General features: G+C 54.9%; 44 protein-coding genes, 1 tRNA gene and 1 pseudogene. 14 read left to right on the top strand and 32 right to left on the bottom strand.

Features of this window, described 5'->3' with window-relative positions:
- Window positions 1-206: 206 nt before the first annotated feature.
- The 5 genes from VF639_RS01585 to VF639_RS01565 form a co-directional block, all read right to left on the bottom strand.
- Window positions 207-1,046, bottom strand: coding sequence for a maleylpyruvate isomerase N-terminal domain-containing protein (locus VF639_RS01585; protein WP_331144121.1), 840 nt, complete (start codon window positions 1,044-1,046; stop codon window positions 207-209).
- A 135-nt stretch (window positions 1,047-1,181) separates the two neighbouring features.
- Window positions 1,182-1,844: a tRNA (guanosine(46)-N7)-methyltransferase TrmB gene (trmB, locus tag VF639_RS01580; protein ID WP_331144120.1), complete on the bottom strand. Its 663-nt coding sequence runs from the start codon at window positions 1,842-1,844 to the stop codon at window positions 1,182-1,184.
- Window positions 1,845-1,919: 75 nt separating this feature from the next.
- Complete coding sequence (locus VF639_RS01575; protein WP_331144119.1) at window positions 1,920-3,218, bottom strand: bifunctional folylpolyglutamate synthase/dihydrofolate synthase; 1,299 nt, start codon at window positions 3,216-3,218, stop codon at window positions 1,920-1,922.
- Between the two features lie 149 nt (window positions 3,219-3,367).
- Complete coding sequence (locus VF639_RS01570; RefSeq protein ID WP_331144118.1) at window positions 3,368-4,288, bottom strand: hypothetical protein; 921 nt, start codon at window positions 4,286-4,288, stop codon at window positions 3,368-3,370.
- Window positions 4,289-4,406: 118 nt separating this feature from the next.
- Window positions 4,407-4,823: an ExbD/TolR family protein gene (locus VF639_RS01565; protein ID WP_331144117.1), complete on the bottom strand. Its 417-nt coding sequence runs from the start codon at window positions 4,821-4,823 to the stop codon at window positions 4,407-4,409.
- Between the two features lie 351 nt (window positions 4,824-5,174).
- Between VF639_RS01565 and VF639_RS01560 the strand changes: the two genes are divergently transcribed.
- A complete protein-coding gene (locus tag VF639_RS01560; protein WP_331144116.1) occupies window positions 5,175-7,097 on the top strand; it encodes a tetratricopeptide repeat protein in 1,923 nt (640 codons plus the stop codon).
- 196 nt (window positions 7,098-7,293) lie between these two features.
- Here the strand turns inward: VF639_RS01560 and VF639_RS01555 are convergent, their stop codons facing one another.
- From VF639_RS01555 to VF639_RS01540, 4 genes are all read right to left on the bottom strand, one after another.
- Complete coding sequence (locus tag VF639_RS01555; protein WP_331144115.1) at window positions 7,294-8,025, bottom strand: MotA/TolQ/ExbB proton channel family protein; 732 nt, start codon at window positions 8,023-8,025, stop codon at window positions 7,294-7,296.
- A 1-nt stretch (window position 8,026) separates the two neighbouring features.
- The gene (locus tag VF639_RS01550) at window positions 8,027-9,205 is read right to left on the bottom strand and encodes an HU domain-containing protein (RefSeq protein WP_331144114.1); all 1,179 of its coding nucleotides are present in this window, start codon (window positions 9,203-9,205) and stop codon (window positions 8,027-8,029) included.
- Window positions 9,206-9,286: 81 nt separating this feature from the next.
- Window positions 9,287-11,023, bottom strand: a complete 1,737-nt coding sequence (locus tag VF639_RS01545) for a TonB-dependent receptor (protein WP_331144113.1) — start codon at window positions 11,021-11,023, stop codon at window positions 9,287-9,289.
- Window positions 11,024-11,124: 101 nt separating this feature from the next.
- Entirely contained in the window at window positions 11,125-14,337 is a 3,213-nt protein-coding gene (locus VF639_RS01540) for a tetratricopeptide repeat protein (protein ID WP_331144112.1), read from the bottom strand.
- Window positions 14,338-14,547: 210 nt separating this feature from the next.
- Between VF639_RS01540 and VF639_RS01535 the strand changes: the two genes are divergently transcribed.
- Window positions 14,548-15,960 carry a T9SS type A sorting domain-containing protein gene (locus VF639_RS01535; protein WP_331144111.1) on the top strand — a complete coding sequence of 471 codons (1,413 nt, stop codon included), beginning with the start codon at window positions 14,548-14,550 and terminating at the stop codon, window positions 15,958-15,960.
- A 150-nt stretch (window positions 15,961-16,110) separates the two neighbouring features.
- Here the strand turns inward: VF639_RS01535 and VF639_RS01530 are convergent, their stop codons facing one another.
- The 3 genes from VF639_RS01530 to parS all read right to left on the bottom strand — a co-directional run bounded on the left by VF639_RS01530 (window position 16,111) and on the right by parS (window position 17,373).
- A complete protein-coding gene (locus VF639_RS01530) occupies window positions 16,111-16,374 on the bottom strand; it encodes a hypothetical protein (RefSeq protein ID WP_331144110.1) in 264 nt (87 codons plus the stop codon).
- A 73-nt stretch (window positions 16,375-16,447) separates the two neighbouring features.
- Window positions 16,448-16,906 carry an RES family NAD+ phosphorylase gene (locus tag VF639_RS01525; RefSeq protein ID WP_331144109.1) on the bottom strand — a complete coding sequence of 153 codons (459 nt, stop codon included), beginning with the start codon at window positions 16,904-16,906 and terminating at the stop codon, window positions 16,448-16,450.
- Between the two features lie 2 nt (window positions 16,907-16,908).
- Entirely contained in the window at window positions 16,909-17,373 is a 465-nt protein-coding gene (gene parS / locus VF639_RS01520; RefSeq protein ID WP_414654647.1) for a type II RES/Xre toxin-antitoxin system antitoxin, read from the bottom strand.
- Window positions 17,374-17,577: 204 nt separating this feature from the next.
- Between parS and VF639_RS01515 the strand changes: the two genes are divergently transcribed.
- Complete coding sequence (locus VF639_RS01515; protein ID WP_331144108.1) at window positions 17,578-18,219, top strand: NUDIX hydrolase; 642 nt, start codon at window positions 17,578-17,580, stop codon at window positions 18,217-18,219.
- A 28-nt stretch (window positions 18,220-18,247) separates the two neighbouring features.
- On the opposite strand, the gene VF639_RS01510 is transcribed toward VF639_RS01515, so the two are convergent.
- Window positions 18,248-18,673 carry a BLUF domain-containing protein gene (locus VF639_RS01510; protein ID WP_331144107.1) on the bottom strand — a complete coding sequence of 142 codons (426 nt, stop codon included), beginning with the start codon at window positions 18,671-18,673 and terminating at the stop codon, window positions 18,248-18,250.
- 229 nt (window positions 18,674-18,902) lie between these two features.
- Here VF639_RS01510 and VF639_RS01505 point away from each other — a divergent pair, with 229 nt between their 5' ends.
- On the top strand, window positions 18,903-19,346 hold the full coding sequence (locus VF639_RS01505) for a hypothetical protein (protein WP_331144106.1): 444 nt from the start codon (window positions 18,903-18,905) through the stop codon (window positions 19,344-19,346).
- A gap of 4 nt (window positions 19,347-19,350) precedes the next feature.
- On the opposite strand, the gene VF639_RS01500 is transcribed toward VF639_RS01505, so the two are convergent.
- The gene (locus tag VF639_RS01500) at window positions 19,351-19,617 is read right to left on the bottom strand and encodes a hypothetical protein (RefSeq protein WP_331144105.1); all 267 of its coding nucleotides are present in this window, start codon (window positions 19,615-19,617) and stop codon (window positions 19,351-19,353) included.
- Between the two features lie 659 nt (window positions 19,618-20,276).
- The gene (holA, locus tag VF639_RS01495) at window positions 20,277-21,353 is read right to left on the bottom strand and encodes a DNA polymerase III subunit delta (RefSeq protein WP_331144104.1); all 1,077 of its coding nucleotides are present in this window, start codon (window positions 21,351-21,353) and stop codon (window positions 20,277-20,279) included.
- Window positions 21,354-21,559: 206 nt separating this feature from the next.
- Between holA and tyrS the strand changes: the two genes are divergently transcribed.
- Window positions 21,560-22,870, top strand: coding sequence for a tyrosine--tRNA ligase (gene tyrS / locus VF639_RS01490; protein ID WP_331144103.1), 1,311 nt, complete (start codon window positions 21,560-21,562; stop codon window positions 22,868-22,870).
- A 201-nt stretch (window positions 22,871-23,071) separates the two neighbouring features.
- Here tyrS and VF639_RS01485 read toward each other — a convergent pair.
- Both VF639_RS01485 and VF639_RS01480 read right to left on the bottom strand, forming a co-directional pair.
- Window positions 23,072-23,242: pseudogene (locus VF639_RS01485) on the bottom strand (histone H1); the annotation flags it as partial.
- Between the two features lie 238 nt (window positions 23,243-23,480).
- Window positions 23,481-24,731: an aminotransferase class I/II-fold pyridoxal phosphate-dependent enzyme gene (locus VF639_RS01480; RefSeq protein WP_331144102.1), complete on the bottom strand. Its 1,251-nt coding sequence runs from the start codon at window positions 24,729-24,731 to the stop codon at window positions 23,481-23,483.
- A 291-nt stretch (window positions 24,732-25,022) separates the two neighbouring features.
- Between VF639_RS01480 and accC the strand changes: the two genes are divergently transcribed.
- The gene (gene accC / locus VF639_RS01475) at window positions 25,023-26,528 is read left to right on the top strand and encodes an acetyl-CoA carboxylase biotin carboxylase subunit (RefSeq protein ID WP_331144101.1); all 1,506 of its coding nucleotides are present in this window, start codon (window positions 25,023-25,025) and stop codon (window positions 26,526-26,528) included.
- A 719-nt stretch (window positions 26,529-27,247) separates the two neighbouring features.
- On the top strand, window positions 27,248-27,787 hold the full coding sequence (locus VF639_RS01470; protein WP_331144100.1) for a hypothetical protein: 540 nt from the start codon (window positions 27,248-27,250) through the stop codon (window positions 27,785-27,787).
- A gap of 537 nt (window positions 27,788-28,324) precedes the next feature.
- Here the strand turns inward: VF639_RS01470 and VF639_RS01465 are convergent.
- The 9 genes from VF639_RS01465 to VF639_RS01425 all read right to left on the bottom strand — a co-directional run bounded on the left by VF639_RS01465 (window position 28,325) and on the right by VF639_RS01425 (window position 38,325).
- Window positions 28,325-29,023, bottom strand: coding sequence for a membrane-associated protein (locus VF639_RS01465; RefSeq protein WP_331144099.1), 699 nt, complete (start codon window positions 29,021-29,023; stop codon window positions 28,325-28,327).
- Window positions 29,024-29,310: 287 nt separating this feature from the next.
- The gene (bshB1, locus tag VF639_RS01460) at window positions 29,311-30,030 is read right to left on the bottom strand and encodes a bacillithiol biosynthesis deacetylase BshB1 (RefSeq protein WP_331144098.1); all 720 of its coding nucleotides are present in this window, start codon (window positions 30,028-30,030) and stop codon (window positions 29,311-29,313) included.
- 94 nt (window positions 30,031-30,124) lie between these two features.
- Entirely contained in the window at window positions 30,125-31,249 is a 1,125-nt protein-coding gene (locus VF639_RS01455; RefSeq protein WP_331144097.1) for a M23 family metallopeptidase, read from the bottom strand.
- Between the two features lie 144 nt (window positions 31,250-31,393).
- Window positions 31,394-32,341, bottom strand: coding sequence for a thioredoxin-disulfide reductase (gene trxB / locus VF639_RS01450; protein WP_331144096.1), 948 nt, complete (start codon window positions 32,339-32,341; stop codon window positions 31,394-31,396).
- A gap of 235 nt (window positions 32,342-32,576) precedes the next feature.
- Window positions 32,577-33,440, bottom strand: coding sequence for a sigma-70 family RNA polymerase sigma factor (locus tag VF639_RS01445; protein WP_022823752.1), 864 nt, complete (start codon window positions 33,438-33,440; stop codon window positions 32,577-32,579).
- 112 nt (window positions 33,441-33,552) lie between these two features.
- Window positions 33,553-35,715 (bottom strand): polyribonucleotide nucleotidyltransferase, encoded by a 2,163-nt coding sequence (pnp, locus tag VF639_RS01440; RefSeq protein ID WP_331144123.1) that lies wholly within the window; start codon window positions 35,713-35,715, stop codon window positions 33,553-33,555.
- A gap of 187 nt (window positions 35,716-35,902) precedes the next feature.
- Entirely contained in the window at window positions 35,903-36,178 is a 276-nt protein-coding gene (gene rpsO, locus VF639_RS01435) for a 30S ribosomal protein S15 (protein WP_331144095.1), read from the bottom strand.
- A gap of 189 nt (window positions 36,179-36,367) precedes the next feature.
- Window positions 36,368-37,801: an LptF/LptG family permease gene (locus VF639_RS01430; RefSeq protein ID WP_331144094.1), complete on the bottom strand. Its 1,434-nt coding sequence runs from the start codon at window positions 37,799-37,801 to the stop codon at window positions 36,368-36,370.
- Between the two features lie 110 nt (window positions 37,802-37,911).
- Window positions 37,912-38,325, bottom strand: a complete 414-nt coding sequence (locus VF639_RS01425) for an START-like domain-containing protein (RefSeq protein ID WP_331144093.1) — start codon at window positions 38,323-38,325, stop codon at window positions 37,912-37,914.
- Window positions 38,326-38,458: 133 nt separating this feature from the next.
- Between VF639_RS01425 and VF639_RS01420 the strand changes: the two genes are divergently transcribed.
- A tRNA-Met gene (locus VF639_RS01420) sits at window positions 38,459-38,532 on the top strand.
- A gap of 439 nt (window positions 38,533-38,971) precedes the next feature.
- On the opposite strand, the gene VF639_RS01415 is transcribed toward VF639_RS01420, so the two are convergent.
- Window positions 38,972-39,319 (bottom strand): hypothetical protein, encoded by a 348-nt coding sequence (locus tag VF639_RS01415; protein WP_331144092.1) that lies wholly within the window; start codon window positions 39,317-39,319, stop codon window positions 38,972-38,974.
- A 383-nt stretch (window positions 39,320-39,702) separates the two neighbouring features.
- Window positions 39,703-40,053: a hypothetical protein gene (locus tag VF639_RS01410; protein ID WP_331144091.1), complete on the bottom strand. Its 351-nt coding sequence runs from the start codon at window positions 40,051-40,053 to the stop codon at window positions 39,703-39,705.
- A gap of 191 nt (window positions 40,054-40,244) precedes the next feature.
- Here VF639_RS01410 and VF639_RS01405 point away from each other — a divergent pair, with 191 nt between their 5' ends.
- Window positions 40,245-40,865: a hypothetical protein gene (locus tag VF639_RS01405; RefSeq protein ID WP_331144090.1), complete on the top strand. Its 621-nt coding sequence runs from the start codon at window positions 40,245-40,247 to the stop codon at window positions 40,863-40,865.
- Window positions 40,866-41,087: 222 nt separating this feature from the next.
- On the opposite strand, the gene VF639_RS01400 is transcribed toward VF639_RS01405, so the two are convergent.
- Window positions 41,088-41,300 carry a hypothetical protein gene (locus VF639_RS01400; protein ID WP_331144089.1) on the bottom strand — a complete coding sequence of 71 codons (213 nt, stop codon included), beginning with the start codon at window positions 41,298-41,300 and terminating at the stop codon, window positions 41,088-41,090.
- A 65-nt stretch (window positions 41,301-41,365) separates the two neighbouring features.
- On the opposite strand from VF639_RS01400, the gene VF639_RS01395 reads away from it, so the two are divergent.
- Entirely contained in the window at window positions 41,366-41,725 is a 360-nt protein-coding gene (locus VF639_RS01395) for a putative immunity protein (protein WP_331144088.1), read from the top strand.
- A gap of 484 nt (window positions 41,726-42,209) precedes the next feature.
- On the opposite strand, the gene VF639_RS01390 is transcribed toward VF639_RS01395, so the two are convergent.
- Complete coding sequence (locus tag VF639_RS01390) at window positions 42,210-42,596, bottom strand: hypothetical protein (protein WP_331144087.1); 387 nt, start codon at window positions 42,594-42,596, stop codon at window positions 42,210-42,212.
- A gap of 261 nt (window positions 42,597-42,857) precedes the next feature.
- A complete protein-coding gene (locus VF639_RS01385) occupies window positions 42,858-45,914 on the bottom strand; it encodes a glycosyl hydrolase (protein ID WP_331144086.1) in 3,057 nt (1,018 codons plus the stop codon).
- Between the two features lie 493 nt (window positions 45,915-46,407).
- Here VF639_RS01385 and VF639_RS01380 point away from each other — a divergent pair, with 493 nt between their 5' ends.
- Together VF639_RS01380 and VF639_RS01375 are read left to right on the top strand one after the other, a co-directional pair.
- Window positions 46,408-49,527, top strand: coding sequence for a SusC/RagA family TonB-linked outer membrane protein (locus tag VF639_RS01380; RefSeq protein WP_331144085.1), 3,120 nt, complete (start codon window positions 46,408-46,410; stop codon window positions 49,525-49,527).
- A 35-nt stretch (window positions 49,528-49,562) separates the two neighbouring features.
- Window positions 49,563-51,047 (top strand): RagB/SusD family nutrient uptake outer membrane protein, encoded by a 1,485-nt coding sequence (locus tag VF639_RS01375; protein WP_331144084.1) that lies wholly within the window; start codon window positions 49,563-49,565, stop codon window positions 51,045-51,047.
- Window positions 51,048-51,401: 354 nt separating this feature from the next.
- Here VF639_RS01375 and VF639_RS01370 read toward each other — a convergent pair whose 3' ends face one another.
- The gene (locus VF639_RS01370) at window positions 51,402-52,412 is read right to left on the bottom strand and encodes a GntR family transcriptional regulator (protein WP_331144122.1); all 1,011 of its coding nucleotides are present in this window, start codon (window positions 52,410-52,412) and stop codon (window positions 51,402-51,404) included.
- 273 nt (window positions 52,413-52,685) lie between these two features.
- Here VF639_RS01370 and VF639_RS01365 point away from each other — a divergent pair, with 273 nt between their 5' ends.
- Together VF639_RS01365 and VF639_RS01360 are read left to right on the top strand one after the other, a co-directional pair.
- Entirely contained in the window at window positions 52,686-53,597 is a 912-nt protein-coding gene (locus VF639_RS01365) for a helix-turn-helix transcriptional regulator (RefSeq protein WP_331144083.1), read from the top strand.
- A gap of 439 nt (window positions 53,598-54,036) precedes the next feature.
- The coding region (locus VF639_RS01360; protein WP_331144082.1) for a class II aldolase/adducin family protein at window positions 54,037-54,525 on the top strand (489 nt) is incomplete at its 3' end.

Raw genomic sequence — 54,525 nt, 5'->3', positions numbered from 1 at the left:
GCGAGTTGCTTCGGCTGGCGGACGCCAGATCAAGCATGACGTTCTAATAGGCGCTGAAGATTTCTAAACAACTCCATTGCTTGCACCAGTATCCAGCCTAAAAATAAGGCCGGCTCTTTGCACAAGAGCCGGCCTTGCTGTTTCATGAGATACTCGCGCACGACTTCAGAACGACGAACCAGCAGGAGTAACTAAAAACCGCTTTGTCAGGCCATGACGGTTGTTAAGCCGAAAATTGGCTCTGTTAAATTCTGCTCACCAGTTATAGCCAGGTGGTTTTCGGCTATGGGGCGCGGCAGGCTTTTGGTGAAAAGCCGCCAGGCGACGGCGCCATCCAGCCTAATAGCGGCGGCTACTGGCCCGGTATAGTGCGTACCGAGCACCCACTTTTCGGCCTGCTGCGCCAGATACCACGTGTCGCCGCCCGGGCCGGTTACGGTGAATTGCAGCACTGTGCCCGGCGCGGCGGCTACCGTCCGGTAGTGGTGGGGCAGCGCCCGCACGCAGGTGGCCAGAAACGGCTGGTACAGCTCCGGTGTCAGCAGCGCGGCCTCCTGCCCTACCGTTTGCCGGATCTGCTGCTGATGATGCCACTTCTCGGTGTAGTCGCGGGCCACGTGAAACCAGTTCAACGACTGTTCTTCGCCGGCCCACCCCACCGCAAAAACGGCGGGCTCCAGCGGCGGCAACGACGCCATAAAGGCGTTGTATGCCGGCCCGCTCAGCTCCAGCAGCCACGTAATAAGCGGCGGGCTTAGCCGCTGCCCCACCGCCACCCACTCCTCGTTCAGCTGGTTGAGGTAGCGCACCACGTCGGCATGGGCCGGACTCGCTGGCCCCGGACCGCCGAAGTGCCCATCCCGAAGCATGGCCAAGGTCCGCAGGGAACCGTCCAGCAAGTGCAGCGCTACGTCTCGCACCCGCCATTTCGGCGCCACCGTGGCCTTCTCCCAATCGGCCGGGCTCAAGGAGCGCAGCAACGAAATCAAATGCTGATCAAGCACCGAAAACAAAGGCGCGGTATGCAAGATGGGTAAGGGCTTCATAGCAGAATTTGAAAGTGACTTTTTACTGCGCTAGACTATTGCCCGCCGCAGACCACGCGGTGAGACGCAGAGCAAGGGCCGTGTACAATATAAGTGAGCCGGTCAGTTCTTCTGCTCTTCCAACATGCCCTGATATCAGCTCAGCTGAAACTGCAGATACTTGATGGGTACGCCCTGTGCGCGGTATTTACTCTCGAAGTTGGTTTCAATGTCCTCGGCGTGGGGCAGCAGTTCGGGCGTGGCGTACAGGTCTTTGGTGAAAGCCAGCAGCGTGACACCAGGTCGCTGCTGCAAGGTTTCCAGCGAGTAATCGAACAAGCCTTCGTTGTCAGTTTTGAGGTGAACCAGCCCACCGGGTTTCAACAGCTGCTGATACAAGTCGAGGTAGCGCGGCGCGGTCAGGCGGCGCTTGATGTCCCGGTCGCGGGGGCGCGGATCGGGGAAGGTTATCCAGATTTCGCTTAGCTCGCCGGGCGCGAAGTGCTTCGGCAGGTCCAGGGCGCGGGTACGAATAAAGCCGACGTTGGTCAGCCCCAACGCTTCGGCGCGGGTGCTGCCCCGCCAGATTCGGTCGCCTTTGATATCGAGCCCTAGAAAATTACGCTCAGGATAGCGAGACGCCAGTCCCACCGTGTACTCACCTTTGCCGCAGCCCACTTCCAGCGTGATACCCTGCTGGTTTTCAAAGAAATCTGCGTGCCAGCAGCCCCGCAGCTGCTCGTAGGTAGATTTGCCGGGCTCCACAATATCGGCCCGCTCCGCGTTTTCCGCGAAACGCTTCAACTTAATTCGACTCAATTGAAATTCTGAATTAGGAATGCTGACTTATGAATTCGATTAACGACTGCAAATTCTGAATTCAGCATTCCTAATTCAGAATTGTAGCTCCGCTACCACAAAGGTACTGCCGCCGATGAATACCACATCGTCGGGGTGGGCGGCGGTGCGGGCGGCGGCTACGGCGGCGGCAACCGGGCCGTAGGCCTCGCCGCGCAGGCCAGCCGCCGTTGCCAGTTCAGCTAGCTCAGCTGCCGGCAAGGCCCGCGGAATAGCTGCCTGGCAGAAATAATAGGTGGCATCGGTTGGCAGCAGTTTCAGCATCTTCGACACGTCTTTATCGTTGACCACTCCGAGCACAAAATGCAGCTGCCGCCGCGGTAGTCGCGCCAGTTGGCTGGTCACCAGGCGCAGGCCGGCTTCGTTGTGGCCGGTATCACAGACCACCAGCGGGCGGCGGTCGAGGATGGTCCAGCGGCCTCGGAAGCCGGTGAGCTGGCGCACGTTTCGCAGGCCTTCCCGCACAGCTGCTTCCGGCACTACGAAGCCCTGGCGGCGTAGCTCATCGAGCACGGCCAGCACCCCCGGCAGGTTTAACTGCTGATATTCTCCCACTAGCTCTAGCTCCAGGTGCTCTAGCAATGGTTGCCCATCGTGCGTCACGGTTAGCACCTGAAACTCCTGGTCGGGCGCGGGCTGCGCTTCTAAGGTCACGCGGTAATGCTGATCGGCGAAAAGCAGCGGCGCGTGCTCGGTGGCAGCTTTATGCTCGAACACCGCTTGCACGTCGGGTTGGGTTTGGCTGATGATGGCCGGGATGCCCGGCTTGATGATGCCTGCTTTTTCGGCGGCAATCAGCGGCAGCGTATCACCGAGCAGGTTTTGGTGGTCGAGGCTGATGTTGGTGACGAGCGAAACCAGCGGGGTGATGATGTTCGTGGAATCCAGCCGCCCGCCCAGACCCACTTCCACCACCGCCACGTCTACCTGCTCTTCGGCAAAATACGAGAAGGCCAGCGCCACGCACATCTCGAAAAACGACGGCTGCAGCTGCCCGAACAGGGGCTTCCACTGCGCCACCCACGCCACCAGGTACTCGGGCGTCAGGTCCTGCCCGTTCACCTTGATGCGCTCCGTAAACTCGCGCAGATGCGGCGAGGTATACAGCCCAACCTTATAGCCGGCCGCCTGCAACACGGCTGCCAGCAGGTTGGAACTGCTGCCTTTGCCGTTGGTGCCCGCCACGTGCACGCTGGCAAATTTTCGGTCGGGATGCCCCGTAGCCTCGGCTAGCTTCTCGGTAGTTTCTAATCCCGGCTTATACCCCGCCGCGCCCACCCGCTGAAAGATGGGCAGCTGGCCGTAGAGATACTCAAGCGTTTCAGCGTAAGTCATGGCAAGTTACTGGTCACTGGTTGCTGGTTTCTAAGTTTCAGGAGCTACATAGCAGGTGGCCCATTCCTTCAGCGGGGCCACGCACCATATAAAGACAAAGCCGCCAGCCGGATGTCTCCGGTCGGCGGCCTGCAAGCTAGCCTCAGAGGCTAATCTACTTTGAAGCGGTAGGTGATAAAGCCCATAGCGCCGCTGTTGCCAGCTTGCGTGCGACGAAAGGAAGCGGATTTCAACAGAAAATCCCGACAAACCTGCACCTGATTCGGCGGTACGTTGCCGCCCACTTTATCGACCGATACAATGTCGCCGTTTTCGTCGATTTGAATCTTGAAGCGCACATAGCCGCTTTCGTTGCTCACCATGGGCGGCCGTTCGCGGGTTACCAGGGTCCAACCGCTCATTTCGAGGCCGCCCGAGCCGGGGCTGCTGCCGCTGCCGCCTCTACCAGGCTGGCCGTACAGCGCCTTGGCATCGAGGGAGCCGTTGGGGTCGCCCTGGTCGCCCACGGAGCCGGGCCGGTCGCCGTTGTTGTTGCCGGTGGGCGCATTGCTGGTGCCGTTCATGCCGTTGCCACCGCCGTTGGCGCTGCCTTTGGGGGTGTAGAGGGTGCGGGGACGCTCCACGGGCTTGGGGGCTTCGCGCACTTCTTCTTTGGCCGGAGTGGGCTCGGTTCTTTCCACTTTAACCGGGGCTGGCTTTGTTACGGGCGGCGCCGTGACGGGGCTCTCCTCGGCATCACTGGTTATAATGCGCTCCTGCGCGGCCTGCTGAGGCGCGGGCGGTGAAGCCGGGGTAGTCGGCTGCGGCGGCGTGGGTTTAGGGTCGGGGTTGGAAGCAGGTGGGCGGCTGTCTTCGCGGTTGCGCGAATTGTTGGCTATGGCCATGCTCTGCACGTCGCCGGAGCCCGCCTCGTCGATGCCGTAGTTCAGTTCTACGCCGTCGCCCCCAAGGGCATCGAGCGGCGGGTCGGGGCCCTTGAACACGGTGAAGAAGAACACGGCTGCCAGCAGCGCGTGCAACAGCACCGTCCCGATTATGGCTTCTTTTCGGTGTTCTTCGCGGTATTCCATAATGGGTTTTGCGTTGCTTGTTTTTCGTTTTTCGCCTTGTTTTTCCGTTGCCGCGGAGAGCTTTCTTCCTCTCACTCAACAAACGAAAAACAAACAACAAAAAACGAGAAACGAAAAGTTACTTGCCAGCAGCTTGCTGCGCCTGGGTGGCCATCACCATCTTAATCTTGAGGCGATTACCGATTTCCAGAATATCTACCAGCTTCTGCACATTCTGCGAAGCATCCACCCGCAGCACCACCGTTGGTAGATCAAGCTGCTGATTGGCAATCAAGCTCTTCAATTCGCCTTCCAAAGCTTGCGCGTTCGTAGGCTTCTTGTTCACAAAAACCGCCCCTGCCGCATCAACCGATACGGTAACGGGCTGCTTCATCACCTGCTTGCTGCTTTTGGCATTGGGCAGCAGCAGTTTGATGACGTTGGGGTTCACCATCGTCGACACAATCAGGAAGAACAGCATCAGGAAGAACATGATGTCGTTCATCGAGCTGGTCTCAACGTGCGAGGAAAGCTTACGGCGGCGGCTAAGATTCATGCGAATGGCAACAAAAAATGCGCTAAAAGAAGGTACGCGCTTAACTCAGGTTCAGTATCAACCTATAAAGCAGAACGATAAGCCGGCAACCAAACCTACAACGGAGTAACGCCTGACGCTTAACTAGTGGTTTGGTAAAGGTAGAAAAAGAACAAGGACAAGTCATGCTTTCTGGCTTATGCAACGCCCTGCCCCTGTTTCAATCCGGGCAGGGCTGGTGGTTCACTCACATGAATATGTGATTGATGCTTATGCCTCAAGTTGTACCTTCCATTTACAGGCTTTTAGTAATCAAAGACTTACTAGTAAGCTCGGCAATTTTCCGACTAACTCCGTTCGCCGTTCAGTACTATGAAACAACCACTATCTCCTACCAAGTTGAAACACAACGGGTATCAACACTTAACTGGTCGGCCGCTGCGTTTAGCATGGCGGCTGGGCTTGGCGGGCATGCTTGGAGCAGCATTGGTTGGGCTGCTGGTGCAGGCTAGCTTCGGGCACGAAACCGCCGTGCACCGCTACCGCTACCAGCCCGTGCCCCTCCACATCACCATGTGCGGGAGCATTCCACTCAACGAGACGGATACCACGAAAAAAGCCCAGCCTTACCACGACTGCCACGCCCCGGTTACCTCCTATGTCGACCAGTTGCCGCGGCCGCAGCAGCTGCCGGGCATCGGCAGCAGTCACCTGCCCATTACCACTACCTCCGACTCCGCGCAGCGCTATTTTGACCAGGGCTTGTCGCTGCTCCACGATTTCTGGGATTTTGAAGCTTACCGCGCCTTCAAGTACGCCTCCCGTCTCGACAGCACCGCTGCTATGCCTTATTGGGGGCTGGTGCTTGCGCTCGACTACAACCCCGACCGGCGCAAAGAGCGGCAAAAGGCGCTAACGCAGGCTAAAAAGCTAAGCGCTAAAGCCAGCGCCCCGGAAAAGCTCTACATCCGAGCTATTATTGCTGAGGATTCGGTAGGGGAAGAGAAAGGACAAGCGGCCTTCAAGCATGCCATGGAAGAGCTGGTGCACCGCTACCCCAACGACGTGGAAGCCCAGCTGGTGCTGTGGCTGCACGGGCTGGATTTGCGCAATGGCTACTCGCCCACTGGCGCGCCCACCGGCGACACCATGTACGGGCAGCTCTTGCTGGAAAAGCTGCTGGTGCGCTACCCCAACCATCCAGCCGTGCATCACTACTGGATTCACCAGATGGAAAATTGCTGCCCCGAGCAAGCCTTGGCCAGCGCCGACCGGCTGGCGTCGCTCACGCCTAACTCGGGCCATATGGTGCACATGCCCGGCCACATCTACTACCGAATGGGCCAGTATGCCAAAGCTCGGAACGCGTTTATTGCTTCTATGCGCGTTGACTCCGCCTATATGGCCAAGCAGCACATCCAGCAGATCGACAACTGGAATTATCAGCATAATCTGAATTACCTGATTGCCAACTGCGCCGAAGAAGGCCGCTATCAGGAAGCCGCTCGTTGGCTTCGCCGCTTGCAGGATGTGCCGCCGCCCGTAGATCAGCAAAAAGACCGGTTGAAAGCCTACCGCAGTTCGCTGCTCACTCGGCAGCTTATGAACGCGGCCGACCTGGAAATTCGGTTTGGCTATTGGGAACGGGCAGCCGCCATTTACGAGCGCATCAGCGACACCGATTCGCTGCTAACGGCCCGTGCCAGCAGCAAAACCCTGAAAAATGTGCTGCTGCACTACGCCCGCGGCATGGCAGCCATTGATAGAAAGCAATACGAACAGGCACAGCGGTGCGCTGACGCCCTGGATGCACTGCTGTGGCGAGCCACTAAGCAGGAAAAAATAACCGGATTGAGTGGCCGAATGGATAACTACTTTAACTTAAGCTCATTGGAGCTGCGTGGCAACTTGCTCTCGGCTACCGGCTACCATACCAAAGCATTGGCTCTCTTGCAGCAGGCACAAACTCTCGAGCAAGACCTAGGCTACAACGAACCCCCACCTTATGCTCGCCCGGTGGCCGAAAGCATTGCCTTAGCCCATCTACGGGCCAAGCAATATGACAAGGCCCGGCTAGCCTACGAGAGCATCTTGCAGGCCCGCCCCAGTAGCGGCTTCGCGCTAGCGGGCATAGCGGAAACGCATGTCCGAGCCGGCAACGTAGCGGAAGCCAGGCGCTCTTACCAACAACTCCGCACAGCCTGGAAAAACGCCGACCCTAATCTACGGCAGATGAAAGAATCGGCGGTTTGGCTTAGAAGCCATAAAAGCTCACAAGCCCAGGCGAAGCTATAAGATTTCAGGCTTTGGCTGTTCGCTTTAATCTAGAACTAGATGGTAGATTGAACCGACATGAAAAAGGCGCTAACTCTGTTAGCGCCTTTTTCATGTCGGTTCAATAGCTTGCTGAACTACGTATGGTGGAGCAGCAAACGAAGGGCCACCTTCTGGTAAACCGCTGTTTGACGGCACGAAAGCTAAGCGCTACAAACTAGTTGTCTTGCAGGATGTCCATGAATTCGATAGCCGAGTTTTCCATGCGAAACACAAGGCGCTCCACCATGATGCTGAGCCAGTGGTAGCCGATGTGGGCAATGATACCCACGATCAGTCCCGTGGCCGACGTCACCATCTTGGTGTACAAACCGCCCGAAATCTGGGCAATGCCAAAGTCGCCGGTGGCGCTGATGGCGTAGAAGATCTTGATTACCCCGATGATGGTACCTACAAAACCCAACATCGGCGCGATGCCGGCAATAATGCCGAGGATGCTGATGTTCTTTTCGAGACGGGCAATTTCCACCTTTCCCACGTTCTCCACGCTGGCTTCGATGTCTTTGAGGGGCAAGCCAATGCGGCGAATACCCTTTTCGATCATGCGGGCCAGCGGGGTGGCCGTTTGAGCGCACAGCATTTTAGCGCCCTGCAGGTCCCCTTTCACCATCAGGTTGCGGATGCCAGGCATAAACGACTCCGGCACGGCCGCGGCTTTGCGGATGGTGATGTAGCGCTCGATGATGATGTAGAGCGAAACAAACGACAGCAAAAAGAGCGGAATCATGATGCCCCCGCCCTTCACAATCAAATCAACCAGAGAAAGGTCGGCGGCGGCGGCGTTGGCGGCGGCATTGGCCGCAGTAGCGGAAGAATCAGCAGCGGCAGCACCGGCTGCGGGAGCACTGCCGACTTGCATCTGAAGCAGCAGAGAAAGCAAAAACGTCATGCTAGTAATTAAGAACCCAAAGAGTATTACCCATCCGCTTGCGCAGAATAGAGGCTTGGCGATCCGCAGACGTGCGGTCGGGAAAATCGGCAACGGAAAGCTTGTACTGGCGGCTGCCGGCGGGCGGCGTAATAACGCGGGCCGGGTGGCCTAGGCGTACCAGGGCTTGGCGGCCTTTCTCGGCGTTAACCATGGTGGTATAAGAGCCGGCAATCACGTAGTAACGGCCCGTGCGGCTTTTGATGGTCGTGGCAGTCGTGTTGGCAGTTGCATTGGTGGCAGCAGCTTTTTCCCAACCAGGAGCCTTTATGGCAGGCTTGGCCGCAGCTTTTGCGGGCTTAGGTTTGGGCTTTGCGTTCTGCCAGCCATTTACGGCAACCGCGGGCGCCACGGTTTTAGGCGCTGCCGCTGGCTTGGCCTTCACTGATACAGCAGGTTTAGTTGCAGGTTTCTCGGCGGGGCGCGCCGCCGAGAAGTTGTCGGTGGTGGCCAAAGCTGCCTGCTGCTGGCTGACCGATGGAGCCGCTTGCGCAACTGGCTGCGCAGTACGGATCTGTTTTTCCGGCTTGGGCTCTTCGACCCGCAAGGCATCAGGCAGGTAGCCTTGCTGATCGGCAAACATATAGTTAGCCGAGAAAACCAGCCCCACCAGCACCATGGCTAAAGCTCCCTGTAGCAAACGGGTGGCCCGCACCGAGCGGCGGCCGCCCGAGAGCTGCGGAATAATGGGCTGCCGCTCTCGCGAGAGGATAGCGTCGGTGGCGCGCACTGGGCGAGCTACTAATTCCGGCAAGCCGAAGCTGGCATTCAGCAAGTTATCGGTGCCGCTATATTCAAACTCCAGTCCCCGCCCCACCGACCGGCGAAATACGCCGATGCCCGGCAGCTCGGTACGTTGGCTGGTTTCCAGCTCCTGCTGCATTCGCGCTACTGCCTCGCGCACCATTTGGCGCGCCTGGGCCGTGCTTAAGTTCAGCTTCACACTCAGCGCATCCACCAGCAACCCATCGTTGCGGGTCAGCGACTGGTTGAAAGCGACGCGCTTAGCCGGCGGCGCCAGCGTATGTCGCACAGGATGAATCCGGGCGGGCGCGTAATCGGCAATCAGGCCGCCAAAATCAGGGATAATGACGCAATCATGGTCCCGGAGCAGGGTGCGGATATGAGCGGATAGCGGCAAGGCGTAGTGGGTTAGTTGTGAGCTGCCAGTTGTGAGTTGTGAGTTACCAGTTGAACGACACTGGCAACTCACAACTGAAGATTAAAAGTCATAGGTTGCGCCGACCAATACGTTGGCTCCTTTCACTGGATAGTTCAGGAACCGTTCGTATTGACCGCCAACCAGGTTGTTGCCCATAGCAAAGATGGACAGTTTTTCCATAATCCGGTAATCACCGCGCAGGTTCAGGTCTATCACCGAATCGGTATGGCGCGCCACTTTGCGGTATCCTACGTTGCCGGAGACGAGGTCATAGCCTGACCCATAGCTGGAGCTATAGGTATACAACTCCGCGCCTAGCAGCAACTTGTCGTAGAGGTTGTGCGTGGCAAACAGCACCGACTGGAAGGCGGGCCGATGGTACGGCTGCGCCAGCGTTTTCACGTTGTAGCTGTTATAATCGGCCTTAAAGCCTACCCGAGTTTTCTCGGCGGCATTGTAAATAATCTCGCCGTGAACGTTCAGCAGCTGCGTGGCTCTCTTGTCGTACACCAGATTGAATTTGGTGGAATCCCCACGGTACACGCCGTTGTTAATTATGCCACGCTCGATATACCCCGCATTTTCATAGAAGTACAAGGTCCGGTCGTTGCTGAGCGTAACGCGGGCATTCACTTCCAGGGCGCGGGCCGGGGTGGCATTGAAACCGAAGTAGAGCGTGGGGCCGCGGCGAGTGTCGGATACGCGCTGGTTGGGCGCTAGCCAGGGGTTCTCGGTGGTGAGGTCGTACATGGTCACCCGCTGAACAGCGCCGCCCAAGCCCGCAAAGGCCACAAATTTATCTTCGGTGACGGTGTATGCCAGCCGGATAGCCGGAAAGACGTTGAGCTGCTGGGCTTGCCGAATGGTGTCGCCGGTGTAGCCGATGGTGGCACCTACCGAAACGGCCAATCGGTTCAGGTTGGCTTCGAAAGCCGGCGTAATTTGAAAGTAAGGCCGGCTGTACTTCAGAGAATCCTCGAACGAGATGTAAGAGAAGTCGCCGTTTACGGTCACGCGGCTGGTTTCGCCGAGCACGTAAGTTGACCGCAGCTCGGCGTAAATGTTGTTTTCATTGGCCTCGAACCGGTCGTTCCAATGGCGAAAGCCTAGCCCAAGGTCGTATTGAAATTGGGCGTCGGTGGCGCGGTTGCGGGCGTATACTTTCGCGCCGGCCCTGGTGAAGGTTTGCTTGAGGTCGTCGGCCTCGGGCAGCACGCGCACGTTGCGGTCGTAGCCGTAGAAATTGTACCGCTCCCGCCCAAGCTCCACCTTGCCGCCGAGGGCCGTAGTGCCGCTGTAGGTTTCGCCGTGCAGGTCGAGGCTGGTGCGGCTTTGGCCGGAGTTGTCTTTGTCGACGGGTCCGCGGGCGGAAGCCAGGTGGTTCAGGTCGAGGCCGTAGGAGGCGGAGTTGCTGCGGGTGTTGTGCAGGTGCGCGCGGCCCAAAAAGGTGGCATAGTTGCCTACGCCGACCTTCACGTAGTTCCCGGTTTGCAGGGCCGGTTCTTCCTGCCGGATGGTAAGCACCCGCACCGAGGGGTTAAGCAAGTCGGCAGGCAAGCGGAAATCCGGGTAGGTGTAGTTTACTTTGGCGCCCGTTTTGGCAGGAGCCTCCACCTTGATTTTTTCAAAGTTGCGAGCAGCTTCGGGCAGCTGATTCACCCGCTCCTTCACAATCTCGATTTCAGCTTCTTCAATCTTGCCGCGGTTGGTGGGGCGCGTAGTTTGCGCCTGCACCACTGCCGGCAAGGCAGTCAGCAGGCCAGCCAGTGCCAGCAGTTTCGACGGGGTAAACGTCATAATTGGGGATTTAAATTCAGTGCGGGCAGTAGTTTAAATCAACTAAGGCAAGCAATTACTATTCAATGGTTTATTTCCTATTCAGGCCAAGTAGTTAACTCCTATTCCTCCTGCCCAACCGGAGCATCAGTGCGGTTGGTAATGGTGTCGGTAGGCTGCTCAGTGGAAGGTACAAGGGAGCTGCGGCCAGCTGTTTTGCCTTTCGTAGCGGGGGTGGCTTTCGTGGTACCAGGCTTGGCCGGCGTAGTCTTGGTCGGGGTCTTGGTGCCGCCGGCAGCGGGCGTTTCGGTGGGCAGTGCTGCCAGCCGTTGCTTGGCACCTTCGATGATTTCGACTAGCGGAAATTTGTTGTCGATGATGGAGTTGAGGGTGGCGCGCGCCTGGAAGGCTTCGCCCTGCGCGGCATAGATGTCGGCAATCAACAGGAAGCCGCGACCCTGCCACACCTCGTAGTTGGAGGCGTTGGTTTTGTAGGCGGCATCCAGGGCTTCGGGGTACTTCTTCTGCTGGAACAAAACATCGGCTACAAGGTAGAGCGCCTCGGCCCCATTCTCGTCGGCCGCGGCAGTGGTGGCCGCCGTGTTTAACTCGGTTATGGCTTGGTCGAGGTTGCCGGCTTTCAAGCTGGCTTTACCGAGGTAGAGCAGCGCCGCATTGGTAGCGGCCGGCGAGGCGGCCTGGGTTTGCAGCTCGGCGGCTACCCGGCGGGTGCCTTCGTAGTCGGCACTTTCGTAGTAACTCTTCATCAAACCCAAGCCAGCATTGGCTACTTCGCGCTTATTTTGCGAGACTTCGCGCAGGCGGCTGTAGTACTTGATGGCTTCGGGGTAGTTCTTATTTTCAAACTCCAACTCCGCCACCCGGCCCACGGCCCGGTTCACAAACTCCGACTTACCTTCTTCCACTACCGCTTTCAGCTTAGGCAAGGCCTCGGCTTTCTTATCGGTTTTCAGTAAGGCATCAGCCAGAAAATAACGCCCATCGGCCGCGAGGGTATTGTCGGGGTACTGCTTCAAGTAAGACTCCAGGCGCGGTATTGCTTGCGCATATTTCTCAGCGAGATACAACGACTTGGCCGCTTCAAATTCTACGCTTTCGGTGGCCTTGTTGCCGGGGTTTTGTTGCTTGAACTGCGCCAAGTACTGGTCGAATTCCTCGGTGCGGCCGAGCGCCGATAGGCTCTCCTGCAAGTTGTAGATAGCACTGCTGGCCGCCTTGGTGCGGGGGTAGGCGCTGAGCACTTGCTTGAAATCCACTACGGCTTTTTCGTGCTGTTCCAGGTTGGCATAGGCCACGCCCCGCTTCTGCAGCGCCTGCGGAATGAGGGTGGAGTTGGGCCGGTTGGCAATGAGCTTGGTAAAGCCATCGGCGGCCTGCTGGAAGTTGCCGGCCTCGTAGTCGAGCTGGGCTTGCTGGTACACGGCATCGTCGGCGTAGCGCGAGTTGGGCGTGGTCTTCAGCAAGGTACTCAGGGTGCTAGCGGCTTCGTCGCGGCGGCCCATCAACCCGAGCGTTACGCTCTTTTGGTAGTAGGCGTAATCCTTGTCAGTGGCGTTGGCCGCAATTACTTTGTTGTAAAGGTCAAGGGCCTGCTGGTAGTTTTTGGCTACGTAGTAGGTGTCGGCTAGGCGCAGGGTTACGTCGTAGTAGTTGGGGTCGGCGGGTTTGGCTACGGGGTCATTCAGCCAGGCCTGGAACTGCGGCCGGGCCCGTTCGTATTGCTGCGTGTTGTAATAGGCGTAGCCGAGGCCGTAGCGCGCCTTCTGCTCGAAGTCCTTTTCGCTGGCCGTTACGCCCCCCTGCCGGGCCGCGCGGGCGGCGGCAGTGTAAGCCGTAATAGCAGGCTGATACTGCTGGCCCACGCTGTAAATCTCACCTTTCAGCACCTGAGCGGCGGCACGCAGCGCGTCGTCCTCGGGGTACTTCAAACTTTTATCGAGCAAAGGCAGCGCGTCGGAGTAGCGAGCGTTATTGTAGAGGGTGGCGGCTTGCAGGTAGGATACGCGCTGGTAGGTGGCGTTCAGCTTGCTGCTCCGGTCGTCGAGGTTGTCGAGGTAGTTGAGGGCCTGCGCATAGTCGGAGGAGTTCAGAAAACTCTCGCTCAGAATGTCGTCGGCCACTGTCTGGTTTTTCGAGCGAGGAAACTTCTTGTTGAAGTCTTTTAGGGCCGCAATTACTTCCGGCGTATTGCCGAGCTCAAACTGGATCTGCGCGTACTTGAGGGCGGCGTTTTCGCTGATGGTGCGGTTGTAGCCTAGCCGGCGGGCGGCATCAAACGAATTGAGGGCGAGCTGCTTCTGATTGGTTTGCAGGTAGCTCAGCCCCAAGTGATAGGCGGCATTCTGGCCAAGCGAGTCGCGGCGGGCGGCCACGTTCTTCAGGCTGCCGATAGCGCCTTTATAGTCGCCCTGCTTGTAGTTGGCATACCCGATCTTGTACTCCACCGCCGGCTCGATCTTCTTGCGGCCCGCAGCATACTTGTTGAAATAGGTGGCCGCCGTCTTGAAATCTTTCTTCTGATAGTAAGCATCCCCTACCAGCAGCTGGATTTCGTCGGCACTTTGCGGCGGCGGGGTTAGAGTTAGCGCTTTGCTGCCGTAGTCGATGAGGCCGTCGAAGTCGCCTTCCTTGTAGTAAATCTGGCTCATTACGGCCGGCACTACGGGGCGGTAGGCATCGTTCTGTTCGGCCACGGCCAAGTCTTTGCGGGCCCCGGCAAAGTCGCCGGCCCGGTAGGCCAGGTAGCCGGCGTAGTAGGAGCTGGCGTAGCGGTACTCGTGTTGCCCCTGCTTGTTGCGGTCGAACTGCAGCTTGGCTTTGTCGAACTCTTTCTGAGCGAAATAGCTGTAGCCAAGTTTGAACTCGGCTTCGGCCCGCTGCTCGCCCGAAAGGTTGTCGGCGCCCACGCGCTGCAGGTACTCGGTGGCTTTGGCGTAATCCTTCTTGTCGAAGTAAAACTTACCTAACTCGAAAAACGCCACGGCGGCCTTGGGGTGGGCCGGGTTCTGCGCAGCAAAAGCCAGAATTCGGTCTTCGGCATCGGGGTGAAACAGGTAAAGGCCAGCCACGGCCTGGTAGTATTCCGCGTCGATGGTACGGCCGGCGGCTAGCTCGCCGGTACGGCGCTGGGTTAGCTCGGTATAGCGCTGGAAAGCTTGCTGAGCGGCGCCGTATTTGCCCCGGTCGAAGAGTTCGAGGCCTTCTTGGAAATGGCGCTCGTCGTTGGCGAACACCTGGGTTTGCTGCGCCTGGGCGGCTAGCGGGGCAGTGGCGCTGAGGGCGGCGGCCAGCGCAATCCGGGGTATAAACTTCATTGCTCGGCGTTACGGGAAACGGCCTGTTGGGCCGGAATAGCCAAAAGTAGCGAAAAGTTCGGCCGGGTTGCAGCTAGGCTAGATACAGGTGAATTACTCTTATCACAACGACCCTGTTATTTATGGCATTGTTGCTTTTGCAGTTGGGACATAGAGCTGATGCGATGTTTTAATACATTAGTGCATTGTCCTACTCTAATCCACTATCAGATGCTAATACCTTTCTACCCCAACTTACGGGCTACTATTTTCTGGGGCTTCGTGCTGTCAGGCAGTACCACTTATAGCCAAGGACTTACCTTCAGTCCAGCAACCTATTATTCCAAAGGATTTAGCGGCTCCATTCCTCATCATGTAGCTGTGAAAGACATAAATGCCGATGGCAGAGCAGACATCTTCTTGTCTGTGGGCGCAGCGCCTAGACTTAATAATCAATATCTTACGTTGCTTCAGTCGGTAGCAGGAGGCTTTGCAGCTCCTGTTTCTTGGCCTATCTCTAGCTCAAGCTCATGTGCGGGCTATATTGAAATAACGGATCTTACTGGGGATTCCCGTCCGGATGTTGTGGTCGGCGGCAATTGCGTGACCCTCTTCACCAATCTTGGCAATTCCATTTTTTCAGCTGGAACCCTCCTGATCAGTTCATTCTCTTATCCACAAAGCAATAACTTAGCTGTTGCTGACTTCAACGGCGACGGTCGAAATGATTTGGTTGTGGGCGGCGGCGGCTTAAAATTGCTGTACAATAATGGTTACGGGCAATTCACAACTCAAGAGCTCAGTAACACCTACTCCGAATCAGTAGCAGTTGGCCGGCTCAATACTGATTCTCGTCCTGATTTGTCGGTAGTAGGACTGTATGGAGGATCATGTGTTACCTACATCAATACGGGCTCTATCAATAATAGCCTAGCAGCAGTTAATGGGGCAAATCCGTCAGGTACAGCTGGACTCAACAACTATCTTGCTGATGTAGATGGGGACCAGCTAGATGATTTTCTGTCGCCTTACGGAACCAATACTATCTACCTGCGACGCGGTATAGGAAATGGTCAGTTTGGCAGTTTAGAACAAATTCCTTACCCAAAAAATGGCTCGACTAGTTTTAGAAGATTGACTGCCATCGATTTCGACAATGATGGTAATCTTGACCTTGTTGCTTCGGGCGACGATGCCATACTGATTTACCGCAATCTGGGAAATGCGGCCTTTGCTGCCCCAGTGAGCATTAGTATGGCTGGTCCCGTAATAGACCTAGCAAATGGTGATGTAGATGGCAATGGCAAACCCGATTTGGTTGTACTGATTAACCCCTCAACCTCGTTAGGGGAAATAGCTGTCTTGTTCAATCAAACAGCACTTTCTACCCGGCAACCTACTGCCTTGAGCAGAGTTGCACTTTATCCAAATCCTGCGGCCGGAACAGTAAACGCTGAACTACCAAATGCCACTTTTCCGGTTCAAATAAAACTTGTGAATACGCTAGGCCAAACAATAGCGATACACCTTCTTCAGTCCAGTAGCCAAAGTTTCTCTGTTAGCACCCTAGCGCCCGGAATGTATCGAGCATTAATAACAGATGCTCGATACCATCAGACAGTCCGCGCTTTACAGGTTAAATAACTATCCTAGCACCTCACTTTCCGACTAGCCGCCAATGTTGTGCCTGCCAATCGGGCTGACCGGCTGATAGGCGCAACTATTCCTGCGTTTCAGAAACAGGTCTGTTTCAGCCGCTCAGCTCATCCAGTGCGTAGCAGCAGATACTCTAAGCTACCCAAGCCGCACCAGCGTCACCTCATCCCGCGTAAAGTCGATGTTGCTTTTATCTACCGCTTTGCGGCAGACCAGCACGCGCGGCGGCGCGAGTTTACCCTTGCGGCCCGCTTCTATCTGCGCCTCCCCCGTTACATCGAGGGTCGCCACCGTTTCGCCGTTTACTTGCAGCTCCCACGGGCCGGGCTTGACGGTGCCTTCGAGGTGGCCGACCAAGAAGGTTTCTGTGGGCGATATGACAATGATGTCGAGGACTTGCATGAGGGTATAACCGGGGTTGATGTTATGAAACGGTCGGTTTTCAGGTATGCTACGGTACAAGACAAGCTGAAGCTTACGCCACAGCTGCCTTTATCCTGGAATCAAAGCCGAATTCTTCGCGCGCCACAATACGAAGCCGCTTGAAATCGGGGTGGCGGGTGTGCAAGATGTAGTTGAATTCCTGTGGTATAATCGAGGACGGAACGCGAAGGACGGCCGCACGACGCTGCTCGTACCAAGCGTCGCCGAGAGGCTGGCAGAGAGCATAGCGGCTGGCTTTCTCCCAACCTACGGGCAGTTGCGCAACGGTTACTTCTTCCACTACTACGTCGTCGGGCACCTCAATAACGAGCACCCGAAATGCATCATTAAGGCCCTCACCGCTCCGATGCACCACGTTTTCGAGGCAGGCAAGAGCCCGCGAAGCCGCTGTGTAGATTACGAATTTGTCTTGCGTGTTCCAGCGCGCGCGCCGACCCGACGCAAACAAGTCATCGGCGTACTTGGCTAGACAGATGCGGTACACCAGCATGGCTACGCCAGGTCGCCGTAGGCAATGCGGGTTAGCTCCTCTTCTACCAGGTCAATGCCGCCGCTGGTTTCGAGCAGGCGCAACGGCACTTCGCCGTCGAGGCCGTGCGCAGGCTTGCTCAGCCAGCGCAGGAAGGCGGCGGCGTCACCGAAAATTTCCACTCCTATTTCGTAGAGCGCAATAATCTTAAGGGTCTTCTCGCTGCTGGAAGCATTCAGGTTGCGGTTTTCCTGCGTGTAGGTCCGGAGCGTTTTGGTCGATAGCTCATAAATTGCTTCCAGCTGGCTGGCCTGCAACTGAAACGCATCGGCTACTTCAAAAGCAGTGGCCGCGGGCAGCCCTTTGCGTGCGGCCATAACAAGTGCAAACGAGTCTTGACCCGTCCGGCTCCAGGCGGCCCATTTTTTCCGCAGCGGAACAGGAAGCTCCGTGCTGGTTTTCGTTTTTACAACCGATTGAGAGGCCATGTTCGTTGAGAGTCTTCGGTTGAAGCTATGGAAATTTTTCCAAATAACGAAGAAATTTTTCCCTTTAGTTCCCTCTCTCCCGCTTTCTTGCACCAAGCGTCAGCCCAACCGGAGTGCCAATAGTTGTATGAAAACCATCAAAAAATGTCGGCACCCTGCTTAGCTGCCAGTATATTGCATGCTTGCCCCTTATTCAGTTAGCTCATGACTGCTACTACCCTTCTCTACCATGCTCAACGCCTACAAGCACTGGCGCAAGCCGGCCTGGCTTATACTCAAAATGTTTATGATGTAGAACGCTACGAAGAGATTCGGGCGATTAGCGTGCAACTGCTGCAGGAGCTATCGGCCGACAATGAGCCGCTGGAGAAAATCACGCGGCTATTTGCCTCTGAGACTGGCTACCAAACGCCTAAAGTGGATGTACGGGCCGTTTTGTTTCGGGGGCGCGAGGAAATCTTACTGGTGCAGGAAAAAGTAGATGCCAACAACTGGACCCTACCAGGCGGTTGGGCCGACGTAGGCTACACACCCTTTGAAGTAGCCGTTAAGGAAACTCACGAAGAAACCGGTTACCACGTAGCAGCCCATCGCCTCTTGGCCCTCTTCGACAAAAAGAATCACCCGCACCCACCGCAACCGTGGTACGTGTACAAAGCATTTGTGCTCTGCGAAATTACGGGTGGCCATTTACTCACCGATACCGCCGAAACAACCGGTGGGCGCTGGTTCCGGGAAGAGGAAATTTCTGGCTTATCGTTGTCAGCGGACCGGGTAACGGCTTCGCAGCTCACTACGTTGTTTGAGTTTGCGCGCCAGCCAGATTTGCCCACCTTGTGTGACTAGAGCAGCACACACGACGGTCCTTTTCTCGTCAAGCTTTCTCGTCGGGCAGCATGTACTGGCGCATCAGATTCAGCAGTAGTGCGTCGGCGGCGCTTAGCCCTTGCGGCGCCAGCTTTAAGCTGGCTGGTGTCCGATACCCTTCTAGCTGCGCAAAAGCATCGGCATCGAGTGGGCGGAAGGCCATGGCCCATTCTGGAAAGCTGCGTGCTTCAATATACTTGTCAGCCAGCTTGAGCACGCTCGTGTGGCGCGGGTCTTGCGCGATAACACCGTATAGGGCGCGTATAGTGGTTTCCTCGCCTTCCAGTAGCTGCATAAACTGCCCCTCATGATAAAGCAGCAGGCCGGTCACACCCTGCCGCTCGTTGTACAGCCGAGCGTTAGCAAGGAGGTCCTGCAAGTCTTTATCGGAAAGCGGGTGGGTGGCGGAACTGCTGTAAATGAGATGGTGCATAACGAGAAGAAACTAGGCCGTTCTAAGTTAGTTAGAAACCTGAACGAAATCCGAGTAGTTCCGCCTATGCTCTATACGGGCTCTGCCAAGCGGGCAACCTATAACTCAAGTATTGCTTTACGTTAGCATATGGGGCTAAGAGATAAAATAATGGCTTTTTATTGAAATTCACCAACCATAGAGGTCTATGATTGGTTGACTAAAATGGAAGTAAACTCAACAGTGGAAGATGGCTTTTTTTGAAAATGCAGCGGGCAGCTTGAGCGAGCACACAGCAGAAAAATACCTCCGCCTGGATTGGCGGGATGATTATCTACCCGATGAAAGGATCAAGGAATTAATGGAGCAGTTACTGCTCGCCTTACAGCATCGGCAATGGCGGAAAATACTATTCCACCAGAATAGCCGCGGCACACTAAGCGTGGCCGCATCCGCTTGGGTGTCCGTCGACTGGCTTCCGCGCGCGGTGCATGCAGGTTACTACTACGGGGCCATTATCCTTTCCCGCGATATGCTGACCCGGCTCGACACTACCGCCGTCGGCAATGACTATAGCCGTCGGAGGCACTTGCCTGTTTATCGATTCTTCGAGCAAGAAGCCGAAGCCGTAGACTGGTTGTTAGCAGCCCAAGTTCCTAACCATGCACCAAAAACGCGGCATGTCAAGCACTGAAATTTCATACCTGAGGCTGGGGTACCCCAGCCGCTTGCCGGTTTTGCGCGGGCAAATAGGTGTAGGCAGCTTGAATTAAGGCGGCCGCTCCTACTTCAGGGCGCTGCACTAATAACTGTTGGCAGCCCACCTGTAAGCGCAGAATCTGCACAGGCGTCAAATGAGTGCTCTTCTCGTAATCAGCTTCCACTAGCTGGGACAGCAACACGGCGGCAGTAGAGAATTTTTCCTCGTGCAGAGCGGCACGGAAGGCTACTTCGGTCTCGGTCATGATATGGTTTTACCGAGGCTTTTGCAATAAACATACCAGATGTTTACTACCAGCTAACAAGCCCACTATTTTGGTGCCCCACCATTGCCTGGTTAGCTCACTTTGCATTTAATTGAAGCTGTTTTACTTAGCCTCTGTCCTTCCCGTCGTGCAAAGTAAAAGACCAGCTTTAAGCTGCCAGGCCTAAGCGTGGCGCTTGTGGACTAGCTACAATCGGAATGCCTGATTGAGTTATCAATAAGGCTAAGGCTAAAAGAGGAAGCGACGCCGATTGAGGAGTAATGAGTGCCTGCGAGGAGATTGGCTGGACTAACTGCATGACGATAGAGAACATAGTTTAGAACCACAAACATATGGCAACTCATATCCGCAAAAAAGGTAAAGTTCAATAAGCCCGTGACTAGTACAATTCTAGTATTTTATTAGTTTTCCACTCGTTATGGGTCCTTAAGACGAGAGAACAGGGAATCTGGCAAGCTCGACACTTATAGGGGGCATGTATCTTATCTATCTAGAATTCAATGCCGTGTCCAAAAGGCCCCAAGACGTCCTGCTGAACTTTTGAAGCATAAAGTTTTATCAAGAAAAGCACTCCATCACTCTACTGTTTACTCAACAACAATACCCTCTTACTGAAAAGAAAAAGGTCGCTCGCCGGATTACCCTCCTATTACAGCCTGCAGTGGCACAGGATGTAGTATTAGCCACACCAGTTCCCGCAGGATTTCACCGTCCGTCATCGAGCCGCTATTGATGCCTTTGCTTTGGGCGTCGGCGCGGCGGATGAGGTGCACAATGGAGCGGGTCCGCTCAAAGGGAAATACTTTGAGGCCAGTTTGGTAGTCTTTGCGGGCGAAGGTGCTGCGCAGGTTCAGGCGGTTCCAATCGGCCTCGGTAGGATTGGGTAGTTGGTGCAAGGCCAGCAGCCGGGAAAAGTAATTGAACAGCAGCGTCAGGTTCGGGATGAGCGGATTTACTTTCGGATTGGCCTCGAAGTAGAGCAAAATCCGGTTGGCTTTCAGCACGTCGCGGCGAATGAGGGCGCTTTGTAGCTCGAAGATGTTGTACTCCTTACTAATGCCCACCATGCGCTGCACCAAGTCCTCATCGATGGACTGGTTCTGCGCCAGGTTGAGCAGCATCTTGTCTACCTCGTTGGTTAGCCGTCCTAGTTCGGCCCCTATGTACTCCGATAGCATGGCCGTGGCCTGCGGCGTAATCGTACGCTGCTTGCTGCGCACGTAGCCCGTAAGCCAGCCTGCTACTTGGTTGTCGTAGAGCTTTTTGCTGGTCATGAGCACCGTGCCGGGTGGGCTAGGCTCTTTTTTGTCGCCAGTGAGCAGCTTCCCTAGCTTTTTGCGGGCGTCGAGCGTCTTGTGCTTGTAGCAAAACACCAGCACCGTGCTTTGCAACGGATTCTTCAGGTACGCCTCCAGAAACGGCCATGACTTCTCGGCTTCCAGATCGGCTACTGCCTGTGCTTCCTTTACGAGTACCACCGATCGGTCGGCCATCATGGGAAAGCGCTTGGCCTGGCCCAAGATGGTGGCCAGGTCGACGTCCTTGCCGTAGAGCACCACTTGGTTGAAACCCTTTTCGTGCTCCTGCAACACGCTCTTCTCTAGTGTGTCAGCTACTAAATCGATGTAGTAAGGCTCCTCCCCTTGCAGAAAATACACGGGCGCAAACTGCCGCTGCTGGAGCTGCTTCAGAATTTCGTCGGCGGAAAGAGTCAATTCAATTAAGAATAAAAAATGAGCAATAAAGAATTTGGGCACGTAATGCGCCCCCCTATTCTTGTCCAACAAAGGTACGGCGGCCTTATTACCTTTGCTGACTGCTCTCAGAGAATTAAGCTGCCCTGTATCATATGCCCGATGTGGTGTTAGCTACCTTCCATCAGCTTCGTTCCTCATTCTTCATTCCTCATTTATCATTGACCTTGGATTTACTTTCCGAACTCCGCTGGCGTGGCATGCTGCAAGATGCTATGCCCGGCACCGCCGAACATCTGGCCGCGCAACAGCCTGTTTCGGGCTATATTGGCTTCGATCCTACCGGTGTGTCGCTGCACATTGGCAGCTTGGCTACTATTATGCTGCTGGTGCATTTGCAGCGCGCTGGCCATCGGCCGGTGGCCCTAGTAGGCGGCGCTACCGGCATGATTGGCGACCCCTCGGGCAAGTCGTCTGAACGCAACCTACTAGACGAGGAAACGCTACGGCGCAATCAGGAAGGCATTAAAGCGCAGTTGGAGAAGTTCCTTGATTTCACACCCGGCCCCACCGCTGCCGTAGTAGTCAACAACTACGATTGGTTCAAGGAATTCAACTTTCTGGAATTCCTGCGCGAGGTGGGCAAGCACCTTACCGTAAATTATATGATGGCCAAAGACTCCGTGAAACGACGCCTAGGCCATCAAGATGCCGATAGCCCCGATCAACGGGCCGACGGCCTCTCCTTCACCGAGTTCAGCTATCAGCTGCTCCAAGGCTACGACTTCCTCCACCTCTACCGCACCCTCAACTGCACCTTGCAGATGGGCGGTTCCGACCAGTGGGGTAACATCACCACCGGTACCGAACTAATCAGGCGCCTGGCAGGCAGCGAAGCCCGCGCTTACGCCCTCACTACACCGCTCATCACGAAAGCGGACGGCTCGAAATTCGGCAAAACTGAAGGTGGCAACGTGTGGCTCGACCCCACCATGACTTCGCCCTACCAGTTCTACCAGTTCTTCCTCAATGCCACCGACGCTGATGTACCCCGTCTGATTCGGGTGTTCACGCTGCTTACGCAGCCGGAGATTGAAGCGCTGGAAGTTGAACACGCGCAGGCTCCGCACCTACGCGTGTTGCAGAAGGCCTTGGCCAAAGACGTAACTATTCGGGTGCACTCGGAGGCAGCCTACGAAGCGGCCGCGGCCGCTTCGCAGGTGCTGTTCGGAGGTGGCGAGCTAAGCAGTCTTGATGAGGGCACTTTACTTGACGTATTTGCCGGCGAACCTCAGGTGGAAGTACCCCGTGCCCAACTTACGGACCTTAGCGTAATAAATTTGCTGAGCGAAGCTACCAACGGGGTTATTTTTCCTTCGAAAGGAGAAGCCCGAAAGTTGATTCAAAACGGGGGCGTTAGTTTGAACCGCGTAAAAATGACGGTCGACCAAATGGCCTCTGATATTTCACCTCTACTAGATAAGTACCTGGTGGCTCAGAGGGGCAAGAAGAACTATTTCCTAATTAAGCTAGTATAGCTCGACAGTAACTACCGCCACAAAAAAGGCCCTGCCGAATACCGGCAGGGCCTTTTGTTTTACAAACGCTTCGGAATTCGCCGCGTTTATTTTATGGTGTGCTTACTTCTTCTTAGCTGGAGCGGCTTTCTTAGCAGCAGGAGCAGCAGCCTTTTTAGCAGCAGGAGCAGCCTTAGCACCAGCGGCCGGAGCAGGAGCAGCGGTGTTTTTGGTGTTCTGTACTTCCGTGCGGATGCTCTGCGCTAGGTTTTTTAGTTCCTGCATGCCTTTACGAACACGGGTGCCAGCGGCCGAGTTTTTCTTGTCGTAGAACTTCTCGAAGTCGCTTTCCAGGCCCATTACAAGGTCCTTGAGTTCACTAAAATTGCTCATGTTTGATGGGGTTGAGAGGAATGAAACAATGGGTTTGTTGGGGCCTAATATACAGGGATTTCAAATACAAGCAACAGCTCAACTTTTTTTCAAAGCCCCCTAGGCCGCTTGAGAGGCACATTTTCACCTTACCAGCCCTACTTTCCAGACCTTCCGCCCCACCCGCTCTCTTACTATAATACAAAAAAAGAGGTCGGAAACCCTACGGGTTTCCGACCTCTAATGATTTTAGCAATTATTAGGCTTGAAGTCCAGCTGGCACCTCTGCCTTGGAATATAAACCCTTGCTGAGCTTGTCGGCCACTGCTTCGAAGGCGGTAATGGTCTGTGCCACGTCGCCGAGCGTGTGGGACGCCGTTGGGATGAGGCGTAACATAATGACGCCCTTTGGTACTACCGGATAAACCACAATAGAGCAGAAAATACCGTGATTCTCGCGTAAATCGAAGGTTATTTGGGTTGCGTCGGGAATTTGCCCTTGCAGCAGCACGGGCGTTACTGGCGACTGCGTCGTGCCGATATTGAAGCCTTTCTCGCGCAAACCGCTTTGCAGCGCCCGTACCACGGTCCAAAGGTTGTCTTTCAGCTCCGGACAAGTCCGCAGTAGCTCCAAACGCTTGATTGCGCCCACTACAAGCGGCATTGGCAGGCTTTTAGCGAAAATTTGGCTACGCATATTATAGCGCAAATATTCAATTACGTTCTCAGGGCCCGCTACGAAGGCTCCAATGCTCGCCATTGACTTCGCAAACGTCGAAAAATAAAGGTCAATGCCGTCCTGCATGCCCTGTTCTTCGCCCGTTCCAGCCCCGGTAGCACCCATTGTACCGAAACCGTGGGCATCGTCAACGAACAAACGGAACTCGTATTTCTCTTTTAAAGCGATGACGCCGCGCAAGTCGCCCATGTTGCCCGACATGCCAAATACCCCCTCCGTAATAACGAGGACACCCCCGCCCGTTTCGTCGGTGATGCGTTTGGCGCGCTGCAGTTGCTTCTCCAGGCTGGCCATGTCGTTGTGCGGGTACACAAACCGCTTGCCTTGGTGCAGCCGTACTCCGTCGATGATGCAGGCGTGCGACTCGGCGTCGTACACAATCACATCGTGGCGGTTCACCATGGCATCGATGATGCTTACCACGCCCTGGTAACCGAAATTGAGGAGCATGCAGTCGGGCTTCTGCACGAAGTCGGCTAATTCGCTCTCCAACTGCTCGTGCAGGTTGGAGTTGCCGGACATCATGCGGGCTCCCATCGGCAGGGCCATGCCGTATTCGGCGGCGGCCTCGGCGTCTGCTTTGCGCACTTCCGGGTGGTTAGCTAATCCTAAGTAATTATTCAGGCTCCAGGTAAGCACCTCCTTGCCGCGAAAAATCATGCGGGGCTTGATTTCGCCTTCCAGCTTAGGAAAAGTGAAATAGCCGTGCGCGTAGTGCGAGTGGCTGCCCAGGGGGCCGCGGTTCGCGGCAATCTTTTCGAAAAGATCCACGAGGGAACAGATTAAAAGTGAAAAAGAAGACGAAGAGTATAAGTTTGCACTTAACCCTCCGATAATGTACAAAGTTATGGCAATCCAATAAAATTAGTCGCTTAAAGAATGTCTTTCACCGCTTATTGTTGCTCAACTAATCAACTAAGCTGTTTTACGGAGCCGTTGGAAAGGCGTTTCTTTGGTGCCTCTTATTGATTGTTGCTTATTATTTGCTGGTTGTTGGGCGTTCATCAAACAACCCGCTCCCGTTTTCAGCAACAATCAACCATCAGCAACCAACCCTTACCGATGAAAATAACCAAGCTGCTCGTTGCCAACCGGGGTGAAATTGCGTTGCGCGTTCTGCGCTCGGCCCGCGAGATGGGCATCAAAACCGTAGCTATATACTCGGAAGCCGACCGCAATGCCTTGCACGTGCGCTACGCCGACGAGGCCGTATGCGTGGGTCCGCCCGCCTCCGCACAGAGCTATTTGCGCGGCGACAAAATTCTGGAGGTCTGTCGGCAGCTAGGCGTCGATGCCATTCATCCGGGCTATGGCTTCTTGAGTGAAAACGCGGTTTTCGCCCGTATGGTGAAGGATGCCGGGCTGATTTTCGTGGGACCTTCGCCCGAAGCCATGGAGCTGATGGGCTCGAAGCTGGCCGCCAAAGCTGCCGTATCGAAGTACGGCATTCCGATGGTGCCCGGCACCGAAGAAGCTATTACCGATGTGGAGGCCGCTAAAAGCATAGCCCGCGGAGTAGGCTTTCCTATTTTAATAAAAGCTTCGGCTGGCGGTGGCGGCAAAGGCATGCGCATTGTGAATTCGGAAGGCGAGTTTGAAGAGCAGATGCAGTTGGCCGTATCCGAAGCCACGTCGGCTTTTGGCGACGGTGCCGTGTTCATTGAGAAATATATAGGCTCGCCCCGGCACATTGAAATTCAAGTACTTGGCGACGAGCACGGCCACATCGTGCACCTATTTGAGCGGGAATGCAGCATTCAGCGCCGCCACCAGAAGGTGATTGAAGAGGCGCCTTCTTCGGTGCTTATGCCCGAATTGCGCGCCGCTATGGGCCAGTGCGCCGTGGACGTGGCCCGCGCCTGCGACTACACCGGCGCCGGAACCGTGGAGTTTCTGCTCGATGAGAACAAGAACTTCTACTTCCTGGAGATGAACACCCGCCTCCAGGTGGAGCACCCCGTCACCGAACAGATTACCGGCCTCGACCTGGTAAAAGAGCAAATTAAGGTTGCGCAAGGGGAGCCGCTGAGTTTCGCGCAAGACGACCTAACCATCACCGGCCACGCCCTGGAGCTGCGCGTGTACGCCGAAGACCCCCAAAACAACTTCCTACCCGACATCGGAACCCTCAGCACCTACGTGCGCCCCCAGGGCCCCGGCGTCCGCGTCGACGATGGCTTCGAGCAAGGCATGGAAATTCCGATCTACTACGATCCCATGATTGCCAAGCTGGTAACCTTCGGTAAAGACCGTGAGGAAGCCATAGCCCGCATGCTCCGCGCCATTACCGAGTACCGGATTACCGGCATCGAAACCACCCTTGCTTTCGGCCGCTACGTGCTCGAACACCCCGCCTTCGTGAGCGGGAACTTCGACACCAACTTCATCCGCGACCATTTCCCCGCTGATGCGCTCAAACCAAAGCAGCTAGATGATTCCACAGCCAAAATAGCCGCTGTGCTAGCCGCCATGCTCATGAACGACAAGAAGCCAGCAGCAGTAGCTTCTCCGGATGCGCCGGCCGCTACCGGTTCGGCCTGGAAGCGGAACCGGTTGGGAGTGCGGTAGACAATTCCTGATAGATTAGGCTAAATTGAATAGGCTTTTCGCCTGTCACTCTAATTTTGGTTGGCCCACTTGTTGGGAAAGCTTAGACATCCAGGATTTTTTGGAGAAGGAGAGGTCAAATCAAATGGTCAATATTGGCGGCCTATAAGTGCCAGCAATAAATTTACCGGCATTCTACAAAAGAGAACTTATTATAGCGGTTTCGTGAACGGTTCACCCATCAGGTTGCCCGTTGTGGTTTCACTGTCAAATAGAACAATGGGTAGGCAGTGTCAGCAAGGAGGAGCCGCAAAATATTGCATCTCTACAACTGAGTGAACGGTTTGCAAAACCGCTATATAGTAATATATTAAATACAATGTCATCGGGCAGAGTATTTAATACAGGCTTTTTCTTTAACAATGACAATAGCTTTGGAGATCATTTAAAAAAATAAGTTTTGCTGTAATTTCAGCAAGTCAAATTATAATTACAGAGGTAATCAGACTATTTTTGGTGATCCCTCTATCTCTGTTCGTTTTAAATATACAGGACAGCATTTCACCATCAACATACGAACGATTATACCTCCAGCAACAAGATCAAGTAGTAAAATTAGCATTGACAAGTTTAGCAAAGTAAATATTTTAAATAACGCAAACATCATATCTATTAAGCCTAACGTGAGAACCAGAGTAAGAGTGCGTAATATGCTAACAAGAAAAATTCCAATCCTTAAAATGAAACTACTATTCTTTTTACTTGTTTTTTTGCTTGATAAGCAAAGTGCTTTTAGCCAAGATTATTTGCTAAATGGAAGTTTTGAGCATAAGAATGGCTGCCCTACTGATTTAGGAGAAATATATTTAGCTAAAGAGTGGTTTGGAAACGAGGAAACGCCGGACTACTTCAATAAGTGTTCTGAAGCTTATCACGATTCTATTGATGTGCTTCATAATTTTGTAGGATATAGGAAAGCACATTCTGGAAATGCTCAAGCAGGTTTATGTCTATTACACTACAGTAGAGGAATAAATATCAAAAAGAATTATCTAATTAATGAAATGATTTTCTCGAAATTTAAAACCCCCTTAATCAAAGGGGATAAATTCAGCATAACTTTATTCGCATCCTTAGCTGATTCATCAAACATATTTAGTGACTCTATTTATATTTCTTTTTTTAAAAATAAACCTGTATTAAAAAACAAAAAAGTAGTTAATAGTAATTTTATAAAGGTCTTAAAATTGAGAGCAAAAATCACTTATGGCAAACATTAACTTCTGAAATAAAAGCGAATACAAATTATAATTACATTGGAATAGGCTTGCCTAGAAATAAATATAGCTATAAAGACTATGAGAAGTCCATTAAAACCGCTGAAAACAACAGTTTAGCAAAAAAGGGTATTTTAATTAATTATTTTTTTATTGACGACATATCAATAAAAAAATGAGCAATAGAGGTTCAGCTTAAAGTGACAGTTGTATACTTCAAAAAAAAAATAAATATCGCACGATTTATATGAAAGCTTCCCCAACAAGTAGGCCAACCAAAAGTATAGCAATCTAAACCAAATCTATCACTTGGCGCACTCCCGGCGTCCGCTGGTGAAGCCTTCTCGAACTCCGCTCTGTGGATGAAAAATGGCCAAATTAGCTGACTTGCTAGCTGCCTTTTTGCTGGAAGAGAAAAAGCCAGTTATAGGGACAACTGATGCGCTGGCCGCTACCGGTTAGGTGTGGAGCAAAATCGGTTGGGAGGAATGTAAGACCCGGCTGCCATAGCCGGGTCCTTTCTTTTCACTATACCTTGAATTATCCTTTCGTCGAAGAGGCCAACATAAGCTGCGAAGCACTGACAACCTGCTCTGGTTTCGCTGGTTTGGTGCCCAGCCACTTGCGCAACACCATATGCGTGGGCAGATACGCCACCAGGAACAGCGCGGCCATCCAACCTAGTAAATACACTGGAGCCGGTAGCCAGGTTTGCGGATGCGCATCATCGAAGCCGTACACGTAGTTGATATTGACAGGAATTTTGGGGTCGGGCATTACGGCGCCGGCGGGCGGCAGGAAGAAGTAAGCTACCAGGCACAGCCCCCATGCCAGACCCGTCCAGGCCCAGAGCGCCCGCCGGTCATAGGCTAGGCGTTTCACCAGAAACACCAGCAGGAACGGCAACCAGCCGTGAAAAAACGACAAGCCGCGCAGAAATAAAGAACGGTTTAGATCGAACATGTACGCTGTCATCCCGACCAGATGCACGCCGAACAATTCCCCCAGGAAATCAAGGCACCAAAGCACCTGCGGCAGCAAGATTCCAACTGCTGCCATAGAGGCCGGCAGCTTCTTTTCCGTCCACAGGCTGATCAGGCAGAGCAGCAAGGAAATATCGCAGAAGTACAGAAAGTTGGTTGGTCCGTAGTTGGTCCAATACACGGGCACCATAACAGCCAAAAAAGCGGTGAATAGCAGTTTTAATCCTAGCGGTAAACGGGCGGCTGTGCTTTCCATGGAATAGATTATTAGTGGTTTACTATCGGTCCAGGGCGTGCAACCAGATCCGAAGCCCTGAAACGATGCGGGAAGTACCACTAATAAGCTGTGTTTGCCTTATGAAATAAAGCATCCTTTAGACTTCTCGTTTTTTATTGATACTAGCTCAAATAGCTCCTAGCACTGAAATAAATAATCAAAATCAGACTTTATAATCCATCTCATACCAGTAGCCCTAGAAGCAAAATACCCCGCCATACGGCCGGGCATTTTGCTTCTAGGGCTGTCACCAGGGCAATTCAAGTTTAAATCAAATCCGTCACTTGCCGCACGCCTAGCGTCCGCTCGCGGGTAAAGCCCTCTCCGAACTCCACTCCTATCAAGTGGCCAAATTCGCGGGCGCGGGCCTCCATGAATTTGCTGAATTCTTGACTGGAGAGATAAGTACTTGGCTCGTCGATATTAGGGTTGAAAAACTGCGTTTGGTAGGCCTGAATCGATTCCCACTTTGTCGGCCAATGGGCCGTAATGTCCACCACAAAATCGGCGGGAATCTGGCGGTCCTGGATATAGTGATATACGTACTTGGGCCGCCAGGGCGCTTGGGGCTGGCCGTCGTGGTCGAGGGTTTCGATCATGCGCAGGCCAGCCAGAAAGCACGATTCCGAGGCGAGTTGGGAGCCGCGGCCGTGGTCGGGGTGCCGGTCGTGGATGGCGTTGCAGAGTATTACTTCGGGCTGATAGCGGCGAATGGCGGCAATGACGGGTAACTGGTGCTCCCGGTCGTTACGGAAAAAGCCATCGGGCAAACCTAGGTTTTCGCGGGCGCTCAAGCCCAGGATGCGGCTGGCCGCTTCTGCCTCCTGCGCCCGAATGGCAGGCGTACCACGTGTACCTAGCTCACCACGCGTAAAATCGACCACTCCCACCTTCCTACCTACCGCCACGGCTGCCGCCAGGGTACCAGCAGCCGACATTTCCACATCGTCAGGATGTGCGCCCAGGGCCAGGATGTCTAGTTTCATTGGTGTTGAATGAGTGAATTATTACATGGTTAATTGTTCTACATGCTTGTTGAACGGCCAACCAGTTAACAATTCAACCATCAAGCACTTCACCTTACTTCACCCGCAACGACCGACCGATGCGCAGGACAGCCGTACCTCCATTCAGCCGTCGGAGCTGCGCTTGGGATACCCCATACTTGTCGGCAATTTCTGATAGGGTATCACCGCTTCGTACTTTGTGCGTGACTACCCGTCGGGCGGCTGTTGGGCGGCCGCGGCTGCTGCTACCGCTAGCCGCTCCCGGAACGCTCCCCCCCCGGTACTTCAACGACTTGCTGTAGTAGGTGAACAGCGCCGAGGTGATTTGAAAGTTGTCTTTTATGAGCTTGTAATCCGGAAAGTCATACATCCTTTCCGGGTCGATGGGGTTGCCCTCGTAGCGCACCTCGAAGTGTAGGTGCGAGCCGGTACTGCGGCCGGTGCTACCGCCGTACCCGATCAGTTGCCCAGCCTTCACAAAAGTACCTGGCGCTACAAGTGCTTTTTGCAAGTGCCCATAAAGCGTCTCGATACCATTGTAGTGGCGTACGAGCAGGTAGTTACCGTAGCCAGACCCGTCCCACTTGCTAATGCGCACCACGCCATCAAAAGCGGCTTTCACCGAGTCGCCGGTTTCCAGGTCCAGGTCTACACCGTAGTGCCAGCGGTAGCCGCGGAAGCCGAAATCCGAAGTCAAGGGCGTCTTTATCAGAGGCATCTTGGCGTAGCGCTGTTTGTCTGGTTCCGTCAGTTTCAGGTTGAGGGTGTCGCGAATGCGCCGGCCATCTACCCGGTATGGGTTGATGTTGTGCGTATCCCAGATAGCATAATAGCCGGCTACCTGAATCCAGGACGAATCTATCTTGACTTCCTCTTTCACCTCCACAATGCGCTGCTCACCCTCATTCAACGACGAGGTGTCCTCGCTTACGATGGAAAGCTTTTTGGCCGGATTGAAGAAGATAGATTTTGCCGCGTCAGATGCATCATCCGGCAGCTCTTCGGTTTCAATCAGAATAGTCGTGTCGGGGCGAACGTATCGGATGGTAGGCGACTTAAGCCGAAAGAAGTCGCTGCGCTTGGTGGTAGTACCAGCTTTGGCCTTGGGTTTGGGCACCGGACGACGCTGAGCCTGCAATTGGCCGGGCAAGCCAAGGAACAGCCCGATCAGTAGCAGCGGCAGCAACCAGTGTTTCAAAAAATTCAGCAAGAGCGAAAAATTAATGAGTGAATAAGTGAAGGAGTAAGTGAGTGAATGAGTGAAGTAGCCTACGACCCCTATTGGCGCGCATGGCGCGACTATACGCAGACGTAGGCTACTTCACTCACTCACTCCTTCACTTTAATGGTCGCCGAGGGCTGCCAGGAAGCGTTCCGCGTCCAGGGCCGCCATGCAGCCCGAGCCAGCCGCCGTAATGGCTTGGCGGTAGGTGAAATCCTGCACGTCGCCGCAGGCAAACACGCCGTCCACGTTGGTTTTGGCGGTGCCGGGCAGGGTTTTCAGGTAACCTTGCTCGTCGTGATGCAAGTAGGGCTGGAATATCTTGGAGTTGGGCTCGTGGCCAATGGCGACAAAGAAACCATCAACGGCCAACTCGCGGGTTTCGTGCGTAAGCGCGTTTTTTACCCGCACGGCTTCCACGGCGTGCTCACCCAGAATCTCATCGGTTGTAGTATTCCACAACACCTCGATTTTAGGGTTGTCAACCACGCGCTTCTGCATGATCTTCGAAGCGCGCATCTCTCCTTTGCGCACAATCATATACACCTTGCTGCACAAATTGGCCAGATACGTAGCCTCTTCGGCAGCCGTGTCGCCGGCTCCTACAATAGCCACATCCTTATTCCGATAGAAAAACCCGTCGCACACGGCGCAGGCCGATACCCCCATGCCGTTGAGGCGCATCTCCGAGGGTAGGCCCAACCACTTAGCCGAAGCCCCGGTGGCAATGATAACCGTGTCGGCCGTCAGCTCCACCTTTTCGTCGATGGTAACTTTATGCGGGTGGCCCGAGAAGTCCACGGCCGTGGCAATGCCATAGCGGATATCGGTGCCGAAGCGGGTGGCCTGCTTTTTCAGGTCTTCCATCATTTCCGGTCCCATCACGCCATCCGGATAGCCTGGGAAGTTCTCCACGTCGTTGGTAATTGTAAGCTGGCCGCCGGGCTGCAGGCCCTGATACATCACGGGCGCCAGGTTGGCGCGGGCCGCATAAATAGCAGCTGTATAACCAGCCGGGCCGGAGCCAATAATCAGACACTTTATGTGTTCCGGGGTGTTATTCGCCATGAGAGTGAAGTGACGCACGCTGTTGCTTGCGCCGTAAGATGATGAGTTGGGAAGGCAAAGGTAAGCGAGTAGAGTGGAGTGGCACTCTGTTCTGTTGAGTTGCCGCCTCTCTGGTACTACAACAACTACCGCTAGCACTTAATTTCCTTCTTGATAAGGAAGTACCAGGCGCTTTATTTCGCAACAAAAAACCCCAACGCGAGGGCCGGGGTTGTTTGTTGCGGGGGTAAAAAAATTACCCCAGGTAAGGCTTCAGCGCTTTGGAACGCGAAGTGTGACGCAAACGGCGGATTGCTTTTTCTTTGATTTGGCGGACCCGCTCGCGAGTGAGGTTGAACTTCTCGCCAATTTCTTCGAGCGTAAGCGAATGCTCTCCGTTGAGGCCAAAATATAACGTAATGACGTCGGCTTCGCGCTTGGTGAGCGTGCTGAGGGCGCGCTGCACTTCTTTGCGGAGTGAGTCATTCATCAGGCCGGTATCCGGCGACTCTTCGTCTTCGTTTTCAAGCACGTCGAGCAGGCGGTTTTCCTCGCCTTGCACAAACGGCGCATCAACCGAAACGTGGCGCCCCGAAATCTTCAGGGTATCTACCACTTCCGACGTCGTCAATTCCAGTACTTCGGCAATTTCTTCGGGCGAAGGTTCACGCTCGAATTTTTGCTCTAGCTCGGAAAACGACTTGCTGATTTTATTGAGCGAACCTACCCGGTTGAGCGGCAAGCGCACAATGCGCGACTGCTCGGCCAAGGCTTGCAGAATAGACTGACGAATCCACCAAACGGCGTAAGAAATAAATTTAAATCCGCGGGTCTCATCGAAACGCTTAGCGGCTTTGATCAAGCCAAGGTTACCCTCGTTGATCAAATCTCCTAACGACAAACCCTGATTCTGATATTGCTTAGCTACCGATACCACGAAACGCAAATTAGCTTTGGTGAGTTTTTCCAGCGCTTGCTGGTCACCTTCCTTGATGCGTTGCGCCAGCGTCACCTCCTCGTCGGGTGTGAGCAGATCCACTTTACCAATTTCCTGGAGGTATTTATCCAGCGACTGGCTTTCGCGATTGGTAATCTGCTTGCTGATTTTTAACTGTCTCATTGCGGGCGCGAGAAGTATGTATTTCTTGAATTAATAGGCATCTGAAACCCTTTCTGCGGGTATCAATTAGTTGATAGCAACGTAGTGATACCCGCGAAAGTTCGACGGTTTGTTATTGAGCGGTACCGTTCTGTTCGGCGGCCCGTTCCGGCTTCGGCAAAAGCACCTTGCGCGACAAACGATATTTGCCCGTCTTCTTGTCGATGTCGAGCAATTTCACGTCAATCTCCTGCCCTACCTCCAACACGCCTTCGAGAGCCGACAGCCGCTCGTGCGACACCTCCGAGATGTGGAGCAAGCCATCTTTGCCGGGCATGATTTCCACGAAAGCCCCGTAGGGTTGAATGCTGCGCACTTTGCCTTTGTAGGTTTCGCCTACTTCCGGGGTGGCGGCAATGGCCTGAATCCGGCTGATAGCGGCCTGCATGTCTTCCTTGTTGGAAGCGTAGATGCTCACGTGGCCCTTCTCGTCCTTCTCCTCGATGATAACCGTAGCGTTGGTATCCTTCTGAATCTGCTGGATAACCTTACCGCCGGGCCCGATAACCGCACCGATATACTCTTTGTCGATGAGCATCTTGTGCGAGCGGGGCGTATGCGGCTTCAAATCAGCAGCCGGGGCGTTGATGGTTTTGGCCATCTCTCCGAGGATGTGCAACCGGCCTTCGCGGGCCTGGTGCAGAGCGGCCGTCATGATTTCGTTGCTCAAGCCCTGGATTTTGATGTCCATCTGGCAAGCCACGATACCTTTTTCGGTGCCGGTAACTTTGAAGTCCATGTCGCCAAGGTGGTCCTCGTCGCCGAGAATGTCGCTCAGCACTGCGTAGTCACCGGTTTCTTTATCTTGTACCAAGCCCATGGCAATGCCCGAAACGGCAGCCCGAACTTTAACCCCGGCATCCATCAGCGCCAGTGAGCCCGCGCATACCGTAGCCATCGACGAAGAGCCATTCGACTCCAAGATGTCCGACACGATGCGGATGGTATAAGGATTTTCTTCTTCGGAAGGCAATACCCGCTTCAACGAGCGCAAAGCCAGGTTGCCATGCCCGATTTCGCGGCGGCCAGGGCCCCGGTTCGGCTTCACTTCACCGGTCGAGAAGGCCGGGAAGTTGTAGTGCAGCATAAACTTGCTGTAGCCCGACTGCATAGCCGAGTCGATGATCTGCTCGTCGAGTTTGGTACCTAGCGCTACCGTAGTCAACGATTGGGTTTCGCCACGGGTGAACAGAGACGAACCGTGAGCACCGGGCAAATAGTTGATTTCCGACCAGATGGGGCGAATTTCCGTGAGCTGACGACCATCGAGGCGCGTGCGCTCCTTGATCATCATATCCCGGATAGCCTTCTTCTCGGCCGAGCCGTAGTAGCGGGCAAACATCTTCTGATCCAGCTCCGGGTTTTCAGCTTGCAGCTCTTCCAGCAAGGGCTTCTTGATAGCCCCAAAAGACTCTTTACGGCCCGACTTGCTGGTGTTGCCCGACTTAGCAACCTCGTACGCTTTCTGATAAACAGCTGCCGTAATGCGCTGCTTCAGCTCCTCGTTTTCTTCGTACTTAGGATACTCGCGCTTCACGTGCGACTTCTCAACTTCGGCCGCCAGCTCGCTCTGTACGCGTACTTGCTCTTTAATGGCTTCGTGGGCATAAGCAATGGCTTCCACCATTTCCTCTTCGCTCACTTCGTTCATTTCACCTTCAACCATGGCCACCGAGTCGGCGGTAGCGCCTACCATCAGGTCGATGTCGGCACGGGCAATATCGGCCGTTTTGGGGTTGATTTGCAGCTTACCATCGATACGGGCAACCCGTACTTCAGAAATAGGACCAGCAAAAGGAATATCGGAAACCGACAGGGCCGCTGAGGCTGCCAGGGCCGCCAGCGCGTCGGGCTGTACGTCTTTATCGGCCGAAATCAGCGTGACCAGCACCTGCACCTCATAGTGGTAGTCTTTGGGGAACATAGGGCGCAGAATACGGTCTACGAGGCGGCTAACCAGAATCTCGTAGTCGGAAATGCGGCCTTCACGGCGCTGGAACGAACCGGGAATCTTGCCGGCACCACCAAATTTCTCCTGATAATCAACGGATAGTGGCAGGAAATCTACGTCGCCGCGCGAGCTCGGCTGCGACACCACCGTAGCCAGCAGCATGGCATCGCCGAGGCGCACCACAACGGCGCCGTCGGCAAACTTGGCCAGTTTGCCGGTTTCGATGGAAATCTGCCGGCCATCCGGCAGGGTAATGTGTTTGGTAACCGCGTTGTAGTTGGGCATCATCTATTTGCTTGGAAGCGACAGCGGGCGAGCAGCCGAAAAAACAGGGCCTGCAACGGCCCAGCTTTGCTCTAAAGAATTACACTCAGAAATATAACAGCCGGGGCAAGGAAAAGGTACCCGACCGATATAAAAAAGAGCAGGGAACCTTTCGGTGAGGAAAGGCTCCCTGCTCCAGCGGGGCGGGTTACTTACGAATACCCAGCTCCTTAATGATGGCACGGTAGCGGTTGATTTCGCGGTGCTGGAGGTAGTCCAACATCCGACGGCGCTTACCAACAAGTTTCAACAGACCCAGGCGGGTCGAGAAGTCCTTCTTGTTAACCTTCAAATGCTCCGTGAGGTGCGTGATGCGGTGCGTGAACAGCGCGATTTGAGCTTCGGCCGAACCGGTATCGGAGGCCACTTTTTGCAGGCTATTTTTTTCGAAAATGGCCTGCTTTGCTTCGGTAGTGAGTTTCATCGGCAGATAGGTTTCCCCGTCTTGGATATAAAAATGAAAAGAAAATGTCACCCCGTACCTCGGGGTGGCCGCAAAGGTACGGAAATAGTTGTTGATTGCTGGCAGTTGATTGTTAGTTCGTGCTTTTTGGATGAAACGCAACCCGGCAATTAGTCCCCAACAATCAACTACTAGCAATCAACAACTAACTCAGACGCTCCGCTTGTAGCCGCTGAAGGGCCAGCGAATCTTGGCGGGCAGCTTGTCCCACAGGTTCCATTCCCACAGGCCGGCGTCGTTGCGCGCCTGATAGAGAAAGAAAAGGCCAAAGGGCAGCAGAATCATGGTGGACATCCACATGCCAAACTCAACCGACATCACGCCTTCCCGGCCGTACTTCTCTCCTACAATTGAGAAGATGTAGTAGACAATAAAGAAGAGGATAGAAACCAGGATGGGAACGCCCAAGCCGCCTTTTTTAATAATAGCTCCCAGCGGCGCCCCAATCAGAAACATCAGCAGAATAGCAAACGACTGCACGTATTTGCGGTAGACCTCGATGCGGTAGTTGCTGGACTCCTTGGCCAGATTAATTAGCCTTTCGCCCGTACTGCCGGCAAAGGCGCGTACGTTGCGGGCACGGTTACTGGCCTGCTCCAGCGTACTGACACTCACTACGGGCAGTTTGGTGGCGGGTATCTGCAATTGCTCGACCCGACGGTTAGCGGCTTGCCCGGTGGTGTCGAAGCGCAGGTAGGTGTAGTAGGGCGACACCATGCGCGGCACCATCCGCTGCTCGGTCCGCAAACGGGTTTGCAACGAGTCGATGAAGTGTTCGAGCTGGCCGACGTTCTTCATCATCTTGTTGTCGGAGAAGAGTTCTTCCTTGGTGCGGTTGAGGTCGAAGGAGGCCAGTGGAAACGTAATCATGTTGCGGCTGAAGGCCTGCCGAATAAAGCTGGCTCCGGTGCGGCTGTTGGCGTCGGGCTGCTCTACGTAGCTTTGGCCCCGGAACAACTCCAGGCTCAGGTACTCTCCCCCAAAACGGGTAAACATCCGACCCGAGTCCGCCAAAATTACCCGCATCGTGCCCGATCCTTGCGTGTGATCGTAGATCATGACCCCCATCAGGACATCACCGTTCTCGCCTAGCTTGTCGTTGACTTTGATGGTGTAGCCTGGAATACCGTTGTAGAACACGCCCGGCCGAATATCGAGGGCGAGCTTCTGTTGGCGCAAATCCCAGAGCAGACTATAGGCCTTCAAATTAGCTTTCGGAACAATGGTATTGTTGAACCAGAAAGCAAAACCAGCCAGCAACAAGCTCGTCAGCAGGACGGGCCGCAAAATACGAATCAGCGAAATACCGGACGTTTTGATAGCGGTTAGCTCGTGGTGCTCACCGAGCGTACCAAACGTCATCAAAGACGAGAGTAGCACGGCGAGCGGCAACGCTACCGGCACCATCAGCACGCTGAAAAAGAACAGCAGCTGGCCAATAACATCGAAGCCCAGGTCTTTACCGACCAGGTCGTCGAGGTACTTCAGCATGTATTGCGTGAGCAGAATAAATTCTACTACCGCAAACGTGAGGAAAAACGGGCCGGCAAAGGCCCGTAGAATCAACTTATCGAGTTTTTTCATGCTTACGCTACGAACAGTCCCGGTGCAGGATCATTCTTTGAAAGAGCAACGGGACAACGAAGATACTACGTGTTTCGCGTGTGTTCCGTGTTCGTAGGTGAAAACCCCAATTAGCCCCCTACCTGTTCCCGAAGTTTCTGGGCGAGCCCTTCCCACATTTCCTGCAACTCCTCTTCGTCGGTTTCTTCCGAGTAATCCATCACCCGTAAGTACACCTCCTGCGTGAGCTGCGACTCTTCTAAACTGAAATCCAGAAAATTAGCATCAGGCGTAAGCCGCTTGTTGGCATCAAGAAACACGAAACGCACGGAGCGATTGGTGCGGTGCGAGTTCATTTCAGCGTAATGGGGCTGATTGTCCCAGATGAAATTAAAGCGATGATCTTCATCAATTCGCACGTCCTGACAGAACCATTGTGACAGGCCTGAAGCAGATGCCAGGTAGGGATACAGAATCTTAGGAGACGCGTTGATAGGAAACTCGACCGTGAAGCGGTGTTTGCGACGGGTAGCGGAAAGAGGCATAAGCAGGGCAGACTAAAATTAGCTTTCCCGACACCCAAAGAATGTCGGACAGGAGCAATATACACGGGTTTTTTTCAACGCGACGTTTGCACAGAAACAAATATAGTCGCTACCTTTGCGGCACCAAAAACCCGGCGGGGTAGCTCAGTTGGTTAGAGCACAGGATTCATAACCCTGAGGTCGGCGGATCGTACCCGCCTCCCGCTACAAGAAAATGCCTCTCTGGAATAGAGAGGCATTTTTCGTTTCTACGGGAGACGCTTTAGGGGACAATTGATTAATCACTAGTTTAAAAGTGAGGCTGTCTATTCCTAGCATGGCCCTCTCTTTACAGTCGAAGGCCGTCTAATTACTACGCTACAGTTATTGCCAGTTAGCTACAAAAGCGCGACAGTACATTTCACTCGCTGCTATGTTTTGGCTATACTTAAATGTCAGGCGCATCGGCGGCCTCAATTCCCAGCACATGCACATGCTACCACTGCTGTGCAACGCTGCTTGTTTACTCTCCCTAATCGCCCAACAGTTCGTATTCTTCCCGCACTTCCTTCAACAGATAAACTCATGGCCCCACGAATCATTGGCTATGGTGCTCCCTACCTTCACGCAGTAGATTTGAAAGATTTCTGTTTGTAGGCTAGGAAAACTAGTAGTTGGGTTGGTTGGCTTGCTCTTTTCTTTCCGTCCGCCATTTGAGGGCGTACTCCTGATCGAAGAGAAGCAGCATCGTAGCGGCATCTCCTGAATCTGTAACCGGGAAATCCTGCCATATAATATGCCAAGAGATAACGCCGCTTTCCTTCTTAAGCGGGTAGGTTCCGATCAGACGGATAACATCCGTAGCCATATCGGTTGCCGGATTGTCTTTGACGGTGTAGACCATCCAGACGCTCCCATCCTCGAAGTTGAACTGCTTGAGGTGGTTGTCATCGTGCGGGCTCCACAGCAGTCGTTCTAACTGCTCTTTGCTGTTTATCTCTTCTAGTTCTGCCATACGGGACAAGAAACGACATTCTGGTTACGAACGCTCGCCCTCCCACTATTTTTGCAGTCAACTCAGATGGGCGCGGAACAGAAAGAGGACAACCCACCCGCTCCCGCCGTGATGTTGGTAGCCAGAACAGCGCACAGATTTTCACGACCAACTAGGGCTTCAATGAACCACAACCGGCAAATGATTTAACCCAAGAAAGCAAGAAGACCAACCAATGACCGGACTTTGCTGTCTTTAGCTTGCTGTTTCGCGCGACAGCGGTTTCAACGCGCGAAGCGCAGTATTTGCCTCGTCATACTATGAGAAAGTGGCTATACCTCTTAAACCAGAAAGACCTCGCACTTACAAAGATGCGCGGCTTACGCTTCCCTGCTGTGTTGGGGTTAGGTTGAAAGACGCCGGTGAAGCACATAATAGGCTACTCCATCGCCATCTTCCACCAGCACAAACGTACTTAGCAACTCCCAGCCTTGTCCATTCAACCAATGGAGGGCGTCAATGGCCGAATTGAACTCGATGGCTTTTCCGGAAGCATCGCGGAACAGGTTTTCCGAAATCAGTTGCTGCCGCTGCCCGTAGTCAATCGAGATGACGTATCGTCCGTTCAACTTCGGGCGGGCCTTAAGCTGGCAGTACTCTTCGGTTCTTTTCTCGGGGCTCCGAGCAGCTGTCTGGCCATAGGCAATCGGGAGGGTCCCAATCGTAAGTAAGAGAGCAATCAGCAGCTTTTTCATAGGTAGTACGATCTAGTAGGAAGAGCTTAATACAGGTAGAAACGCTCCTTCTAGAATCATACCATGTTCTTGGGACGGCTTGGGCCTGAGGTGGCTGGCGCACCTCTCAAAAGGCCAGATGCACGCCTTATAGCCTTGGTTTTGTTGCTTAGCCTGTTCCCTACTCTCCCCCGCTTTCCGTACTTGCCTCTATGAAACACACAACTCACAATTTTAAAACGGTCGCCACCAAAGGCGGAAAACAATATGTGGAGGTAAAAGACCGCCTCCTATACTTAGCTCACCATTTCGACGGCGAGTACAGCATTGAAACCGACTACCGCTACTTCGCCTCTCGCAAGATGTGGGTAGTCAAGGCGACGGTTACCCTCACCCAGAGCGAGGTGACGAACACCTACACCGGCTTAGCCCAAGAATTGGAAAGCGAGAAATATGGCACTGTCAACAATACCAGCGCCCTGGAAAACGCCGAAACCAGCGCCGTGGGGCGGGCCTTGGCAATGGCAGGCATTGGTATTGAATCGGGTATTGCTTCCGCGGATGAAGTGCGCAAAGCCGAAAGCCGCGCCGAACGAAACAAGCTAGGTAAGCCCGAAGGCGAGGTGCTAAAGCAGGTTTCGGTACCCCCTGATGCCGCCGTGACGGATGGACAGAAGGCGGAGCTAACGCACCTGCTGACGCATGATGCCTTTACGGAAAAGCAACGGGTTGCCGCGCTTGCTGCATTACCCACCATGTCGGAAGCGGCCGCATCGCAAGCCATCGTGACCATGAAGGGCCGCATCACCGAACACGAAAACAAGAAGGCGTAACCAGCCTATACAGGTGCTGATGCGCGAAACCGGTGGCTTAGCCAGTATACCAGTATACTAGTAGCCTTTTGGCTTCGTGCAGCTAGATAAAGCGGGCTCTAAAGCTGTCAAGCAACCGCACGGAGCACCAGGGTTTCTGGACAGAAGAGGTTGCCCGTAAAGTGGCCACAAAAAAGCCTCGACTAAATAGTCGAGGCGGCTTCCTGATAAAAGACGGCGGGGTTAGCGCACAAAAAAACCTTTTGCTTCCCATGCTTTCACATTCTGTGTACGCACGAAACGGGTTTCAATATGGCCCCAAGCGTCTTGCTTATACATCACCGTTTTACCTTCCTCTCGACTCTGCAAAGCAAGCAGTTGGTCGGCATGGGATATAACAGATACAGCTTCTTCGCTGTTTTTGCGGGGGCGAGCACGTTTGACTGGAGTTGACATAATGTTCGTAACGTAAACGGACAACAAAAGGGTCCATCACCACCGTTTATACAGCAATTACCCTAATGAGTCGTCTTCCTAACCAAGCCTTTGCTAACCCTGCCTTGCCTCTCCACCACGCGCTGGCACTAGAAGCCGCCGCCTGTGCGGAGCGGGTGTTGCCCTTGTTTGAACAGGCGTACCCCCACGACAGCCGCCCCCGTTATGCGGTGGCCACGTTGCGCAAATGGGTGCAAGGTCAGGCGAGTATGCTGGCTTGTCGACAGGCCGCCTTGGCAGCGCATGCAGCGGCGCGGGCTGCTAGCCAGCCAGCGGCCGTGGCCGCTGCGCGCGCCGCTGGTCAGGCGGCCGCCGTAGCGCATATGTATACGCATGCTCCCCATGTCGCAGCCTATGTTGCCAAAGCAACGGCTTTCGCAACCTAGATTTCGCCCGCGTCATCCCGCGCAGCTGCCCCCGCTGAGGCCCTTGCGCCACTACTTAGGCGGGTTCTTCAAGCCGCTGTACACTTTGATGCGCTGCCCATCAAAAGAGAAAAACGCGAAGGTCGGCGTGGGCTTATCCTCGTTGGGTTCTTTAACCATAGGGTACCGGAACAGGTGCTGAATCAAAGCTAGGGAAGTTCTGCTAGGGACGAGCAGGGGACAGGAAACCCGATTAACGCCGAATCAACTCAACAAATCATGACCACACTATTTACAAAAACCCCTTTGCAACCTGCAAACGTGTATTTGCATCAACTTGGCTACTGCATTGAAAGCAGGGAGTAACTCTCGTCCCCGCTACAAGAAAATGCCTCCCTGGAATTAGGGAGGCATTTTCTTGTAGCGGGGACAACAACCTAGCTTTTACTGCAAGGATACTAGATGTTGCCTTTTTTACCGCCTGCTTTCAAGGGAGTGAGAGTCCTTAGGCAGCTTGTAGCTCGGCTTCGAAATAACAGTCCCAATAGCCGTTGTCGAGGCGGTAGACATTGACGCGGTGTAGCAGGCCGGTGCGGGGGTGTCGTTCTTTTACTTGGCCGCGCCAGATGATGAGCTGAGGTTTGGCGGCGGGAACTGGCTGCACTGGCTGGCCAATTGCATAGGCAAAAGGAGACGGCCCCAAGCCTGCCGTACCATGGATAGCAACTTCAGGTTCTGGCAATTCCAACTTGGGCGAGGTCGTGACGGGAGTGCTACAGGCTTCCTCGTGCCAGGCTAAAGGCTCGCCACAACACAAGCATAAGGAGGCATCTACTTCGTCGGAAAACGAGGCTGTTGTGGTGTTGCTCACGTAATCTGACACCTCTGGCATGTTCGTTTCTTGAACTTCGGAAAGGTCAAGAACAGTGGTTTGCGGGTTTCTCTTTTTAGTAGCCATCCCAACTATACTAGCTAAATGTAGCAGCTAAAGTAAGCATCACTAACTATTTTGGCAAATTAGCAGCGTAAGAGAATTAGCTATTCAGCCGGTTCTCAAGGCCTTCGATAGCTAATTAGGAACTCACTCCTATAATGTGAGTTGCTTGTTGCTAGATAAACTAGCAACGGGCAACTCACAACCGGCAACTCTTTCTCACAGCTTCCGCACACCTTGCAACGTTACGGGGCCGAGCAGGCCAGACTCTTGCAGGTTGTCGGCTTTTTTCCAGAGGCGCCAGCTGCTGAAGGTCAGGCGGCCGGCCGGGCTCGGCTGGCCATCGAGCAGCCATTGGGGCCAGGCTTTGAGGGTGCCGTTGGTGTTTCGCTCGCTGTCCTCAGGCAGCTGCTCGTCGCCGATGAGGCGGTTGGGCCACAGGTTCACCACGGCCACTTCCAGGGTGTTGTTGCCGGCTTTGGCAGCGGGCGTGATATCGACCCGGTACGGCGGCTTCCACAAGATGCCCAGGTCCTTGCCGTTGAGCGTGACTTTGGCCATGACAGCTACTTTGCCCAGGTCTAGATACACCCGATTATCGGTAGCCAGCAGCTCCGCGGGAATGGTTATGGTTTTCGAGTAGCTGGCGGTACCGGAAAAATAGCTGACGCCCTTGTCGGGGTGTTGGTTCCAGGAAGTTAGCTCGTTGAATTTCACTTCGGCTGGCGCCCCCCGCCTCTGCTGAAAACGCACTTGCCACGGCCCATTCACGGCCACGGGCGCGGGCAAGGCAGCAACGGCCACTTGGCGGCTCTTACTGTCGGCGGTGGTGATGACGTAGGTGCCAGGCTCGGTTATTTCGCCGGTGATGAAGTTGATGGCCGGGCTGGTTTCGTTGCTGGCGACCAGGGGCTGGCCGTTGCGGGTGACGCTTTGCATAGCGGCCACCGCGGGGGCATCCTGGCGGAAGAACACGAAGTACGAGCCGCTCGGACCCAACGGCAGCGCTAGCCGGGTTACCCCTTTTTCGGTAGTAGCTAAGGCATTGATGGGCATGGTGCGGCCAGTTTCGGCATCCCACAGCTCGGCAGCTTTGCCCGTCACCCGGAAGTCGCAGGTGGCCAGCAGATTGTTGTCGGTGGGGTTCGACACGAAATACAGGTCGTTGCCATTAAGTTTGCGGTGTATCCAGCGCACTTCCTGATCGGAAGCCACGTCCTTGGTTACGTTGAGCTTGGCCATGGCTTCGGCGGGCGTAATGCCGCTGAACACCTTGCCCTTGCCCACGGGGCGCTCGGCCACGGGCGCGCCGGTTCCCCACAGCTCGGCGCAGAGCTTTTTCAGCTCGGCATCGGCTTTAGGGTAGTTGGTGAGGCTCGGGGTGGCAGTGGGCGGCGTACCGACGATGGCGGCGCCCTGGCGCACCAAATCCCGGATACGGGTCAGCATAGGCACGGTCATCGTGCCGTTGTGGGTGACGACGAGCAGGCGGTACTTCGGGCCGTTGGTAAAGCCGAGCTGCCCGTTGCTAAACGTGAGGCGCTTGAAAAACGAATCGGGGCCGCAGGCGTCGTAGTCGTAGCCTTTGATGGGCGTGTGCTGGAAGCGCAGCAGCGGCTCTTCGGGTTGCAGGTTGAGCACATCCGTCACCAGCTCGCCTTGGCGCAGCAGGTACTGGCAGCGCGCCAGGTACGTGTGCCACGGCCCCGACCAGTCCCACCAAGTGTTGGTGCGCTCGTAGTGTAGTCCCCAGGGGCCCATCTGCATGCCCGGCTCGCGCCCGATGAAGCGCTGCGAGGCATAGCGGTGAAACACAAACCGGTTGACGCCCTGGCAAAAAGCATCGTCGCCGATTTTCTTGATCATGGCCGGGTGCCAGAGCCATTTTTCCTTGTCGGTCGACGTCATCGACTCGGCCCCTACAATGGAGTGGCCGTTGATGTGCGCGGCCGAAGCCATCGACTTGGTGGTGGGGTAGAAATCGGCTCCCTGGCCCGTGGGGGTCCAGAACTCGGCCATGGGCTCGTCGGTGTAGTTGGCCGCATCCAGATCGTTGCCGGCGGTGGTGTAGGCTTCAAATGTGAAGGTCAGGTTGTTTTTGTGGGCCAGTTGCTGAAACTCCGCCACGTAGTTTTCTACCATCAGCTCCGACACCGTCTTGCGGATGTCCCACAAGAAACGCTCGGTGATTTGCAGGTTTTCCACCACTCGACCGGTCAGCACCGGCAAGTAAGGCAGCAGGTCGTAGCCGCGGCGCCTCTTGAACTCGGCGCGCATGGCCGGGGTCCAGTTCTGGCCGCCACCCTCCCAGCTGTCGATGTGCGTGGCCACCAGCGTGCCGCGGCCCTCGGGGCCTACCACGTCGTTGAGCTTCTTTACGAACTGGTTGAAGTGAAAATTGGTGGCGGCTTTGCTGAGCTTGTCGGTTTCGGGGCCGCCCTGGCCTTTCGGCACGGGGCCAATAACGTGGCCGTTGAACTGGTGGCCTAGGCGCAGGATGGTCCATTCGCCGGGCGGCACGGCCCAGGTCAGGGCGCCGTCGGCGGCCATTTTGGGGGTGAGGTCGATTACTTTGCTGCGCGGAATGATGGCCTCGGCGGGCGCGGTGGCATCGAGGGGCGAGTTTTTAATGCCGCGGTACGCCACCCAGGGGTACCACTTCAGCCCCTTCATGTCGAAATCCGGAATCTTGTATCGGTCTTTGGCGGGCACGTCGGGCTCGGCGACGGCCAGCACGGCAATGTCGCGGTAGTCGGAGCTGGGGCCGGCTTTGGCGAGCTTGCCGGTCCAGGTCTGGCCGCCGCTCACGTGCACTTCGCTCTGCACTACCGACTGCATGCCCATTTCGGGGGGCACCCAGGAGCCGCCGCTGCCGTAGTAGCCGGCCCCGTTGTTCATGTTGATTTCCATGCCCAGGCGCTTGGCTTCCTGCACGGTGTACTTGAACATCTCCTGCCACTGACTGTCCATGAACTTCATGGGGCCGAGCGGGGTGCCCTGATCAACATCCAGAATAAGCGCCCCGCCAATGCCGACGCGCTTCATGGCCTCCAGGTCGGCAGTGATGCCTTCGCGCGACAGGTTGCTGCTCAGCCACGTCCAGTACACCCAGGGCCGGGCCGAGCCGGGCGGCTGCAAGAAGGCCTGCTTTAACTGCTCAGGGCTGGTAGCAGCCGGCGCGGTGGTCTTGCTTTGAGCAGATAAGCTGCCGCTGCCCAATAGCGATAAAGCGGCTAGCAGTAGCCCTGAGCGTTTTTTGTACCGGTTGTTATTCATAAAGTAGAGTGCTGATGGAGAAGATGAGGACTCAACGTAGCGCGGAAGCCATAGGAAGCCACAGGAAATCTGTTCCGCGACGAGCAGCGCGAGTTCCTACGCGGATGAGCCATACGGCGCAGCACCGGATACTCGCCTACGGCTCGTCGCGGAACGGATTTCCGCGCTACACCCGTCCAAACGGAAAGAAGCACAAGCAAGCTAGTATCCTGCTTAGCCGCAACTTTTATGTTCTCTCCTGTACAGCTGGTTTTCTGCCGATGTCAGGCGTGGTTCCAGCCACTATCGGTGGAATTAAAAGTCGCTGCAACCGTCCCGTAACTCGTCAACGATCCTCAAGCGGCAATACGGATTCTCTATCCTAGTTTAAATCCCTGAAAAATAGCCAGCAGAGCAGGTAAGTAGCTATAAGTGGCGGCTGAGGGATGCGGTAAACTTGCTTAGAGCTGGTTTTAACGGCTCGTCTTTTCCCACCCTTTAGCAGGTTCACACTATGAGAAAAATAGTACCCCTTGCGGTAGCTGGGCTGCTGGCAGCCCCCTACCAAAGCCAAGCCCATAGTTCCCGGCTTTTTTCGCGCGTTGGTACCCCGCCGCTGGCAGCGCCCGACCACAACGCCTTACTGGCGGTAGCCCTGACGGGCAAAGTAGTGGATGAAAAAGGCGTTGGGATGCCGGGCGTGAGCGTTTCGGTCAAGGGCACCAGCACGGGCACCGTCACCGACAACGACGGCAATTTCAAGCTCGACGTGCCCGATGCCTCCGCCGTGCTGGTGTTCAGCTTTGTGGGCTACCTAAGCCAGGAAGTGCCGGTGGGCTCCCAAACCACGCTTAGCGTAAAGCTGGCACCCGATTCCAAGGCCCTCGATGAAGTGGTGGTGGTGGGCTACGGCACCCAGAACAGGCGCGAAGTAACCGGCGCCGTGCAAACCGTGAATGCCCAAGAGTTGCAAGACATTCCTGTGGCCCAAACCACTCAGAAGCTCCAGGGCAAGCTAGCCGGGGTGCAGGTGCTGCAAACCACTGGCCGGCCCGGCCAGGGCATGCAGGTGCGCATCCGGAGCCAAGCCTCTATTTCAGCCGGCTCCGACCCGCTCTACGTGGTCGATGGCTTCCCCATCGTGACGGATATCAGCCTCATCAACCCCGATGAGATTGAAACCATTACGGTGCTCAAAGACGCGGCTTCCACCTCGCTCTATGGCTCGCGGGCCGCCAACGGCGTGGTGCTCATCACCACCAAGCAAGCCAAAAACGGCCAAAGCAGCGTGGGCGTGAATGCCTACTACGGCGTGCAGCAGGTGCCCCAAAAGGGCCGCCCCGACATGATGAATGCCACCGAGTTTGCCCAGTTTAAAAAGGAAACCTACGAAGACCTCGGTCAGCCCGTCCCTGCTGCTTTCCAAAACCCCGAGCAGTACGGCAAGGGCTACGACTGGTACGACGCCATGTTCCGCACGGCCGCCATCCAGAACTACAGCGTGTCGCTAACAGCCGGCAAAGACAAGTTTTCGACCTCGGCGGTGGCGGGCTTTTTCAACCAGGAAGGCGTGGTGCTCAACTCCAACTTTCGGCGGTTTTCGCTGCGCCTGAACTCCAACTACAACATCACCGACAAAGTGCGGGTGGGCCTGAACCTGGCTCCCTCCTACACCATCGACGAGACGCCAGCCACCGACGGCCGGTTTTTCGGCAGCAATGGCTTGCTCTACAACGCCTTGCTGGCCTGGCCCACGCTGGCCTACCGCAACCCCGACGGGTCGTTGCCGCTGGCGGTGAGCGTGCCGGGCGTTACCACGTTCACGCAGCCCAACTGGTACCGCTCGATTCAGGAAATCGAAAACAAGAACACCCAGACGCGCATCCTGTCCAATGCCTACGCCGAATTCGAGCCGATCCAGGGCTTATTGCTCAAAACCACCATTAACCTGGACTTAGGCTCGTCGCTGTTCAACAACTTCAATCCTTCCACGGCCTCCATTGGCTTTGCCACGCCGCCGCCCGTGACAGCCAGCGCCGTGCGCCGAAACTACCACTACTACTCCTGGCTCAACGAAAACACGGCCACCTACACCAAAACCATTGGCGACCATACCTTCGATGCCCTGGTGGGCTATACCCTGCAACGCTTCCACAGCGACTTCGACCAGGTGCGGGCCACCAACTTCCCCGACGACCGGATTCGCACCATTCAATCGGCCATCAACATCGACCGGCCGAGTACCAGCAACGACATTCAGGAGTGGAGCCTGCTTTCCTACATCGGACGCCTGAACTACAACTACAAAGGCCGCTACCTGCTCACGGGCTCGGTGCGCCGCGACGGTTCTTCGCGTTTCGGGGTCAACAACCGCAGCGGCGTTTTCCCCTCGGTGTCGGCGGGCTGGATTGTTTCCGATGAAAGCTTCATGCCGAAAATCAACCAGCTCACCTTCCTCAAAGTGCGGGGCAGCTACGGCCTGACGGGCAACAACAACATCGGCAACTACTCGCAGTACGCCACCGTCAACACCAACGTCAACAGCATCTTCGGCTCCACGGTGGCGAACGGGGCTTCCGTAACGGCGTTGAGCAACCCCAACTTAGGGTGGGAAACCACCAAGCAGCTGGATTTGGGCCTGGATGTGGGCTTGTTCGAAAACCGGCTCAGTGTCACTTACGACTACTACACCAAAACCACCTCCGACCTGCTCTACAGCCTGGCCGTGCCGCAAGAATCGGGCTTCGGCAACTTCCTCGGCAACATTGGGGAGCTGAAGTTCTGGGGCCACGAAATCGGGATTAACTCGAAAAACCTGGTCGGCAGGTTTTCCTGGAACACCAATTTCAACATTGCCTTCAGCGACAACAAAGTGCTGGAGCTGTCGGAGGGTGTGGACCGGATTTACGGCGAAGGCACCATCACGCGGGTGGGCCAGCGCATCGGGCAGTTTTGGGGCATGATTCAGGACGGCGTCTACGACAACCAGGAAGAGTACGACAACTCGCCCAAGGCCATTGCCTCGAGCGTGGGCACCATCAAGTTCGTGGATGTAAACGGCGACGGTGTGCTCACCTACGGCGGCGACAACGACGACCGGACCGTGATTGGCAACCCGTTTCCGAAGTTCATTTACGGCTTCACCAACAACTTCTCGTTTGCCAATTTCGACCTCTCGGTGGTAGCGGCTGGCTCCTACGGCAACGACATCATGCGCCGCACCGACCAAGGCACCACCAACCTCGACGGCGTATTCAACGTGCTGAAGGAAGTGAAAGACCGGTGGCGCTCCCCCGAAAACCCCGGCGCCGGCAAGTACGGCACCACCAAAGGCAACACCTCCAACGACCGGGAATGGCTCGGCACGCGCTACGTGCAAAGCGGCAGCTACCTGACCATCAAGAACATCACGCTCGGCTACACGGTGCCGGTGGCCAACCTGAAGCCGTTCCGCACCATCCGGGTGTACGGCAGCGTGCAGCAGGCCTTCGTGTTCACCAACTACGGCGGCGTCAACCCCGAGGTGAACGTCGATGCAAACGGTAACGCGGCCAGTCCGCTCAACCAGGGCCAGGACTTCGGCACCTACCCCGTGCCGCGCACCTTCACCGTCGGCCTCAACATCGGCCTGTAAAGCCCGCTTGTTCCAACTCTTAGATTCTTAAACCCATGATCATACAACTAAAGAAAGCACTGGCAGCCGGCTGCGTCCTGCTTTCCCTGACGGCCTGCGAAGACAAGTTTCTCGACATCCAGTCGGAAACTTCTCTTACTACGGGCACCTTTTTCAAGACGCAGGCCGATTTTCAGTCGGCCGTGAATGGCATCTACCAGCCTTTGCGCGGCTTGTACAGCAATGCCTTCGTGATGGGCGAAATGCACTCCGACAACACCTACTACATCTACAACCCGAGTGACCGGGGCCAGTTCGAGTCGGAAAATATTGCCGAGTTCATTTTGCTACCCACCAACGGCATTTCCACCAACAAATACGTCACCAACTACCGCATCATCAGCCGGGCCAACCAGGTGCTAAGCTTAATTGACGCCGCCACGTTCGATGAAACGGCCCGCAACACCCTGAAAGGCGAGGCGCTTTTCCTGCGGGCTATGGCCTATTTCGAGCTGGTACGCTACTTCGGCTCGGTGCCGCTGCACCTGACGCCCGTAACCGACCGGTCGCAGGCCGCGCTGCCCCTCGCCAGCCCCGACGACGTGTACAAGCAGATAGTCGCCGACGCGCAGCAGGCGGCTACGCTGCTGCCCGGCAAGAAAACGCAGATAGCCGGGCGGGCTACTTCCGGGGCCGCCAAAACCCTACTCGGCGACGTGTACATGGTGCAGAAACAGTACGCCCTCGCCGAAACCGTGCTGAAGGAAGTGGTAGCCTCCGGCGACTACACACTGCTGCCCAACTACGCGGCCGTATTCGACCCGACCAGCAAAAACAACGGCGAATCGGTGTTTGAGGTGCAGTATCAGGTGGGCTCCGATGGCTACGCCAGCAACTTTATCTACCAGTTTCTGCCCCGGCCCATAGCGGCGGCCACCGTGGGCACGCTCACCGGGGTCAGCAATCCGCAGGGCCTGCTGGTGCTCGAAGCCTTCAACACCCCCACCCCCGACCTGATTGCCGCCTACGAGCCCAACGACCGGCGCAAAGAAGTTTCCATCGGCACCGCCCCCGCCACCGATGGCACCGTGTATCCCTTCGTGAAGAAGTACCTGCACCCCCACACCCAATTCGGCCTCACCAACGACAACTGGCCGGTGTATCGCTACGCCGAGGTGCTGCTGCTACTCGCTGAGGCCCTGACCGAGCAAGGCAAAACTGCCGAGGCGGTGCCGCTCTTAAACCAAATCCGCACGCGGGCCGGCCTGGCGGGCACCACCCAAACCAGCCAAGCCGGCCTGCGCGATGCCATTGCCCGTGAGCGGCGCGTAGAGCTGGCCTTCGAGAACAAACGCTGGCTGGACCTGGTACGCACCGGCAAAGCCGTGGAGGTTATGACCGCGCACGGGGTCCGCATCCGGGCCAATCCGCGGGCCTACTACCTGCCGGCCGGCGTCACGCTGCTTCCCGCTGCCTATAGCACCATCCCCCTCACCTTCCCGCTCCCCGCCTCCGAGGCCCAACTGAGCGCCTACTTCTAGTTTCCACTCAGAATAAATCGTAGTGAAAACGGCCTCATCTTCCGGGAAGATGAGGCCGTTTTCACATGTAGAGGCGTGCTTCTGGCTAGAAACCTTCTTAGAGGCTGTTTGCGTTACGTTTTCGAAATCAGTGAACGATGTAGAGACGCATCTTTGCGTCTCGGCGTTGAACAAAATCGGCGGGTTGGTGCGGGCGCTGAGACGCAAAGATGCGTCTCTACACCGCTCTAATAGCTCTTTGGCTAACTTAAACAGCTTCTTAGGACTGACTAAACGCCAGAGAGCTAGTTGCTCTCCTCAATTGAGGAGGGCAACTAGCTCTCTGGCCTTTTAGCACTGACAAGTGCCCCTACCTTATAAGGAACCGCGCCGCAGCACACAGAAAGGGTTGCGTACAGTTGCCTTCTGATTATTAAGCAGCAACTCAGCTGTCGTGCGGCCCATTTGCTCGAAGTCGGTGGTCATAACGGTTAAGTTCAGCAGTTCTTTTAAGGGCGTATCATTGAAGGTCATAATGCCGACTTCACGCCCTAGCAGGTAATTGGTTTGCCGGAGCTTCTTCATTATCTCCACCACATCGTCTTCGCACATCACCACGTAGGCGGTGCCTGCCTGCATCGTTTCATCCATTGCGCCTGCCTTGATGGCAAAGGCTTTTTTGTAGTTAATGCAGAACGTACGGAAGCCCCACGCAATTTCCACCGGGTAGTTGCCCTGCGTAGGCGTGACCAAAACCAGTTTATCGTATTTGACCAGCAAATCCTGCATGCTCTCCAACGACTCGAAAATGTCGCGGTCGAAATCCTGGAAAACGCGCAGGCACTTTTGCTTTAGGTTGGGCGCGTTCTTATCCAATAGCACCAATTCGTTGGCTGGAATGGTATTCAACACATTTTCATAATCGGCCTTGCCCATCGTCTGCCCAAAATGCGGCATCACCACGTAGTAATTGTACTTGCCCAAATTGTTCTCGACAATATTCTGGAAGATGCAGGTGCTGTGATGATGAATTTCCAAGTGCACGGTGGCCTGCTCGCCCAAAGCATCGATGAAAGAGTAGTAGAGCGACTTCTTGTAAGTGCTCAGCTCATCGAATATTAACAGCACCCGCAACTTGTGCGCATCGGCCGCCTGCACATAGTATCCTTTGCCGTGCACCGACAACACAAAACCCTGCGTGCGCAACTCCCGATAGGCTTTTTCCACCGTGTCGGGCGCTACATCATAGGCCCCACTTAGCTCGTTGATGGAGGGCAGCTGTTGCCCGTTTTTCAACGTTCCCCGGTTAATATCCGTGATGATGGACTGCACAATCTGCTTGTACTTCGGAGTCTTGTCTAGCGGTTTAAACTGTAAGTTGTACATCACAAGGAAAGGTTAGGGTGGGAAGGAAGTGGCGAAGACGACTCGGGGCAAAGCACTTGTCGGTTATTGATAAGCTAACCGTGGCGGGGATTCCCACAGATGCTTGAGTATCAAAAAAGCCAACAACAGTAAAATAAACCTGCAAGTCGCCTTAGTGCTATAATGCAAAACCGGCTAACGCAAACGATTTATATTTGAACTAACAGAACAAACCAACATTTTTTAAAGCTTAATTGCCATATATTTTTTGATGGATTACTTACACTTTCTGATATGAACGAATACCGGAAATATTTCAGCACTGCCCAACTACAGCAACTGCTCGAAACCACCCCCAACTGGGGCGTCGACATCCTCACTATTGGTCACCACGTCCACCAAAGCGGTATTCCCTACCCCGATCCCAACCACCCCAACCAATATGCCTTCGAATGGCAGCACGGCCGGGTGCTCGACGAGTTTCAGCTGGTGTATATATCCAATGGGCAGGGCGTATTTGAATCGACCGATGTGCCACCCACGTTGGTCGAGGCCGGCACAGCCTTTTTGCTGTATCCGCAAGTCTGGCATCGTTTCAAACCCTCCGATGATACTGGCTGGGAGGAATTCTGGGTAGGCTTTAAGGGGCACTACGCCGAGTATTTGATGCGGCAGGACTGCTTTAGCCCGCAAAGCGCCCTCATGCGTATCGGCTTTCACGCCGAACTGCTCAACATTTTCACCCGGCTCATCGACACGCTTAAGTACGAGGGGGTAGCCTACCAGCAGATTGCTACCTGCCAGGTAATTCAGTTGCTGGGACTTGTGTACGCCTCGGCTTTGATGAAGGAATCAACCCGCAGCCGCCAGGAGCAGGTGATTCACCAAGCACGTTATGCCATCCAGAAAAACTGGGCCAATACTATCGACTTTGAAGCCCTGTCCAACGACTTCAACGTGAGTTACATCTGGTTTCGCAAAGCCTTTAAAGCCGTAATGGGCATCCCACCGGGCCAGTACCATCTCAACTTAAAGCTTGAAAAAGCCAGGCAGATGCTCCGCGAAACTACCTTATCGGTAGCTGAAATAGCTGATATAACGGGCTTCGAATCGATGTTTTACTTCTCTCGGATTTTCAAGAAGAAGGTTGATATGTCGCCAAGCGAATTCCGCAGAACAAGCGGTGCCTTACCAAGTATTACCTGAACTCACTGTAAGAGGCTAGAGCAGTTTGAACAGTTTAGAGACGCGGCACTTGGCGTCTCGTCGTTGCTGCTGTTGTTTAGATAGTTATAGCCCGAAGCCCGAGCTTCGCGTATCGTGGCTACGGTGCGGTTATGGTCGCTCAACGACGCGCGAAGCGCAGGCTTCGGGCTACAGCTTTCTTTAACTCTGTGCTATGCCATCCGTTCAACGAAGCGACATGAACTGAAGGTTGGCGCAGCGCATTGTCGCGTCTCTACCGTGTTCATCAACACGTTGAAAAACTACCAACCGGCTTCTGTGAGAAAGTCCTGTAGAACTCGGTGTCGCCAGATTAAAATATAGTATGCGAGCAGGAGAGTACATAAGATTAGCAGCCGGCGGATTGACTTCATTTGCTTTCTAGCATCATCCGAAGACTTCAATTTGATATCCCTGTGTTATGGAAAACACGTCAACCTTTCAGCACGTCAGCTATTTGTGGGACGAGGCGAAGGCGCTGGAGTTGAGCGGCGACGAGGTCGCCCTGTTCCTGTACCGCTCCAACCTGCTCGGCGCGGATCTGCGCCTGACCAACTACGCCGGGGGCAATACTTCCTGCAAAATCCCGGAGACCAACCCCGTCACGGGCGAGGCAGCCGAGGTGATGTGGGTCAAAGGCTCGGGCGGCGACATCGGCACGCTCACCAAGGCCGGCTGCGCCACCCTCTACGTCGAGAAGCTGCACCAGCTCAAGAACCGCTACCGCGGCTTGCCGTACGAGGATGAGATGGTGGGCTTGTTCGAGTACTGCCTCTTCGACCCCAAGTGCGCCACGCCCTCGATTGATACGCCCCTGCACGGGCTGCTGCCCTTCCAGCACATCGACCACCTGCATCCCGATACCCTCATTGCCATTGCCGCCAGCAAAGACGGCGAGCAAATCATGCAG

Source organism: Hymenobacter sp., assembly GCF_036387835.1.
Lineage (GTDB): Bacteria > Bacteroidota > Bacteroidia > Cytophagales > Hymenobacteraceae > Hymenobacter.
This window is presented reverse-complemented; position numbering and strand designations above follow the sequence as displayed.

Coding starts and splice junctions, on each gene's coding strand:
- VF639_RS01375 (WP_331144084.1), top strand. CDS start 49,563: ATGATCATACAACTAAAGAAAGCACTGGCAGCCGGCTGCGTCCTGCTT.
- VF639_RS01400 (WP_331144089.1), bottom strand. CDS start 41,300: ATGTCAACTCCAGTCAAACGTGCTCGCCCCCGCAAAAACAGCGAAGAA.
- VF639_RS01370 (WP_331144122.1), bottom strand. CDS start 52,412: ATGTACAACTTACAGTTTAAACCGCTAGACAAGACTCCGAAGTACAAG.
- VF639_RS01445 (WP_022823752.1), bottom strand. CDS start 33,440: ATGAGACAGTTAAAAATCAGCAAGCAGATTACCAATCGCGAAAGCCAG.
- VF639_RS01530 (WP_331144110.1), bottom strand. CDS start 16,374: ATGCAAGTCCTCGACATCATTGTCATATCGCCCACAGAAACCTTCTTG.
- rpsO (WP_331144095.1), bottom strand. CDS start 36,178: ATGAAACTCACTACCGAAGCAAAGCAGGCCATTTTCGAAAAAAATAGC.
- VF639_RS01585 (WP_331144121.1), bottom strand. CDS start 1,046: ATGAAGCCCTTACCCATCTTGCATACCGCGCCTTTGTTTTCGGTGCTT.
- pnp (WP_331144123.1), bottom strand. CDS start 35,715: ATGCCCAACTACAACGCGGTTACCAAACACATTACCCTGCCGGATGGC.
- VF639_RS01515 (WP_331144108.1), top strand. CDS start 17,578: ATGACTGCTACTACCCTTCTCTACCATGCTCAACGCCTACAAGCACTG.
- VF639_RS01410 (WP_331144091.1), bottom strand. CDS start 40,053: ATGAAAAAGCTGCTGATTGCTCTCTTACTTACGATTGGGACCCTCCCG.
- VF639_RS01465 (WP_331144099.1), bottom strand. CDS start 29,023: ATGGAAAGCACAGCCGCCCGTTTACCGCTAGGATTAAAACTGCTATTC.
- VF639_RS01510 (WP_331144107.1), bottom strand. CDS start 18,673: ATGCACCATCTCATTTACAGCAGTTCCGCCACCCACCCGCTTTCCGAT.
- VF639_RS01505 (WP_331144106.1), top strand. CDS start 18,903: ATGGCTTTTTTTGAAAATGCAGCGGGCAGCTTGAGCGAGCACACAGCA.
- VF639_RS01385 (WP_331144086.1), bottom strand. CDS start 45,914: ATGAATAACAACCGGTACAAAAAACGCTCAGGGCTACTGCTAGCCGCT.
- VF639_RS01365 (WP_331144083.1), top strand. CDS start 52,686: ATGAACGAATACCGGAAATATTTCAGCACTGCCCAACTACAGCAACTG.
- VF639_RS01570 (WP_331144118.1), bottom strand. CDS start 4,288: ATGGAATACCGCGAAGAACACCGAAAAGAAGCCATAATCGGGACGGTG.
- VF639_RS01405 (WP_331144090.1), top strand. CDS start 40,245: ATGAAACACACAACTCACAATTTTAAAACGGTCGCCACCAAAGGCGGA.
- VF639_RS01415 (WP_331144092.1), bottom strand. CDS start 39,319: ATGGCAGAACTAGAAGAGATAAACAGCAAAGAGCAGTTAGAACGACTG.
- parS (WP_414654647.1), bottom strand. CDS start 17,373: ATGGCCTCTCAATCGGTTGTAAAAACGAAAACCAGCACGGAGCTTCCT.
- VF639_RS01545 (WP_331144113.1), bottom strand. CDS start 11,023: ATGACGTTTACCCCGTCGAAACTGCTGGCACTGGCTGGCCTGCTGACT.
- VF639_RS01565 (WP_331144117.1), bottom strand. CDS start 4,823: ATGAATCTTAGCCGCCGCCGTAAGCTTTCCTCGCACGTTGAGACCAGC.
- VF639_RS01525 (WP_331144109.1), bottom strand. CDS start 16,906: ATGCTGGTGTACCGCATCTGTCTAGCCAAGTACGCCGATGACTTGTTT.
- VF639_RS01395 (WP_331144088.1), top strand. CDS start 41,366: ATGAGTCGTCTTCCTAACCAAGCCTTTGCTAACCCTGCCTTGCCTCTC.
- bshB1 (WP_331144098.1), bottom strand. CDS start 30,030: ATGAAACTAGACATCCTGGCCCTGGGCGCACATCCTGACGATGTGGAA.
- VF639_RS01390 (WP_331144087.1), bottom strand. CDS start 42,596: ATGCCAGAGGTGTCAGATTACGTGAGCAACACCACAACAGCCTCGTTT.
- trxB (WP_331144096.1), bottom strand. CDS start 32,341: ATGGCGAATAACACCCCGGAACACATAAAGTGTCTGATTATTGGCTCC.
- accC (WP_331144101.1), top strand. CDS start 25,023: ATGAAAATAACCAAGCTGCTCGTTGCCAACCGGGGTGAAATTGCGTTG.
- VF639_RS01430 (WP_331144094.1), bottom strand. CDS start 37,801: ATGAAAAAACTCGATAAGTTGATTCTACGGGCCTTTGCCGGCCCGTTT.
- VF639_RS01535 (WP_331144111.1), top strand. CDS start 14,548: ATGCTAATACCTTTCTACCCCAACTTACGGGCTACTATTTTCTGGGGC.
- VF639_RS01555 (WP_331144115.1), bottom strand. CDS start 8,025: ATGACGTTTTTGCTTTCTCTGCTGCTTCAGATGCAAGTCGGCAGTGCT.
- VF639_RS01380 (WP_331144085.1), top strand. CDS start 46,408: ATGAGAAAAATAGTACCCCTTGCGGTAGCTGGGCTGCTGGCAGCCCCC.
- VF639_RS01540 (WP_331144112.1), bottom strand. CDS start 14,337: ATGAAGTTTATACCCCGGATTGCGCTGGCCGCCGCCCTCAGCGCCACT.
- VF639_RS01560 (WP_331144116.1), top strand. CDS start 5,175: ATGAAACAACCACTATCTCCTACCAAGTTGAAACACAACGGGTATCAA.
- VF639_RS01470 (WP_331144100.1), top strand. CDS start 27,248: ATGAAACTACTATTCTTTTTACTTGTTTTTTTGCTTGATAAGCAAAGT.
- VF639_RS01500 (WP_331144105.1), bottom strand. CDS start 19,617: ATGACCGAGACCGAAGTAGCCTTCCGTGCCGCTCTGCACGAGGAAAAA.
- VF639_RS01425 (WP_331144093.1), bottom strand. CDS start 38,325: ATGCCTCTTTCCGCTACCCGTCGCAAACACCGCTTCACGGTCGAGTTT.
- VF639_RS01575 (WP_331144119.1), bottom strand. CDS start 3,218: ATGACTTACGCTGAAACGCTTGAGTATCTCTACGGCCAGCTGCCCATC.